This is a genomic window from Pseudonocardia sp. ICBG1034 (assembly GCF_020131375.1).
Classification (GTDB): Bacteria; Actinomycetota; Actinomycetes; order Mycobacteriales; family Pseudonocardiaceae; genus Pseudonocardia; species Pseudonocardia alni.
This window is the reverse complement of the sequence record NZ_JAHLEK010000019.1, coordinates 224,400-280,583: the sequence shown is the minus strand read 5'-3', so window position 1 is coordinate 280,583 and position 56,184 is coordinate 224,400. Positions and strand designations below refer to the sequence as shown.

Genomic DNA, 56,184 nt, shown 5'->3' with positions numbered 1-56,184 from the left:
TCGGCGGACGGCGGCGGCCCGCGTCGCGGCCGTCCCGCCGGCGCTGGCGCTGGCCTCGAGCCGGGGGGTGGAGCGCGCACGCCCTGGGACCTGGTCGTCGGAGGACGACCCGGAGTCCTGGCGGGACTCGCTCCGGGCCTCGCGGACCCGGGTGACGGTGTTGGGCGGGTCGTCCTCGGAACAGGTCCTCGACGTCGGACCCCCCGCGACGACGACGGCCGCGCCGGCGGCGCGAGCCACCGAGGACTGCTCGTCGGAGTCGTCGTCGGAGTCGTCGGAAGTCCTCGGAGTCGGCCCCGGTGGAACCGGGGTCCTCGGAACCGGACTCGTCGAGTCGGAGTCCTCCGAGTCATCACCGTCATCGCCGGAGTCCTCGCCGCCCTTGCCGCGGCCGCGGCCACGACGCCCCGGCGGCGGCGGCGACGGTTGCCGTTCTCGTCCTCGCCGTCGTCGTCGGAGTCCGTCGCCCCGGTCGTCGGCGTCGGTGGTCCCGTCGGTGTCGGCGTCGTCGGTGACCGGGGTGGTGGCCCCGGTGTCCGCGGCCGGGGCCGCGGTGGTGTCGTGTCGTCGCGGTCCTTGCGACGGCGGCTCTTGCGGCCGCCGCGGCGGGGGCCGCCGTCGGTGCCGTCCTCGCCACCGGGCTGCTCGGCCGCGTCGTCGCCGGCGGGCTCGGCCGCCGCCGGGGCGGTCTGCGCGGTGCCCTGGGCCGTGGGGGCCTGGAACATCGGGACGGCGAAGACCGGCGCCAGTGCGGGCGCGGACCCGCCCCGGGAGCACCGGAACCGGTGTCGAACGGGTTCGCGGGACCTCGGTGGTCGCGTCCCCGCGTCGGCGGAGCCGATGTCGAGCACGGCCGCGGCCTCGGCCAGGGCGGCGTCCGGCGTGCCGGCCGCGGGGGCGGGCTCCGCCGCGGCGGGCTCGGCACCGTCGGCGGGCTCCGGGGAGGTGGCCCCGGCCGCGTCCGTGACCGGGCGCAGCGCGCCGCGACGACCTGCTCGGCCGTCGCACGGTGATGCTGGACTGGGCGCTACGGACCTCCTGGCCCAGACCGACCAGGGTCGCCAGGACATCGCGGCTCGCCGTGCCCAGCAGCTTGGCCAGGGCGTGGACCCGCATCTTCTCCGGCAGCTCGGAGAGCCCGCCGCGGTGCTACGGCGGGCGCGTCGTTCACGACATTCAGCTCCTTCGCCCCCGGGCGCCTCACGTCGGAGGGCGGGCCGCTCAGGGACCTTGCGCGTACGTTCCGCAGCTCGCGCGGGTTGCGCGGTACGGCACATCTGGTGTCGCTCCCCGGTCTTCGGGGATGGTGCTCGACGCCGGACCGGAGGCGGGAAGTGCCGTCCGTGTCAGGAACCGTCCGGCCGGGCCCGGGTCGCCGGGACCGCACCGAGCGGATCCACCAGGTCGCCCCCGTCGTCGAGCAGGCCCTGCGCCAACCGGTGGCCGTCACCGGTACCGGCGGCGCCAGGTCTGCGACGACGGTGAGCGCGCCCAGTACGTCATCGGGTCGGACGGTCGGTGTCGTCAGCCGTACGACCGCCGTCAGTATCGCACAGTCGGTGACCGAACCCGGGGAACCCGCCGCCCCGGACGGGTCATGATCGGCCGGTGTGCCGTTCACCTGCGGTTCGACCGACAGAGTCACGACGGCGGCGCGCACGTCGATCTCCTTGCGCCCGGACGGGTCACCCGGGTCACCACGACCGAGGTCTCGGCGAGGAACCGCTCGACCGCGGACCGCACCTCGGCGGGGTCGAGCCCGCGGATCTCGAGCCGCCAGCGGGCGGCGTCGATCCGGTCGGCCAGCGCGGGCGGCGTCGCGACCGCCGCCGCGACGACGTCGAGCCCGTCGGGCAGCGCCCGGTCCATGGCCTCCCGGACCAGCTCCGGGTCGACCTCGCGGGTCAGCCCCATCTCGACGTACTCGGCCTCGCTGCCGCCCCGGTCGGGGCGGCGCCGACCCAGGACAGCCGCGGGTGCGGGGCTGAAGCCGTGCGAGTGCGAGACCGGGACACCGGGCCCGGCGGACCGCGCGTTCGAAGCTGCGGGCCACGTCGCGGTGCGAGAGGAACCGCAGCCGTCCGCGCTTGGCGAAGCGCAGGCGGACCCCGCTGCACCGTCGGGGGTGGCCGGGTTCGCCGCGCTCCTGCCTTCACGCGCGCCATGCACCCGAGTCTAGGAGGGGTGTGCACACGGTCGGGCACACGGTCCGCGCCGATCCTCGCGGGGCGACCAGCCGCTCGGGAGGAGCACCCCACCACGACCATCGTTCCCGACCTCGGCCGCCGACGCCCAGGCGCTGCCCTTCCCCGACGCCGCGTTCGACGTCGTGCTGTCCTGCGTGGCGTGATGTTCGCCCCGTTCCACGAGCGGGCGGCGGCCGAGCTGCTGCGGGTCTGCCGTCCGGGCGGCCGGATCGGGCTGCTCGCCTGGACGCCGGGCGGGTTCGTCGGTGGGCTGCTCGCCACGCTGCGCCCGTTCGTGCCCGCCCCGCCGCCCGGCTCGGCGCCGCTGTCCGCTGGGGGACGAGGCACACGTCCGCACGCTGCTCGGGGACGGGGTGCGGGACCTGCACGCCTCGCCGGGGTCCGCCGGTTCGCGGTCACCGACTCCCCGGCCGCGTTCCGCGACCGGTGGAAGCGCTACGGCCGATCGTGACCACCTGCGCCCGCATCGCCGACGCCCCGGCTCGGTGGGGACCCGCTGCGCGTCGAGCCGGCCGAGGCGACGTGCTCGACGTGCTCGACGTGCCGGCCGGGCGACGGCCGCGGGTACTGGCCGGTCGCCGAGGCGACGCTGCCGCTGCTGGGGGGCTGCGAGCCGGACGTGCCGGAGTTCGCCGCCTGGCTGCACGGCCGCCGGCTCGACCTGTCCCGCGCCGGGCAGCGGCTGCAGGAGGTCTACTGCTCCAGCACCAGCAGCGCGTCGCCGGCGGGCCGGAACCCGGCACGCCGGTAGAACGCGGCGCTCCCCGCGGTCGGGCGGGGCGAGCATCAGCCGCCGGTACCCGCGGGCCCTGGCGTGCGCGACGACCGCCGCGAGCAGCACCCGCGGCACCCCCCGCCTCGGTGAACGCGGCGAGGACGAAGGCGTTGCCGACCTGCCCGCTGCGCGTGCCACGGCCCCGGGGCGGGGCATCTGCACGGTCTCCAGCACGTTGATCGACCCGACCGGTGTCCACCCGGCGCGGTCACTGCCCGCCTCGGCCACCCAGAACGCCCGCGCGGCTGCTCGACCCGCCACCAGGCGGCGAACGACTCGGCGAACGACGGGTCCTCGACGGCGGCCGCCCGGCGCGCTCCTCCAGCCAGAGGCGGCGCAGCCGGGCGAGCGCGGCGACGTCACGCTCGTCGGCGACCCGGACCCGCAGGCGCCTGCCGCCGTACTCCCAGGAGGATCCGTCGGCGTCGGCGACGGCCGGGTCCGGGATCGAGGACAGTCCGTTCTCAGTCACCCGGGTGTGCGCCCCCGAGCGACCCCGCGGCCGAGGCCGTCGGGTTGACCACGGTCAGCGGCAGCAGGGTGGTCCCGCTGGGGCCGACCTCGATGTCGGTACCGGTGGACGGGCAGACGCCGCAGTCGAAGCACGGCGTCCAGCGGCAGTCGTCCTGCTCGCGGCCGTCGAGCGCGTCCTGCCAGTCCTCCCAGAGCCAGTCGCGCTCCAGGCCGGAGTCGAGGTGGTCCCAGGGCAGGATCTCGTCGGCGTCGCGCTCGCGGGTGGTGAACCAGTCCAGCGACACCCCTGCGGCTCCAGGGCCTCGGCGGCGGAGTCGACCCAGCGGCGGTAGGAGAAGTGCTCGGACCAGCCGTCGAACCGGCCGCCGTCGCGCCAGACCTTCTCGATGACGGCGCCGACCCGGCGGTCGCCACGGGCGAGCAGTCCCTCGATCAGCGAGGGCTCGCCGTCGTGGTAGCGCATGCCGATGTTGCGGCCGATCTTCCGGTCGGCGTTGACCGCCTCGCGCAGCTTGCGCAGCCGGGAGTCGACGACCTCGGGTTGGCACTGCGCGGCCCACTGGAACGGGGTGTGCGGCTTCGGCACGAACCCGCCGATCGAGATGGGTGCAGCGCACGTCGTTGCGGCCGGACGCCTCGCGCCCCGCCTTGATCACGCGGTGCGCCATCCCGGCGATCTCCAGGACGTCCTCGTCGGTCTCGGTGGGCAGACCGCACATGAAGTACAGCTTCACCTGCCGCCACCCCTGCGAGAACGCCTCCGCGCAGGTCCGGATGAGGTCGTCCTCGGAGACCATCTTGTTGATCACCCGGCGGATCCGCTCGGACCCGCCCTCGGGGGCGAACGTCAGCCCGGAGCGGCGGCCGTTGCGGGAGATCTCGTTGGCGAGGTCGATGTTGAACGCGTCGACCCGGGTGGAGGGCAGCGACAGCGAGGTGTTGGTGCCCTCGTAGCGGTCGGCGAGCCCCTTGGTGATCTCGGCGATCTCGGAGTGGTCGGCGCTCGACAGCGACAGCAGCCCGACCTCGTCGAAGCCCGACGCGCGCACCGCGGCGTCGACCATCTCCCCGACGCCCTGCAGCGACCGCTCCCGCACCGGGCGGGTGATCATCCCGGCCTGGCAGAACCGGCAGCCGCGGGTGCAGCCGCGGAAGATCTCGACGCTGGCCCGCTCGTGCACGGTCTCGGCCAGCGGGACCAGCGGCTTCTTCGGGTACGGCCAGTCGTCCAGCTCGATCGTGGTGCGCTTCTGCACGCTCGCGGGGACCCGCTCGTCGGCCGGGTGACGGCGGCGATGTGACCGTCGTCGGCGTAGGTCACGTCGTAGAGGGACGGCACGTAGCAGCCCGGCGTCGACGACAGCCGCAGCAGCAGCTCCCGGCGCCCGCCCGGGCGTCCCTGCTCCTTCCAGTCCCGCACGACGTCGGTGATGTCGCCGACGACCTCCTCGCCGTCACCGAGCGCGGCGACGTCGACGAAGTCCGCGACCGGCTCCGGGTTGAACGCCGCGTGCCCACCGGCGACGACGACCGGGTGGCTCTCGTCGCGGTCCCGGGCGTGCAGCGGGATCCCCGCCAGGTCGAGCGTGGTGAGCAGGTTGGTGTATCCGAGCTCGGTGGAGAACGAGACGCCGAGGACGTCGAAGTCACCGACCGCGTGGTGGGCGTCGACGGTGAACGACGGCACTCCCGACTCGCGCATCAGGGCCTCGAGATCGGGCCAGACCGCGTAGCAGCGCTCGGCCAGTGCGTCGGCGCGCTCGTTGAGGACCTCGTACAGGATCTGGACGCCCTGGTTGGGCAGGCCGACCTCGTAGGCGTCCGGATAGAGCAGTGCCCAGCGGACGGCCGCGGAGTCCCACGGCTTGACCTGCGAGTTCCCCTCACCGCCGACGTACTGCACCGGCTTGGCGACGCGGGGCAGGATCGGCTCCAGGGCGGGGAATACGGAGGTGGGTGCCACGCTGCACCAGGGTAGCCACGTCCGTTCGGGACGAACCGGCGGGTCGCGTCCGGCCGAAAGCGGGGTGTGGAACCCGAGCAGTACACCGACGTCGGCGCGGTCCGGCTGTGCCACCAGTCCTTCGGCGACCCGGCCGACCCGGTGGTGGTCCTGGTGATGGGCCTGGGTCTGTCGCTGGACTGGTGGCGCGAGGACCTCTGCGCCGCCTGGCCGGCCGCGGGTTCCGGGTGGTGCGGTTCGACAACCGCGACGTCGGCCGCTCGACGCACCTGTCCGGCCCCGGGATCTCCGCGTGGGGGTTCCTGACCCGCCGGGCCCGGCCGGTCTACACCCTGGCCGACATGGCCGACGACACCGGCGGACTGATCGCCCGGGTCGCGCCGTCCGGGGCGCACGTGGTCGGCGCCTCGCTGGGGGCCTCGGTCGCCCAGGAGACCGCGATCCCCCCCCGGCCTGGTCCGGTCGCTGACCTCGGTGATGGGCCGCCCCGGCGACGGCACCGGGCGGACCGCGCCGCGGATGCTGCCCGAGTTCCTGCGCCGCCGCCCGCGGACCCGGTCGAGGGCCTGGTCCGGTCGTTCCGCCGGATCGGCTCCCACGACCGGACCGCCGTGGACGACGAGGACGTCCGCGTCACGTTCCGGCGGGCGCAGGCCCGCGAGACCGGCGACGGAAGCGGGGCCGGCAGGCAGCTGGCGGCGATCGTCGCCGAGCGGGACCGCACCGCGGACCTGCGGGCGCTGACCTGCCCGGCGCTGGTGCTGCACGGGTGCGAGGACCGGGTCATCCGCCCCGACGGGGGCCGTGCGACCGCCGCGGCCGTCCCCGGCGCCGAGCTGGTGGAGGTGCCGGGGATGGGCCACGACCTGCCGCGGTGGGTCTGGCCGGAGCTCGTCGAGGGGATCGCGCGGACCGCCGCCCGGGCGCACACCCGCTGAGGCACGGGTCACGGCGGACCGGCGGGCCGGGCCACTACGCTGGCGCCGACCTGCTCCCCACGCGCGTCCCCGAACTCCCAGGAGACCCCCGTGCCCGTGACCGACGCCGAGCTGCACGCCCGGTTCCGCCCGCTGTTCGAGAAGATCGCCGCCGGCGCGGTGGAGCGCGAGCTGAGCCGCAGGCTGCCCGTCGAGGAGATCGCCGCCCTGCGCGACGCCGGGTTCGGCGCGGTCCGGCTGCCGGTGGAGGCCGGCGGCGCGGGGGCCTCGCTGCGCCAGCTGTTCGCGCTGCTCGTCGAGCTGGGCGCGGCGGACTCGAACATCCCGCAGGCGCTGCGGACGCACCTGCTGTGCCTTCGCCGAGCTGTGGTCGGCGGTGCCGCCGACGACCCGGTGCTGCGCGGTCGGCTGGAGCAGGTCGCGGCCGGCCGGCTCGTCGGCAACGCCATCTCCGAGCGCGGCGGCGTCGTGCGCAACTCCTCCACCACGGTGCTGCGCCGCGACGGGGACAGGCTGCTGCTCGAGGGCGAGAAGTTCTACTGCACCGGCACGCTCTACGCCGACCTCGTCGACGTCGTCGCGCTCGACGAGGACGGCAGCCGGGTGAGCGTGCTGGTGGAGACCTCCGCGCCCGGTGTCGAGCGGATCGACGACTGGCGCGGGTTCGGGCAGAAGCTGACCGCCAGCGGCACGACCCGGTTCACCGCGGTCGAGGTCGACCCGGCCCAGGTGCGGCCCGCGCCGACCGATGCCCACCAGCCGGTCCGGCAGGGGTTCCTGCAGCTGGTGCAGCTGGCGGCGCTGGCCGGGATCGCCCGCCGCGCCGCCGACGACGCCGCCGCCTACGTCCGCGACCGGCGCCGCAACTGGCCCTACGGCAACGCCGACCTGCCCAGGGACGACCCGCTGGTGCAGCAGGTCGTCGGGAAGGTCGACGCGGCCGCGTTCACCGTCGCCGCCGTCGTCGACGCCGCGGCCGCCTCGCTGGAGCGGGCGTTGTCCGAGCCCGGCCACGGCCCGGCCGCCGAGCTCGACGTGTACCGGGCCCAGTCGACGGTGCCGCAGCTGGTGCTGGACGCGACCTCGGAGCTGTTCGAGGTCGGCGGCGCGTCCACCGTCGACGTCGACCGGGCGCTGGACCGGCACTGGCGCAACGCGCGCACCCTCGCCGTGCACAACCCGATCGTCTACAAGCAGCAGGTGGTCGGGGCCTTCGCGCTGAACGGGACGGTGCCGGTGCTGTCGCTGTCCCCGGGCGTCGCGGGCTGAGTGGGGCTCACCGGCCGGCGCGGGCGGTGCGGGCGTGCGGTGGCGTCGTCGTCGGCGGGCGGAAGGTCTCCAGTGCCGCTCGGCGACGGGTGACGTCGTGCGTGTGCGCCGAAAGTGGCACCGAGTGGAAGAAATCGCGTGCCGTCGTCGGTGTCGAGGACCAGCACGGCGGCAGCACGAGCGCGGGGCGGCAGGACCCCCGTGCACGTTCGGCGGCGGCCGCACGCCCGGGTCGAGGCCGCGCTCAGCAGCGACCGACGGCGACGGCCGGATCGCGCAGGTGCACGGCTTCCCTCGACGTCGTCCCCGCCCTGTAACGGCCGGGCCGGTCAGTGGACGACCGGCCCCGACGACGGGCCGTGCGCCCAGGACGGCGGCGGGCCGGGTTCGGCCCGCCGCCGCGGGACGACGAAACGCGGCCACGCGGCCAGAGCCCGGCCAGCATCCCGTACTGCAGGCCCAGGAGGTAGCCGAGTCCCCGACCCGCCACGCGAACGGGTCGACCAGCGTCCACGCCGAGCCGGCCAGGAGCAGTACGGCCCCGGTCAGCGGTGCGCCCGGGGACAGGCGCGCGGCGGCGACCACCCCACCGCGCCCAGGAGCAGCCCGCCGACGAGCAGCCGGCCCGAGAGCCGGCCGGCGGGGACCCGGTCGAGGTCCATCCGCATCATCGACTCGTAGGCGGTGCCCATCCCCGCACCGGCGACGACCAGCGCCACCGCCGTCCCGACGAGCCCGACCAGGATCCCCACCAGGTGCCGCACGACCGCCCCCTCCGCCGACCCGGACGGATCGGACGGAACGGAAGCTATCAGCGCTTCCCGTTCGGCAGGGCCAGTCGGTTGATCGTGCCCAGGACCTGCATGTACTGCTTCCACAGCGGCCCGGTCGTGTACTCCAGCCCGTACTCCCGGCACAGCTCCCGCACCTCGGGCGCGATCTCGGCGTAGCGGTTGCTGGGCAGATCGGGGAACAGGTGGTGCTCGATCTGGAAGGACAGCTGGCCGGTCATCAGATGGAAGAACCGGCCGCCCTCGAGGTTGGCCGAGCCCAGCAGCTGACGGACGTACCACTCGCCGCGGCTCTCGTCCTCCAACTGCTCCTCGGTGAACTGCACCGCGCCGGTCGGGAAGTGCCCGCAGAAGATGACCGCGTGCGACCAGACGTTGCGCACCAGGTTCGCGGTGAGGTTGCCCGCGAGCACCGGCAGGAAGAACGGCCCGGCCAGCGCGGGGAACGCGACGTAGTCCTTCAGGATCTGGCGCCCGGTCTTGCGGCCGATCGACTTGACCTGCTGCCACACCCGGCTCAGCGGCTTCTCCCCCGCCACGACCTTCTCGACCTCGAGGTCGTGCAGCGCGACGCCGTACTCGAAGAACAGGCTGAGCAGGAGGTTGTACAGCGGGTTGCCGAGGTAGTACGGCGTCCACCGCTGCTCCTCGGACAGCCGCAGGATCCCGTAGCCCACGTCCCGGTCCTTGCCGACGACGTTGGTGTAGGTGTGGTGCATGTAGTTGTGCGAGTGCTTCCACTCCGCCGAGGACGAGACGTTGTCCCACTCCCAGGTCGACGAGTGGATCTTCGGGTCACGCATCCAGTCCCACTGGCCGTGCATGACGTTGTGCCCGATCTCCATGTTCTCGAGGATCTTGGCGATCGAGAGCATGGCGGTCCCGGCGATCCAGGCCGGGGGCAGGACACCGGCGAACAGCAGCGCGCGGCCGCCGATCTCCAGCGCCCGCTGCTTGCGGATGACGCCGCGGATGTACTCGGCGTCCGAGGCGCCGCGCTCGGCGAGGACCCGGTCACGGATCGCGTCGAGGCGACGGCCGAGCTCCTCGATCTGCTCGGCGGTCAGGTCGGTGGTCGCGGCCACGTCCTCGCGGCGCGACGACGGCACGAGCTCCAGCACCGGGCGCTGCGGGTGCTGCTCGCGGCCGGTCTCCTCGGGGCCGGGCTCGGCGTGCGTGGGGTTCTCCAGGACGGCGGTCATGAGGACCTCCTTCGGTCGGAGCGGGTGTGTCAGGGAAGGTCGATGCGGGCGGGCCCGCACGCGGAGTTGATGCAGGTCTGGATCAGGTCGCCGGGCTCGCCGTGCGCCTCGCCGGTGCGCAGGTCGCGCACCCGGCCCTCGCGCAGCGGCAGCACGCAGCCGAAGCAGATGCCCATCCGGCAGCCGCTGGGCATGAGCTTCCCGGCGGCCTCCCCCGCCTCGAGGAGGCTCTGGCCGGACTCGACGACGACGTCGTCGCCGCCGAGGTCGACGGTGCCGCCGGTGCCCTCGGTGGCGCGGGCCGGCGGGGTGAAGCGCTCGGCGGTGACGCCGTCCCAGGCATCCTCCAGGGCGTCGAGCAGGCCGTCGGGGCCGCAGGCGTACACGGCCCGGTCGGCCCGGTCGGCGACGGCGGCGTCGAGGGTCGCGGGGTCGAGCCGCCCGGAGACGGCGCTGTGGCGCAGCACGACCCGCAGCGACGGGTGCCGCGCGGCGAGGCCGGCCAGCTCGGCGCGGAAGATCGTGTCCTCCGGCGTGCGGGCGCCGTGCACGAGCACGACGTCGGGCATCGTCCCGGCGCGGTCGAGCGTGCGCAGCATGCCCATCACCGGGGTGATGCCGCTGCCCGCGGTGACGAACAGCAGCTTCCCCGGGAGCGGGTCGGGCAGGACGAAACCGCCCGCCGCCTGGTCGAGCTCGACGATCGTGCCGATCGGCAGGTCGCGGACCAGGGTCGGCGACACGGCACCGCCCTCGACCTCCTGCACGGTCACGGTGAGGTGCTCGGCGTCCTCGGGGGAGGTCAGCGAGTAGCTCCGGGTGAGCCGGACGCCGTCGACCTCGACGCCGATGCCGACGTACTGGCCGGCGCGGTGCCCGGCCCAGGCGCGCCCGGGCTCGATGGTCACCGAGACCGCACGGCCGGTCTCGCGGCGACGGGCGACGACCCGGCCGCGCAGCGACGTGGTCGACCAGAGCGGGTCGACCAGCGTCAGGAAGTCCTCGGGCAGCAGCGGGGTCGTGAGGGCGCTCGCGGCGGCCAGCAGGCCCCGGCGGCGCGAGGTCGTGCCAGGAGCGGATCGGAACATGACATCAACTGTGCACGGTCTGATGTCACATAGCAACCGGGGTCTCCTGGATCCTGTGTCACATGTCCGCCTGTTATTCTCCGTGTCATGGTCGAGGACCCGGAGTCGGCGGACTGGCGCACCATCGACGAGCTGGCGCGGTCCAGCGGTGTCACGGTGCGCAACATCCGCGCCTACCAGTCCCGGGGACTGCTGCCCCCGCCGCAGGTCAAGGCCCGGACGGGCTACTACGGCCCCGGTCACGCGGCGCGTCTGGAGCTGATCCAGGACCTGCAGGACGAGGGCGTCAAGCTCGACACGATCAAGAAGCTGCTCGACACCACCGGTGGCTCCACCGAGCAGGTCGTGCAGTTCATCCGGACCGTCCGCGCGCTGTTCGCGCCCGAGGACCGGCAGATCGTGCACCTCGCCGAGCTCGCCGAACGGTACGAGAGCACCGACGTCGGCGTCGCCAAGCGCGGGGTCAAGATGGGCCTGCTGCGCGAGCTGGGCGACGACACCTACGAGGAGATCAGCCCGCGGCTGATGAACGCCGCCGCCGAGCTGACCGGTCTCGGCATCCCGATCACCCGCTCGCTCGACGTCGTGGAGCAGCTGCGCAAGCACGCCGACGCCGTCGCCCGGCTCTACGTCGACCTGTTCCTCGGCGAGATCTGGCAGCCCTTCGACGCCGAGGGCCGTCCCGACGACCAGTGGCCGCGCGTCTACGAGACCATCGAGCGGATGCGCCGCATCTCCGGCGAGGTCATGATCGCCGTGCTGGAGCTGGCCGTGGCCGAGCGGGTCGACGTCACCTTCGGCCGCGACATCGTGCGCAACGTGAAGACCACGAGCGCGGGCCCACGGTCGCACCCGACGCCGCGGGGCCGTCCGCGGACGGGGCGGAGCCGTCCTGACCACCGGCGCCGGTCAGCGCCCGCGCAGCGCGCGGGAGACGACGGCCCGGGTGTCGGCGGGGTCGATGACGTCGTCGATCTCGAACACGGTCGCCACGCCGAGCGCCTTGCCGCGCTCGTAGTACCCGGCGACGAGTTCGTCGTAGCGGGCCCGCCGCGCGGTCTCGTCGGTGATCGCGGCCAGCTCGTCGCGGAAGCCGAGGCGGACAGCGCCCTCCAGCCCCATCCCGCCGAACTCACCGGTCGGCCAGGCCACGGTCAGCACCGGTGCGTGCAGGTCACCGCCGGCCATCGCCATCGCGCCGAGGCCGTAGCCCTTGCGCAGCACGACCGTCACCAGCGGCACCGTCAGCCGTGCGCCGGCGACGAACATCGTCCCGAACCGGCGGACGGTCGCGGTGCGCTCGGCGTCCGGGCCGACCATGAACCCCGGGGTGTCGCACAGCGACACGACCGGCAACCCGCGGGCCTGGCACAGCGTCAGGAACGCGGTGGCCTTGTCCGCGGCGTCGCCGTCGATCGCGCCACCGAGGTGCTCGGGGTCGTTGGCGATCACGCCGACGGCGCGGCCGTCGAGCCGGGCCAGTGCGGTGACCATCCCCGCGCCGAACCCGCCGCGCAGCTCGACGACGGAGCCGGTGTCGCACAGGGTGTCGACGACGCGGCGGACGTCGTAGGCGCGCAGCCGGTTCTCCGGGACGAGGTGGCGCAGCAGCCGCTGGTCGGCGTGCCCGCCGGCCACCGGGTCCCCGGCGACGTGGCGCAGGTACCGACGGGCCGCGGCGGCCGCGGCCCGGTCATCGGGCACGAGCAGGTCGACCACGCCGTTCGCCCACTGCACCGGCATCGGTCCGACGTCACCGGGTGCGACGACGCCGAGCCCGCCGCCCTCGATCATCGCCGGGCCGCCCATGCCCAGGCTGCTGCCCTCGGTCGCGACGATCAGCTCGCAGGCCCCGGCCAGGGCCGCGTTGCCGGCGAAGCAGTAGCCGGCGACGACCGCGACGGTCGGGACCCGGTCGCGCAGGCGGGCGAACAGCCGGAAGGTCGGCACGTCGAGCTGGGTGACGGCGGAGGTGTCGGTGTCCCCCGGCCTTCCGCCGCCGCCCTCGGCGAACACGACGACCGGCAGCCGGTCGCGCTCGGCGAGCTCGAGGAGCCGGTCGGTCTTGCGGTGGTTGAGCACGCCCTGGGTGCCGGCGAGCACGGTGTAGTCGTAGGCCAGCACGGCGACCGGGCGTCCGCCGACGGTCCCGGTGCCGGTGACGATCCCGTCGGCGGGGGTGCGGGCGACGAGCTCGGCGGTGCTGCGACGGGCCCGCTGCGCCGCCAGGGTCAGCGCGCCGTACTCGACGAGGCTGTCGGGGTCGAGCAGGTCGGCGACGTTCTCCCGGGCGGTGCGCCGCCCCGCGGACCGCCGGCGTGCGATGGCGGCGGGCCGGCCGGCGTCGAGCCCGCCGTGGCGGCGGTCGCGGACCTCGGCCAGGTCGGGCCGGATCCGGTCGGGGTCGAGGTCCTCGGTACGGCCGGGGGCGTCCGCGGCGTCGGCGTCGGCGAGGACGGCGAGCAGCTCCCCCGCCTCGACCGCGTCCCCGACGGCGACGACGACCGTCTCCACCCGGGCCGGCCGCTCCGCGGTGACCGGGTGCTCCATCTTCATCGACTCGAGGACGACGACCTCGCCGCCCGCGGCGACGACCTGCCCGGCCGGGGTGGGCAGCGCCACGACGACGCCGGGCCGGGACGCGCGCACGGCGGTCCGGTCCGCGGGGACCTCGACCGCCGGGCCCGGCGCCGATCCGTTCCCGGCGGCGTCACCGGCCGCAGGCGCACCGGGCGCCGGCGCACCGGGCGCGGGCAGCACGGTCTCGCGGGGCGCCGCGGCCAGCTCGGCCAGGTGCCGGTCGACGAAGGTGGTGTCCAGGGTCCCGTCGACCAGCTCGGGGCGGGCGAGGACGGCCTGCAGCAGCCCCAGGGTGACCGCGACGCCCGCCACGTCGAACCCGGCGAGGGCACGCCGGGTGGCGGCGGCCGCGGCGTCCGGCGTCGCCCCGCGGGCGACGACCTTGGCCAGCAGCGGGTCGTAGCGCGGCCCGACCCGGTACCCGGCGTAGCCGTGGGTGTCGACGCGGACCCCGCGCCCGGCGGGCGGCTGGAAGCGGAGTGGAAGCACTCGCACAACTACATGCACCACACCTACACCAACGTCGTCGGCAAGGACCGGGACGTGGCTACGGGATCCTGCGGCTGTCCGAGGAGCAGCGGTGGACGCCGTACTACCTCGGCAACCCCTGTACAACCTCCTGCTCAGCCTGTTCTTCGAGTACGGCGTCGCGCTGCACGACCTCGAGGTCGAGAAGGTCGTGGCGGGGGAGAAGCCGCTGAGCCGGGTGTGGCAGCAGGTCAAGTCGATCGGCCGCAAGACCGGGCGCCAGATCTGAAGGACTACGTCGCGTTCCCCGCGCTGGCCGGGCCGTTCTTCCTGCCGGTGCTCGCGGGCAACCTCACCGCGAACCTGTGCGCAACGTCTGGTCGCACGCGGTCATCTTCTGCGGGCACTTCCCGACCGGCGCGGTGCAGTTCACCGAGGAGCAGTTGGAGGACGAGAGCCGCGGCGAGTGGTACGTCCGTCAGCTGCTGGCTCGGCCAACCTCGAGGGCGGCCGGTTCTTCCATCTGATGACCGGCCAGCTGTCCTTCCAGATCGAGCACCACCTGTTCCCCGATCTGCCAGCAACCGCTACGCCGAGATCGCGCCCGAGGTGCGGGAGCTGTGCCGGGAGTACGGGCTGGAGTACACGACCGGGCCGCTGTGGAAGCAGTACATGCAGGTCCTGGGCACGATCAACCGACTGGCCCTGCCGAACGGGAAGCGCTGATAGCTTCCGTTCCGTCCGATCCGTCCGGGTCGGCGGAGGGGCGGTCGTGCGGCACCTGGTGGGGATCCTGGTCGGGCTCGTCGGACGGCGTGTGGCGCTGGTCGTCGCCGGTGCGGGATGGGCACCGCCTACGAGTCGATGATGCGGATGGACCTCGACCGGGTCCCCGCCGGCTCGGCCTGCTGCTCGTCGGCGGGCTGCTCCTGGGCGCGGTGGTGCTCGCCGCGCGCCTGTCCCCGGGCGCACCGCTGACCGGGGCCGTACTGCTCCTGGCCGGCTCGGCGTGGACGCTGGTCGACCCGCAGGCGCGCGTTCGCGCTGGTCGGGGACTCGGCTACCTCCTGGCCTGCCGGGCAGCGGGATGCTCCTGGCGGGCTGCCGGCCGCGGCCGCGTTCGTCGTCCCGCGGCGGCGCCGAACCCGGCCCGCCGCCCCGTCCTGGGCGCACGGCCCGTCGTCGGGCCGGTCGTCCACTGACCGGCCCGGCCGTTACAGGGCGGGGACGACGTCGAGGAAGCCGTGCACCTGCGCGATCCGGCCGTCGCCGTCGGTCGCTGCTGAGCGGCCTCGACCCGGCCGTGCTCGGGCCGCCGCCGAACGTGCACCGGGTCTGCCTGCACCCCCGGTCGGCCGGACCCCGCCGCTGGTCCTCGACACCGACGACGGCACGCTGAGGTTCCACTCGGTGGTCTCGACCTTCGGCGCACCGCACGACGTCACCCTCGCCGAGCCGGCACTGGAGACCTTCCTGCCCGCCGACGACGCCACACGCGCCGCCCTCACCGCCCGCGCCGGCCGGTGAGCCCCACTCAGCCCGCGACGCCCGGGGACAGCGACAGCACCGGCACCGTCCCGTTCAGCGCGAAGGCCCCGACCACCTGCTGCTTGTAGACGATCGGGTTGTGCACGGCGAGGGTGCGCGCGTTGCGCCAGTGCCGGTCCAGCGCCCGGTCGACGTCGACGGTGGACGCGCCGCCGACCTCGAACAGCTCCGAGGTCGCGTCCAGCACCAGCTGCGGCACCGTCGACTGGGCCCGGTACACGTCGAGCTCGGCGGCCGGGCCGTGGCCGGGCTCGGACAACGCCCGCTCCAGCGAGGCGGCCGCGGCGTCGACGACGGCGGCGACGGTGAACGCGGCCGCGTCGACCTTCCCGACGACCTGCTGCACCAGCGGGTCGTCCCTGGGCAGGTCGGCGTTGCCGTAGGGCCAGTTGCGGCGCCGGTCGCGGACGTAGGCGGCGGCGTCGTCGGCGGCGCGGCGGGCGATCCCGGCCAGCGCCGCCAGCTGCACCAGCTGCAGGAACCCCTGCCGGACCGGCTGGTGGGCATCGGTCGGCGCGGGCCGCACCTGGGCCGGGTCGACCTCGACCGCGGTGAACCGGGTCGTGCCGCTGGCGGTCAGCTTCTGCCCGAACCCGCGCCAGTCGTCGATCCGCTCGACACCGGGCGCGGAGGTCTCCACCAGCACGCTCACCCGGCTGCCGTCCTCGTCGAGCGCGACGACGTCGACGAGGTCGGCGTAGAGCGTGCCGGTGCAGTAGAACTTCTCGCCCTCGAGCAGCAGCCTGTCCCCGTCGCGGCGCAGCACCGTGGTGGAGGAGTTGCGCACGACGCCGCCGCGCTCGGAGATGGCGTTGCCGACGAGCCGGCCGGCCGCGACCTGCTCCAGCCGACCGCGCAGCACCGGGTCGTCGGCGGCACCGGCCGACCACAGCTCGGCGAACAGCAGGTGCGTCCGCAGCGCCTGCGGGATGTTCGAGTCCGCCGCGCCCAGCTCGACGAGCAGCGCGAACAGCTGGCGCAGCGAGGCCCCCGCGCCGCCGGCCTCCACCGGCAGCCGGACCGCGCCGAACCCGGCGTCGCGCAGGGCGGCGATCTCCTCGACGGGCAGCCTGCGGCTCAGCTCGCGCTCCACCGCGCCGGCGGCGATCTTCTCGAACAGCGGGCGGAACCGGGCGTGCAGCTCGGCGTCGGTCACGGGCACGGGGGTCTCCTGGGAGTTCGGGGACGCGCGTGGGGAGCAGGTCGGCGCCAGCGTAGGTGCCCGGCCCGCCGGTCCGCCGTGACCCGTGCCTCAGCGGGTGTGCGCCCGGGCGGCGGTCCGCGCGATCCCCTCGACGAGCTCCGGCCAGACCCACCGCGGCAGGTCGTGGCCCATCCCCGGCACCTCCACCAGCTCGGCGCCGGGGACGGCCGCGGCGGTCGCACGGCCCCCGTCGGGGCGGATGACCCGGTCCTCGCACCCGTGCAGCACCAGCGCCGGGCAGGTCAGCGCCCGCAGGTCCGCGGTGCGGTCCCGCTCGGCGACGATCGCCGCCAGCTGCCTGCCGGCCCCGCTTCCGTCGCCGGTCTCGCGGGCCTGCGCCCGCCGGAACGTGACGCGGACGTCCTCGTCGTCCACGGCGGTCCGGTCGTGGGAGCCGATCCGGCGGAACGACCGGACCAGGCCCTCGACCGGGTCCGCGGGCGGCGGGCGCAGGAACTCGGGCAGCATCCGCGGCGCGGTCCGCCCGGTGCCGTCGCCGGGGCGGCCCATCACCGAGGTCAGCGACCGGACCAGGCCGGGGTGGCGGATCGCGGTCTCCTGGGCGACCGAGGCCCCCAGCGAGGCGCCGACCACGTGCGCCCCGGACGGCGCGACCCGGGCGATCAGTCCGCCGGTGTCGTCGGCCATGTCGGCCAGGGTGTAGACCGGCCGGGCCCGGCGGGTCAGGAACCCCCACGCGGAGATCCCGGGGCCGGACAGGTGCGTCGAGCGGCCGACGTCGCGGTTGTCGAACCGCACCACCCGGAACCCGCGGCCGGCCAGGGCGGCGCAGAGGTCCTCGCGCCACCAGTCCAGCGACAGACCCAGGCCCATCACCAGGACCACCACCGGGTCGGCCGGGTCGCCGAAGGACTGGTGGCACAGCCGGACCGCGCCGACGTCGGTGTACTGCTCGGGTTCCACACCCCGCTTTCGGCCGGACGCGACCCGCCGGTTCGTCCCGAACGGACGTGGCTACCCTGGTGCAGCGTGGCACCCACCTCCGTATTCCCCGCCCTGGAGCCGATCCTGCCCCGCGTCGCCAAGCCGGTGCAGTACGTCGGCGGTGAGGGGAACTCGCAGGTCAAGCCGTGGGACTCCGCGGCCGTCCGCTGGGCACTGCTCTATCCGGACGCCTACGAGGTCGGCCTGCCCAACCAGGGCGTCCAGATCCTGTACGAGGTCCTCAACGAGCGCGCCGACGCACTGGCCGAGCGCTGCTACGCGGTCTGGCCCGATCTCGAGGCCCTGATGCGCGAGTCGGGAGTGCCGTCGTTCACCGTCGACGCCCACCACGCGGTCGGTGACTTCGACGTCCTCGGCGTCTCGTTCTCCACCGAGCTCGGATACACCAACCTGCTCACCACGCTCGACCTGGCGGGGATCCCGCTGCACGCCCGGGACCGCGACGAGAGCCACCCGGTCGTCGTCGCCGGTGGGCACGCGGCGTTCAACCCGGAGCCGGTCGCGGACTTCGTCGACGTCGCCGCGCTCGGTGACGGCGAGGAGGTCGTCGGCGACATCACCGACGTCGTGCGGGACTGGAAGGAGCAGGGACGCCCGGGCGGGCGCCGGGAGCTGCTGCTGCGGCTGTCGTCGACGCCGGGCTGCTACGTGCCGTCCCTCTACGACGTGACCTACGCCGACGACGGTCACATCGCCGCCGTCACCCCGGCCGACGAGCGGGTCCCCGCGAGCGTGCAGAAGCGCACCACGATCGAGCTGGACGACTGGCCGTACCCGAAGAAGCCGCTGGTCCCGCTGGCCGAGACCGTGCACGAGCGGGCCAGCGTCGAGATCTTCCGCGGCTGCACCCGCGGCTGCCGGTTCTGCCAGGCCGGGATGATCACCCGCCCGGTGCGGGAGCGGTCGCTGCAGGGCGTCGGGGAGATGGTCGACGCCGCGGTGCGCGCGTCGGGCTTCGACGAGGTCGGGCTGCTGTCGCTGTCGAGCGCCGACCACTCCGAGATCGCCGAGATCACCAAGGGGCTCGCCGACCGCTACGAGGGCACCAACACCTCGCTGTCGCTGCCCTCCACCCGGGTCGACGCGTTCAACATCGACCTCGCCAACGAGATCTCCCGCAACGGCCGCCGCTCCGGGCTGACGTTCGCCCCCGAGGGCGGGTCCGAGCGGATCCGCCGGGTGATCAACAAGATGGTCTCCGAGGACGACCTCATCCGGACCTGCGCGGAGGCGTTCTCGCAGGGGTGGCGGCAGGTGAAGCTGTACTTCATGTGCGGTCTGCCCACCGAGACCGACGAGGACGTCCTGGAGATCGCCGGGATGGCGCACCGCGTGATCAAGGCGGGGCGCGAGGCGTCCGGCCGCAACGACGTGCGCTGCACCATCTCGATCGGCGGGTTCGTGCCGAAGCCGCACACCCCGTTCCAGTGGGCCGCGCAGTGCCACCCCGAGGTCGTCGACTCCCGGCTGCGCAAGCTGCGCGAGGCGGTCAACGCCGACCGGAAGATCGGCCGCAACATCGGCATGCGCTACCACGACGGCGAGCCCTCGCTGATCGAGGGACTGCTCGCCCGTGGCGACCGCCGGGTCGGCGCCGTCATCGAGAAGGTCTGGCGCGACGGCGGCCGGTTCGACGGCTGGTCCGAGCACTTCTCCTACCGCCGCTGGGTCGACTCCGCCGCCGAGGCCCTGGAGCCGCAGGGGGTGTCGCTGGACTGGTTCACCACCCGCGAGCGCGACGCCGACGAGATCCTGCCCTGGGACCACCTCGACTCCGGCCTGGAGCGCGACTGGCTCTGGGAGGACTGGCAGGACGCGCTCGACGGCCGCGAGCAGGACGACTGCCGCTGGACGCCGTGCTTCGACTGCGGCGTCTGCCCGTCCACCGGTACCGACATCGAGGTCGGCCCCAGCGGGACCACCCTGCTGCCGCTGACCGTGGTCAACCCGACGGCCTCGGCCGCGGGGTCGCTCGGGGGCGCACACCCGGGTGACTGAGAACGGACTGTCCTCGATCCCGGACCCGGCCGTCGCCGACGCCGACGGATCCTCCTGGGAGTACGGCGGCAGGCGCCTGCGGGTCCGGGTCGCCGACGAGCGTGACGTCGCCGCGCTCGCCCGGCTGCGCCGCCTCTGGCTGGAGGAGCGCGCCGGGCGGCCGGTCGAGGACCCGTCGTTCGCCGAGTCGTTCGCCGCCTGGTGGCGGGTCGAGCAGCCGCGGCGGGCGTTCTGGGTGGCCGAGGCGGGCAGTGACCGCGCCGGGTGGACACCGGTCGGGTCGATCAACGTGCTGGAGACCGTGCAGATGCCCCGCCCCGGGGGCCGTGGCACGCGCAGCGGGCAGGTCGGCAACGCCTTCGTCCTCGCCGCGTTCACCGAGGCGGGGGTGCCGCGGGTGCTGCTCGCGGCGGTCGTCGCGCACGCCAGGGCCCGCGGGTACCGGCGGCTGATGCTCGCCCCGACCGCGGGGAGCGCCGCGTTCTACCGGCGTGCCGGGTTCCGGCCCGCCGGCGACGCGCTGCTGGTGCTGGAGCAGTAGACCTCCTGCAGCCGCTGCCCGGCGCGGGACAGGTCGAGCCGGCGGCCGTGCAGCCAGGCGGCGAACTCCGGCACGTCCGGCTCGCAGCCCCCCAGCAGCGGCAGCGTCGCCTCGGCGACCGGCCAGTACCCGCGGCCGTCGCCCGGCCGGCACGTCGAGCACGTCGAGCACGTCGCCTCGGCCGGCTCGACGCGCAGCGGGTCCCCACCGAGCCGGGGCGTCGGCGATGCGGGCGCAGGTGGTCACGATCGGCCCGTAGCGCTTCCACCGGTCGCGGAACGCGGCCGGGGAGTCGGTGACCGCGAACCGGGCGGACCCCGGCGAGGCGTGCAGGTCCCGCACCCCGTCCCCGAGCAGCGTGCGGACGTGTGCCTCGTCCCCCAGCGGACAGGCGGCGCCGAGCCGGGCGGCGGGGCGGGCACGAACGGGCGCAGCGTGGCGAGCAGCCCACCGACGAACCCGCCCGGCGTCCAGGCGAGCAGCCCGATCCGGCCGCCCGGACGGCAGACCCGCAGCAGCTCGGCCGCCGCCCGCTCGTGGAACGGGGCGAACATCACGCCCACGCAGGACAGCACGACGTCGAACGCGGCGTCGGGGAAGGGCAGCGCCTGGGCGTCGGCGGCCGAGGTCGGGAACGATGGTCGTGGTGGGGTGCTCCTCCCGAGCGGCTGGTCGCCCCGCGAGGATCGGCGCGGACCGTGTGCCCGACCGTGTGCACACCCCTCCTAGACTCGGGTGCATGGCGCGCGTGAAGGCAGGAGCGGCGGCGAACCCGGCACCCCCGACGGTGCAGCGGGTCCGCCTGCGCTTCGCCAAGCGCGGACGGCTGCGGTTCCTCTCGCACCGCGACGTGGCCCGCAGCTTCGAACGCGCGGTCCGCCGGGCCGGTGTCCCGGTCTCGCACTCGCACGGCTTCAGCCCGCACCCGCGGCTGTCCTGGGTCGGCGCCGCCCCGACCGGGGCGGCCAGCGAGGCCGAGTACGTCGAGATGGGGCTGACCCGCGAGGTCGACCCGGAGCTGGTCCGGGAGGCCATGGACCGGGCGCTGCCCGACGGGCTCGACGTCGTCGCGGCGGCGGTCGCGACGCCGCCCGCGCTGGCCGACCGGATCGACGCCGCCCGCTGGCGGCTCGAGATCCGCGGGCTCGACCCCGCCGAGGTGCGGTCCGCGGTCGAGCGGTTCCTCGCCGAGACCTCGGTCGTGGTGACCCGGGTGACCCCGTCCGGGCGCAAGGAGATCGACGTGCGCGCCGCCGTCGTGACTCTGTCGGTCGAACCGCAGGTGAACGGCACACCGGCCGATCATGACCCGTCCGGGGCGGCGGGTTCCCCGGGTTCGGTCACCGACTGTGCGATACTGACGGCGGTCGTACGGCTGACGACACCGACCGTCCGACCCGATGACGTACTGGGCGCGCTCACCGTCGTCGCAGACCTGGCGCCGCCGGTACCGGTGACGGCCACCCGGTTGGCGCAGGGCCTGCTCGACGACGGGGGCGACCTGGTGGATCCGCTCGGTGCGGTCCCGGCGACCCGGGCCCGGCCGGACGGTTCCTGACACGGACGGCACTTCCCGCCTCCGGTCCGGCGTCGAGCACCATCCCCGAAGACCGGGGAGCGACACCAGATGTGCCGTACCGCGCAACCCGCGCGAGCTGCGGAACGTACGCGCAAGGTCCCTGAGCGGCCGCCTCCGACGTGAGGCGCCCGGGGGCGAAGGAGCTGAATGTCCGTGAACGACGCGCCCGCCGGTAGCACCGGCGGGCTCTCCGAGCTGCCGGAGAAGATGCGGGTCCACGCCCTGGCCAAGCTGCTGGGCACGGCGAGCCGCGATGTCCTGGCGACCCTGGTCGGTCTGGGCCAGGAGGTCCGTAGCGCCCAGTCCAGCATCACCCGTGCGACGGCCGAGCAGGTCGTCGCGGCGCTGCGCCCGGTCACGGACGCGGCCGGGGCCACCTCCCCGGAGCCCGCCGACGGTGCCGAGCCCGCCGCGGCGGAGCCCGCCCCCGCGGCCGGCACGCCGGACGCCGCCCTGGCCGAGGCCGCGGCCGTGCTCGACATCGGCTCCGCCGACGCCGGGGACGCGACCACCGAGGTCCCGGCGAACCCGTTCGACACCGGTTCCGGTGCCTCCCGGGGCGGGTCCGCGCCCGCACTGGCGCCGGTCTTCGCCGTCCCGATGTTCCAGGCCCCCACGGCCCAGGGCACCGCGCAGACCGCCCCGGCGGCGGCCGAGCCCGCCGGCGACGACGCGGCCGAGCAGCCCGGTGGCGAGGACGGCACCGACGGCGGCCCCCGCCGCGGCCGCAAGAGCCGCCGTCGCAAGGACCGCGACACCGACACCACCGCGGCCCCGGCCGCGGACACCGGGGCCACCACCCCGGTCACCGACGACGCCGACACCGACGGGACCACCGACGCCGACGACCGGGGCGACGGCTCCGACGACGACGGCGAGGACGAGAACGGCAACCGTCGCCGCCGCCGCCGGGGCCGTCGTGGCCGCGGCCGCGGCAAGGGCGGCGAGGACTCCGGCGATGACGGTGATGACTCGGAGGACTCCGACGAGTCCGGTTCCGAGGACCCCGGTTCCACCGGGGCCGACTCCGAGGACTCCGACGACTCCGACGACGACTCCGACGAGCAGTCCTCGGGTGGCTCGCGCCGCCGGCGGCGCCGTCGTCGTCGCGGGGGGTCCGACGTCGAGGACCGTTCCGAGGACGACCCGCCCAACACCGTCACCCGGGTCCGCGAGGCCCGGAGCGAGTCCCGCCAGGACTCCGGGTCGTCCTCCGACGACCAGGTCCAGGGCGTGCGCGGCTCCACCCGGCTCGAGGCCAAGCGCCAGCGCCGGCGGGACGGCCGCGACGCGGGCCGCCGCCGTCCGCCGATCCTGTCCGAGTCGGAGTTCCTGGCCCGGCGCGAGTCGGTCGACCGCCAGATGGTGATCCGCCAGCGCTCCGACCGCACCGAGATCGGCGTGCTCGAGGACGACATCCTCGTCGAGCACTTCATCACCGGCGGCAACTCCGGCAGCTCGATGGTCGGCAACGTCTACCTCGGCCGCGTGCAGAACGTGCTGCCCTCGATGGAGGCGGCCTTCGTCGACATCGGCCGCGGCCGCAACGCCGTGCTCTACGCCGGCGAGGTCGACTGGGACGCCGCCGGCCTCAACGGCAAGGCGCGCAAGATCGAGCAGGCGCTGTCCTCCGGCGACCAGGTGCTGGTGCAGGTCACGAAGGACCCGGTCGGCCACAAGGGTGCCCGGCTGACCACGCAGATCTCCCTCGCCGGCCGCTTCCTGGTCTACGTGCCCTCCGGCGGCGCCGCGGGGATCTCCCGCAAGCTGCCCGACACCGAGCGCAAGCGCCTCAAGGAGATGCTGAAGGAGATCGTCCCGGCCGACGCCGGTGTGATCATCCGGACCGCCTCCGAGGGTGTCTCGCACGAGGCCCTCGAGCGCGACGTCCGCCGCCTGCAGGCGCAGTGGGAGGTCGTCAAGGAGAAGGCGAACAAGACCGGCCCGGGCGCGCCCAAGGCCCCGACGCTCCTCTACGAGGAGCCGGACATGCTGGTCAAGGTCGTCCGCGACCAGTTCAACGAGGACTTCTCGAAGCTGATCGTGTCCGGCGCCGACGCCTGGGACACCGTGTCCGGCTACGTCGGGCACGTCGCGCCCGAGCTCACCGACCGGATGCACCGCCACACCGGCCCGTCCGACGTCTTCACCGAGTACCGGATCGACGAGCAGCTGCTCAAGGCGCTGGACCGCAAGGTCTGGCTGCCCTCGGGCGGCACCCTGGTGATCGACCGGACCGAGGCGATGACCGTCGTCGACGTCAACACCGGCAAGTTCACCGGCTCCGGCGGCAACCTCGAGGAGACCGTCACCCGCAACAACCTGGAGGCGGCCGAGGAGGTCGTCCGCCAGCTGCGGCTGCGTGACATCGGCGGGATCATCGTCGTCGACTTCATCGACATGGTGCTCGAGGCGAACCGGGACCTGGTCCTGCGCCGCCTCACCGAGTGCCTCGCCCGGGACCGCACCCGCCACCAGGTCGCCGAGGTGACCTCGCTCGGCCTGGTCCAGATGACCCGCAAGCGGGTCGGCGGCGGGCTGCTGGAGCACTTCTCCACCACCTGCGAGCACTGCCGCGGGCGGGGCGTGATCGTCTCGACCGACACCGGGCCGGACCACCAGCACGGCCGTTCCGGCAACGGCGCGCAGCACGGGAACGGCTCCGGCAACGGGAACGGCAACGGCTCCGGCAACGGGTCCGGCTCCGGGAACGCCGGCAACGGCGACTCCGACGGCGGCGGGCGTCGCCGTCGTCGCCGCGGCGGCAACGGCAACGGCGAGTCCGGCAACGGCGAGTCCGGCCACGGCGCCTCCGGGAACGGGGACGCCGACCGCCACGACGCCGACCGCCACGCGCCCGACCGCAACGGCTCCGGGCACCGCAACGGTGCCGACCGTGCCGAGGACCGGGACGGCTCCGGCGACACCGGGCGCGTCGACGCCGCCGCGGGTGCCGCGGCCGTCGCCGCGGGCAGCACCCCGAAGGGCGACGACGGCGCGGCCGCCGGGTCCACCGGGGTCTCCGTCCCGGCCACGGCCGACACCACCGTCACCGACGCCGCACCCGCACCGGCCCCGGCCGACGACGAGACCGTCGTCGCCGAGCCGCGCGGTGAGCTGACCGGTTCGGCCGCCCCGGTGGTCGCCGAGCCCACCGGGGCCCCGCAGGCCGCGACTCCGGCCCCGGACGTGGCCCCTGCCCAGGACGTGGCCCCGGAGCCGGCGGGGACGACCCCCGCCGCCCCGGAGCCCGACGCACCCGCACCGCGCCGCCGCCGGGTCAGCCGCTCCGCCGGCGCCCCGGTCCGCGGTGGTGAGGCGGTGGTCATCACGACCGCCTCGACGCCGGAGGAGTCCGCTCCGCCGGCGGCCACGGCGGCACCGGCCGACGCGGGAACGGCGGCCGCTCCGGCCGTCGCCGCGCAGCCGGAGCCCGCCGCGGCCGTCACCCGTACCCGCCGTCCACGCCGGGCGGCCTCCCGTCCGGCGGGTCCGCCCCAGGACGGAGGGTGACGGCGACCCCGGCGGAGAGCACTCCGACGGGGTCGCGTAACCTTGACCGACAGAAGCCACGCCTCTGCACACGACAGTGTTCGGCACGGGGGCCGTGGTGTGCGCGCCGGGGACCGGCGCGAGCTGTGAAAGCCCGAGCGCACCAGATGCGCCCCCGATGTTCAGGAGTCGTGCGTCAGCGATGTACGCGATCGTCAAGACCGGCGGCAAGCAGTACAAGGTGGCCGTCGACGACGTGGTCACCGTCGAGAAGCTCGACGGTGAGCCCGGCGCCGAGATCATTCTGCCCGCCGTGCTGCTCGTCGACGGCGACCAGGTGACCACCGACGCCAGCGGCCTCACCTCCGCGGTGACGGCCACCGTCGTCGAGCACACCAAGGGTCCGAAGATCCGGATCCACAAGTTCAAGAACAAGACCGGGTACCACAAGCGTCAGGGGCACCGTCAGCCCCTGACGAAGGTCCAGGTCACCGCGATCGGCAAGTAAGGAGCCCGCGTCATGGCACACAAGAAGGGTGCGTCCAGCTCCCGTAACGGTCGCGACTCCAACGCCCAGTACCTGGGTGTGAAGCGTTTCGGCGGCCAGTCGGTCAAGGCCGGCGAGATCCTCATCCGTCAGCGCGGCACCGCCACCCACCCGGGTGTCAACGTCGGGCGCGGCAAGGACGACACGCTGTTCGCCCTCGCCGCCGGGACCGTCGAGTTCGGTTCCAAGCGCGGCCGCAAGACCGTGAACATCGTGCCGGCCGAGGTCTGAGCGACCCGCCAGCACAGCGACGCCGACGGCGGGTCACCCCGGTAACGGGGGGCCCGCCGTTCGTCGTGTCACCACCCACCGCGGCCCCGCCGCGGTACGACAACGACAGGAGCACCGTCATGTCCCGGTTCGTGGACCGCGTCGTGCTGCACGCGACCGCGGGTGCCGGGGGCAACGGCTGCGCCTCGGTACACCGCGAGAAGTTCAAGCCGCTCGGCGGCCCCGACGGCGGCAACGGCGGCCGGGGCGGCTCGGTCGTGCTCGTCGTCGACGCGGGTGTGCACACCCTGCTCGACTACCACCACCGCCCCCGCGCGGAGGCGAAGAACGGCACCCAGGGGCAGGGCGCGTTCAAGCAGGGCGCGAACGCCCCGGACCTGGAGCTGCGGGTGCCCGACGGCACCGTCGTGCTCGACGCCGGCGGCGAGGTCGTGGCCGACCTGGTCGGTGTCGGCACCCGGTTCGTCGCCGCCGAGGGCGGACGGGGCGGGCTCGGCAACGCCGCGCTGTCCTCCGCCGCCCGCAAGGCCCCCGGTTTCGCGCTGCTCGGCGAGCCCGGCGACGAGGTCGAGCTGACCCTGGAGCTGCGCAGCCTCGCCGACGTCGGCCTCGTCGGGTTCCCCAGCGCGGGCAAGTCCTCGCTGGTGGCGGCCCTGTCCGCGGCCCGCCCGAAGATCGCCGACTACCCGTTCACCACCCTCGTGCCCCAGCTCGGCGTGGTCAGCGCGGGGGACGACACCTTCACCGTCGCCGACGTCCCCGGCCTCATCCCGGGCGCCGCCGACGGCCGCGGCCTCGGCCTGGAGTTCCTGCGCCACATCGAGCGCTGCTCGGTGCTGGTGCACGTGGTGGACTGCGCGACCTTCGAGACCGAGCGCGACCCGGTGTCCGACATCGAGGCACTGGAGACCGAGCTGGCGCACTACGCCGAGGCCCTCGGCACCAGCGCGCTGGGGGAGCGGATCGACCAGCGCCCGCGCCTGGTCGCGCTCAACAAGATCGACGTCCCGGACGCCGCGGACCTGGTCGACATGGTCCGCGAGGACCTGACCGAGCGCTTCGGCTGGCCGGTGTTCGCGATCTCCACCGCGTCCCGGGCCGGGCTGCGGGAGCTGAGCTTCGCGATGGCCGAGAGGGTCGCCGCGGCCCGTGCCGCGCGCCCGGAGGCCGAGCCGAGCCGGATCGTGCTGCGCCCGCGCGCCGTCGACGACACCGGTTTCACCATCACGCCCGACCCGGAGCTCGACGGCGGGTTCGTCGTGCGCGGGGAGCGCCCCGAGCGGTGGATCCGCCAGACCGCGTTCGAGAACGACGAGGCCGTCGGCTACCTCGCCGACCGGCTCGCCCGGCTCGGCGTGGAGGAGGCGCTCGCCAAGGCCGGAGCCGTCCCCGGCTGCCCGGTCACCATCGGCCAGGTCACCTTCGACTGGGAGCCGTCCACCCCGGCCGGCGTCGCCGCCCTGCTCACCGGGCGCGGCACCGACATCCGGCTGGAGGGCAACGACCGGGTCGGCGCCGCCGAGCGCAAGCGCGCCCGGGTCGCGCGCCGGAACCACCTGTCCGACGCCGAGCTCGCCGCGGGCGCCCGCTACTCGTCGGACCACGAGATCGAGGAGTGAGACCCGCGTGAGCACGCGCGCCGCACTGGGTGCGGCGAAGCGGATCGTGGTGAAGGTCGGGTCGTCGTCACTGACGAGCCTGACCGGTGGTCTCGACCCGGCCCGGCTCGACGCCCTGGTCGACGCCCTGGTGGGGCGCCGCGCCGCCGGTGCGCAGGTCGTGCTCGTCTCCTCGGGGGCGATCGCGGCCGGCCTCGCGCCGTTGCAGCTGCGCCGCCGGCCGCGGGACCTGGCGACCCAGCAGGCCGCCGCGTCGGTCGGGCAGCTGCTGCTCGCCCACGCCTACTCGGCGTCGTTCGCCCGGCACGGGCAGGGCATCGGGCAGGTGCTGCTCACCGCCGACGACATGATCCGCCGCTCGAGCTACCGCAACGCCCAGCGCACCCTCGAGCGGCTGCTGCAGCTCGGGTCGCTGCCGGTGGTCAACGAGAACGACACCGTCGCCACCGCGGAGATCCGGGTGGGCGACAACGACCGGCTCGCCGCGCTCGTCGCGCACATCGTCGGCGCCGACGCGCTCGTGCTGCTCTCCGACGTCGACGGCCTCTACGACGGCCACCCGCGCGACCCCGGGACGTCGCTGATCACCGAGGTCGACGACCCGGCCGAGCTCGCCGGGGTCAGCGTCACCCGCCCCGGGTCGGGACTGGGCACCGGCGGCATGGCCACCAAGGTCGAGGCGGCCGCGATGGCGTCGGCGGCCGGGATCCCGGTTCTGCTGACCTCCGCCGACCGGATCGCCGACGCCCTCGCCACCACCGAGGTCGGCCCGAAGGTCGGCACGGTGTTCCGCGCCGCCGGGACCCGGATGGGTGCCCGCCGGTTCTGGCTGCGGCACGCCGCCGACGTCCGCGGGGCCCTCGACCTCGACGACGGCGCGGTCGAGGCCGTCCGCCGCCGTCGCCGCTCGCTGCTCGCCGCCGGGGTGCACGGCGTGTCCGGTGACTTCGACGCCGGCGACGTCGTCGAGCTGCTCGCCCCCGGTGGGCGGGCCATCGCGCGGGGTGTCGTCTCCTACGACGCGACCGAGCTGCTGCACATGATCGGCCGCCGGACCCGCGAGCTGCCGCCCGAGCAGCGGCGCGAGCTCGTCCACGCGGACGACCTCGTTCTGCTCTAGACGGCGGCAGGGCACAATGCCCGCATGTCGGCCGACCGCGCCCGTTCCGCGCTGGTCGCGTCCCTGGTCCGCGACGGCCGGGTGCGCACCCCCGCGGTCCGCGCGGCACTGGAGACGGTGCCGCGCCATCTGTTCCTGCCCGCCCTCGACCCCGGCGGGGCCTACGCCGACGTCGCCGTCCCGATCAAGGTCGACGACGGCGTGACGGTCAGCTCGGTCTCCCAGCCGTCGATGGTCGCGATCATGCTGGAACAGCTGGAGGCCGGGCCGGGGCACCGGGTGCTGGAGATCGGTGCGGGGGCCGGCTGGAACGCGGCGCTGCTGGCGGAGCTGGTCGGTCCGGACGGGGCCGTGACCACCCTCGACATCGACGACGACCTGGTCGCGGGGGCCCGGGCGAACCTGGACGCCGCCGGGTTCGACGGCGTCGACGTCGTCGTCGGGGACGGGGCGCTCGGGTATCCGCCCGCCGCGCCCTACGACCGGATCGAGCTGACCGTCGGCTCCACCGGCGTCCGGCCGGAGTGGGTCGCCCAGCTCGCGCCCGGCGGCCGGCTGCTGCTGCCGCTCACGGTGCGCGGCAGCCAGCTGTCGGTGGCGTTCGCCCACACCGCCCCGGGACGGCTGCACTCGCGGTCGGTGCGCAGCTGCGCGTTCGTACGGCTGCGCGGGGAGGGCGCCGACCCGGGCGCCGAGGTCGCGCTGCCGGACGGCCGGTGGCGGGTGCAGCCCGCCTGCGGCTCCGACGACGCCGACGTCCCGGACCCGCGGGTGCTGGCCCGCGCGACCACCGGTGCGGGCACCGACCGGCCGGTGGCCGCGGCGGGCACGGTGGCGGACCTGTGGGACGGGCTCGGGCTGTGGTGCGCGGTCGCGGACCCGGGGGTGGTGCGGCTGTTCGGCCCGGCCGGGGGTGGGGCCGCACCGGCGCTGTTCGACCTCGGTGGCGTCCGCGCGACGCTGGGCCTGGTCGCGGGCGACGGGTGCGCGGTGCTGCTGGCGGACCCGGAGGCGACGGTGCGGGCCTGCGGGCCGGACGGTGACCTCGCCGCCGAGCGGCTGGCCGGGCTGGTCGCGGGGTGGGTCGACGCGGGCCGGCCGCACGCGGCGGACCTGCGGATCGAGGCGGTCGTCCCGTCGCTCGCCGGGCCCGGTGGCGGGCCGGAGCGCGGTTGCGGTGTGGACCGGGCCGGGCCGGGGGACGTGGTGGTGGACGGCGCGGGTACCCGGCTGACGCTGCGCTGGGGTCCGGCCACGGGCTGACACGCGGGGACACGGCCCGGAGCCGGGCCCGGGGCGACACGGTCCCGCACCGCTGCTGCGGCGCGGAGCCCGTGGCCCGGTGCCCCGGCCCACCGGCGTCCCCGGGCGGGCCGCCGGCGGACCCCGGGCCCGCCGGCGGCCCGCCCGCGGTGACCGGGGCACGGTGCTCACCGGGACCGGGTCGTCCGCTTCGGACCCGTCGTCTTCGTCGTGGTCCGCGGCGCCGCGGTCGCCCGGGGGGCCGGGGTCCGCGCGGCGGTGGTCCGCGGTGTGCCCGGGGACCGGGCGACGACCGTGCGGTGGTGGCCGTGGTCGTCGTCGTCGAGCGCGGAGACCGGCACCCACCGCGGCCCGGCCGGTGACACGACCGCCTCGGGCGCCGGGCAGGCGGCCGGGTCCACCTCCAGGTAGTCGTCGCCGTCGGCCTCCAGGACCCCGCACACCTGCCGTTCCGGTCCGGTCGAGCAGGCGGTCAGCGGGGCCCCGGCGACGACGACCAGTGCGAGTGCGGAGAGCCAGGTCGCGGTCCGCACGGCTCAGACCTGCTCGACGTCGAAGTTGACCAGACCGCCCTGGATCTCGGTCACGGTCGCGCGGACGTCGATCGAGTCCTCGCCGGAGGTGACGCGGCAGCCGACGGCCTGGCCGGTGGTGGGGGCGAGGTCGCCGTCGCAGGTGGTGGTGTCGATCGGGACGCCGGCGTTCTGCGCGACGAGCGAGCCGACGGTGTCCTGCAGCAGGGCCTTCGGCACCGGGCGGGGCTCGGTGGTGATGTCGAAGGAGACGTTGTCCCCGTCGACGGCGGTGACGGTGACGACCGCGCCGACCGGCTGGCCACCGGAGTGGAACTCGCAGGTCTGGCTCGCCCCGACGGTCGCGTCGAGGTCGGTGGCGCAGTCGGCCTTCCCGTTGTCGAGGGAGACGCCCTGCGCGCCCAGCTTGCTGACGATCTGCTGCTCGACGCTGTCCGCCGGGACGGAGGCGAGGCTGCAGGCCGTGGTGCCGAACAGGACGGCGCCGGTCGCCGCGGCGACCAGGCCGAGCCGGGCGAGGCTGCGCAGGGTGGCGTTCATGGTGTCTCCTCGGGTGGTGGCCCCGGCGGCCCGGGCGGCCGGTGGGGCGAACACCACGAACTCTGCGGTGGGCCACTGGCAATCCACTTGCAGCGGCCTTGCAGGGTCCTGCACGCGGTCCCGCGGAGCGCGGCTCAGGCGCTCCGGCCCACCACCCGGGTGGCGACGGTGCCGCCGTCACCGAGCTCGTCGAGGACCGCGGCGATCGCCGCCCGCCCACCCGCGACGCCCTCGGTGAACGCGGTGGCGTACCGCTCCGCCGAGCCGCCGAGCGCGGCCCGGACCAGGGCGACGTTGCGCTCGGAGTCCTGCGGGTCCATCTCCTCGGGCCGGTAGCCGACCTCGCCGCCGACCGCGGACACCGCCCCCAGCAGCCGGGCGCCCCGCGCTCCGTCGCCGGACTGTCCCAGCGCGCCCGCGAGCGTGTGCACCGCGACCAGCCAGGACGTCACGTCGGGTTCGCCACCGAGGAACCGCACGAGCGACTCCGCCTCGTCCAGCGCAGCCGGATCGCCGCGGTCGAGCAGGGTCTTCACCAGGTGCCAGCGCGAGGACCCGTCGGCGAACCCGTGCCCGGCCCGCCGCGCCACGGCCACCGCGGACCGCAGCACGTCCAGCGCCGTCGCCGTGTCCCCGCCGAGGCGCGCGAGGTGACCGGCGGCCATCAGCGTCTCGGACTCACCGGGGCCGTCCCCGGCCGCGCGCGAGACCGCGAGTGCCTCGCCCAGCAGGGCCTGCGCGGCCGCCGGGTCGGCCGCCGCGGCCAGGTAGGCGCGGAACGCGAGCCCGCGGGCGACCTTCGTCGGGTGCCGGGCCGGGTCCATCCGCTCCAGCCCGGCGGCGACGTCGGCGGCCGCACCGGCCGGGTCACCGGCCAGGTAGCGCAGGGGACCGGAGGCGAAGTGCGCCAGCCCGACGGCCTCCGGGTCGGCGTCCGGCCCGGCCGCGGCCAGCGCGGCGGTGGCCCACCCGATGCCCTCGGCGACCCGGCCGAAGCGGTACCAGTACCAGCCCATCGCCCCGGCCAGGCGCAGCGCGTCGTCGACCGCGGCGGCACCGCCGTCGGCCAGCGCGGCACCGAACGCGGCCCGCACGTTCGGCTGCTCGGCGCGGACCCGCCCGAACCAGCGGGCCGCGTCGTGGCCGAGCCACGCGGCGTCGGCCTCGGTGACGACGTCGAGGACCCAGCGCCGGTGCGCGGTGCGGGCCGCGGTGCGCGCGGCGTCGTCGAGCAGGGTGTCGCCGAAGGCCCGCAGGGTCTCCAGCAGCGCGAACCGGCGGGGGCCCGGCGCACCGGTGTCGACGCCGACCAGGGACTTCGCGACGAGCGTGGCCAGCCCGTCGCGGACCGGCACCCCGGCGACGGCGGCGGCCGCGGCCGCGTCGAATCCGCCGGTGAACACCGACAGCGCCCCGAACAGCCGCCGGTCGGCCGGGCCGAGGTCGTCGACCGACAGCGCGATGGTGTGCTCCAGGCTCCGGTGCCGGGCGGGGGTGCCCCGGCCGGCCCCCACGAGCAGGGAGAACCGGTCGTCGAGGGCGTCGGCGATCTCCCCGACCGACAGGGTGCGGCTCCGGGCGGCCGCCAGCTCGACGGCCAGCGGGAGCCCGTCGAGCCGGGCGCAGACCTCGGCGACGCGGGCCCGGTCGTCGCCGGTGGGGGCCGCGCCGGGGGCCGCGGCCGACGCGCGGTCCAGGAACAGCTGCTCGGCCGCGGCGGAGGACAGCGGCGCGAGCTCCAGCAGCTGCTCACCGGGCAGGTCGACGGGCTCGCGGCTGGTCGCGACCACCCGCACGCCGGGGCACGCGGGCAGCAGCGTGGTGAGCAGCTCGGCGACGGCGTCGAGGACGTGCTCGCAGTTGTCGAGCACCAGCAGGCCGGGGGCGCCGGCCAGGGCGACGGCGAGCTGGTCGGCGCCCTGGGCGGTGAGCACCCCGGCGGCCTCGGCGACGACCGGGGCGAGCAGCGCGCCGGAGGTCCCCGGGGCGAGATCGGCGAGCTCGGCCCACCACACCGGTCCCCCCGCGTCGGCGGCGAGTGCCAGCGCCACGCGGGTCTTGCCCACCCCGCCGGGGCCGACGACGGTGACGAGCCGGTGGGCGTCGAGGGCGGCGCGCAGCCGGACGAGGTCGTCGTCGCGGCCGAGCAGCGCTGTCGACGGCACCGGCAGCGGCCTGCGGGTGGTCCCGGCGGCGGGCGCCGGGGCGTCGGCGGCGGGGGCCCGGCGCAGCAGCTCCGGGTCGTGGGCGAGCACCGCCCGTTCTGTCGCGGCGAGGCCCGGCCCCGGGTCGACGCCGAGCTCCTCGGCGAGCAGGTCCCGCGCGGTCCGCAGGACGGCGAGGGCGTCGGCCTGGCGCCCGGCGCGGTAGAGCGCGCGGGCCCGCAGCTCCCACGCGCGCTCGCGCAGGGGGTACTCGGTGGTGAGCGCGGCCAGGTCGTCGAGCAGCGTCACGTCCTCGCCGGTGGCGAGCGCGGCGGCGGCCCGGTCCTCGCGGATCCCGGCGCGCAGCTCGGTCAGCGCGGCCACCTCGGCGGCCAGGAAGGCACGGTCGGCGAGGTCGCCGAACGGGGTGCCGTCGCCGGTGGCCAGCGCCAGGTCCAGCACGGACACCGCCTCGTGCGGGCGTCGCTGCGCCAGCGCGGTCGCGCCCCGGGCGGCGAGCTCGCGCATCGCCCACACGTCGACCTGCTCGGGCCGGAGGGCCAGGGTGTAGCCGCCGCTGCCGCGGACCAGCACCGTCGCGGCCCCGCGCGCCGAGCGGCCGGGCTCCAGGACACCGCGCAGCCGGGCGACGTAGGTGTGCAGCGCCTGCTTCGCGGCCGGGGCGGGTTCGGAGTCCCAGACGGCGTCGATGAGCAGGTCCTCGGTGGCCGGACGCCCGGCGGCGACGACGAGCGCGGCGAGCAGGGCCCGTGGGCGCGGCCCGCCGAGCGCCAGGTCGTCGCCGTCACGGCTCGCCCGCACACCTCCGAGGACCGAGAGCTGCAGTGACGACGCCTGCGGGGGGACCGCCTCCGCAGGCACGGCAGGACCGGACATGCCCCGACCCTACGAAGATGATCCGGATCTCCGGAATCATCTGCCCTGATGATGCGTGGCCGTTCAGCCGCGCGGCTCCAGGTGGACCAGCGGGATCTCCCGGGTGGTGCTGCGCTGGTAGCCCGCGTAGTTGCGGTACTTCCCGGCGATCTGCGGCCAGAGCGTCGCGCGGTCGGCCGGGTCGGCGATCCGGGCGCGCATGGGTACGCGGGGCCCGCCCTGCACGGCGATCTCGACGTCCGGGTCGGCACGCAGGTTGAGGAACCAGGCGGGGTGGCGGTCGTCGCCGCCCCGGGAGGCGACGACGACGTAGCTCCCGTCACCGTGGACCGGTGCCGTCAGCAGCACCGTGCGCGGCTCGCCGGAGCGCCGGCCGCGGGTGGTCAGCTCGACGACGGGCATCCCCATCGCCGAGTGGCCGACCTTCCCACCGGTCAGCCGGATCAGCAGACGGTGGCCCGCGTTCATGGCCTTCAGCGCGATGTCGGGTGGGTTCACGACCCCGAGCCTACCGGCGGGTAGCCGGGCTCGTCAGCTCGTCGCGACCTTCTCCAGTGCGGGCCGCAGCCCGTCGAGCAGCCAGCCCACCGACACCACGTTCGGCGCCTGCAGGGCGATGGCCTGGTCCAGCGTCACCGGTGTGTAGGTGCCCTGCCGCACCGCTCGCACCCGGCGCACCAGCTCGTCGCCCTCGAACCTCGCGCGGTCGGCCGGCCCCGCGAAGGTCATCAGGAGCAGGTCGGCCTCCGACAGCCTGCCGACCTCTTCGTAGGACACCCCCACCGTGCCCGGGGCCAGCGCGTCGCTCGCCGGCGCGTCCCGGAACGACGCCGGCACCTCCAGACCCAGCGACCGCAGGAACACCGTGGACTGGTTCTGCTCGCCGACCACCATCGGCAGGATCTCCCCGCGCGCCTGCCCGTAGAGGTAGGTCGTCCCGGCGAGCCCGGGCAGCCGGTCACGGGTCTCGGCGATGCGGCGGTCCGCCTCGGCGATGAGCGTCTCGACGGCGTCCCCGCGGCCCAGCGCCCGACCGATCTGGCGGGCGTCGTCCTGCATGGAGGAGGTGTACAGGCCCTCGGCGTAGGTGACGGTCGGCGCGATCCGCGACAGCGCCTCGTAGCCCGCCCGGTCGCTGATCTGGAACGCCGAGACCCCGAGGACCAGGTCGGGCCGGAACGCCGCGATCTGCTCCAGCGGCAGCGTCCCGTCGGGCTCGATCGCCAGCACCTCGGGCGGGAGGGGGTCGAGGTAGGGGAGCACGGGACCGCTGTCGCCGGAGCTGCGGACCGCGCCGACGACCGGTGCGCCGACGGCCTGGGCGACGGCCAGGTCGTTCATGCCCAACGCGACGACCCGCTGCGGGGGTGCGGGCACCGTCGTCTCGCCGAAGGCGTGCCGGACGGTCACCGGGAACGCGGCCCCGTCGGACGGCGTCGCCGGGGCGGTGCCGGTGCCGCCGGGCGACGCGCCGCAGCCGGTCAGGACCAGGGCCGCACCGAGCAGCGTCGCGAGCAGCGTGGTTCCACGGTGCCTCATCGTTCTCCTCAGGTAAGGTGAGGCTCACCTTGTATCAGAGAACAGGTACGGCGAGGAAGTCTCACCCGGCGACGGCCAGCACCAGCGGCAGCACCTCCGGGGCCCCGGCCCGGCGCAGCGCCCGCGCGGCGACCGTCATCGTCCAGCCCGAGTCGACGACGTCGTCGACCAGCAGCACCGGCCCGTCCACCCCGGACACGTCCGGCACGGTCGCGCTGTCGATCCCCTCCCACACCGCGGCCAGGCGCTGGGCGGAGTTCTCGGTCGCCGCGGGGCGCTCGCCGGCGGGGGACAGGGTGCCGAGCAGCGGCAGCCTGCCGATCTCGGCGATCCGCCGGGCGAGGTGGTCGAGCTGGTGCGGGCGGGTGCGTGAGCCGATCCCGACCACGCCCACCGGGCGCTGTTCCCAGCCCCACCCGGCGAGCACCCGGACCAGCGCGTCGAGCACGTCGGCCGGCACCGGGTCGTCGCCGCCGGTCACGAGCTCGCGCAGCCGGGTGCCCCACCCGATGTCGGACAGCCGCCCGATCGCCCGGCCGGACGCGGCCTGCTCGCCCGCGCCGATCCTCCCGGACAGCGGGACCCCGATGTCCTTCATCCCGGACGGCCACATCTTCCGCGGCGCGACCTCGATCCCGGGCCGGGTCAGGCGCTCGGCGGCGGCCTGCTCGCCGTCGGCGGACACCTCGTCGGACCAGACGGTGCCGGTGCAGGTGTCGCAGCGCCCGCACGGCGTCGGGTCCGGGTCGTCGAGCTGGCGGCGCAGGAACACCAGCCGGCACTCGGTGGTCGCGATGTAGTCGAGCATCGCCTGCTGCTCGGACCGGCGGGCGGAGTTCACGCGCTCGTGCCGCTCGGTGTCGTAGACCCACTCCCGGCCGGTCGCGACCCAGCCGCCCTTGACCCGCTTCGCGGCGCCGTCGGCGTCGAGGACCTTGAGCAGCATCTCCAGCCGGGTGCGGGACAGGTCGACCCGGGTCTCGATCGAGGCGGTGGACTGCGGCCGGTCCGACAGCACGGCGAGGGTCTGCCGGACCAGCGGCTCGGGCGGGAACGCCAGCGACGCGAAGTAGGCCCAGATGTCGCGGTCCTCGCGGCCGGGCAGCAGCACCACCTCGGCCCGGTCCAGCGCACGCCCGGCACGGCCGATCTGCTGGTAGTAGGCGACCGGCGAGGCGGGCGCGCCGAGGTGCACGACGAACCCGAGGTCGGGTTTGTCGAAGCCCATGCCCAGCGCGGAGGTCGCGACCAGGGCCTTCACCCGGTTCTCCATCAGGTCGGACTCGGCGGCGAGTCGGTCCTCGGGGTCGGTGCGCCCGGAGTAGGAGCGCACGGCGACGCCGCGCTCGCGCAGGAACTCGGCGACGTCGTCGGCCGCCTGGACGGTGAGCGTGTACACGATCCCGGCGCCGGGCATCTCGTCGAGCCTGGCCGCGAGCCAGGCCAGCCGCCGCGCCGGGCTCGGGAGCCGGACCACCGCCAGGCGCAGCGACTCGCGGTCCAGCGACCCGCGCAGGACCAGCGTGTCCTGCTGGTCGCGCCCCATGCCGAGCTGCTCGGAGACGTCGGTGACGACCCGGTCGTTCGCCGTCGCCGTCGTGGCCAGCACCGGGATCCCCGACGGCAGCTCGGCGATCAGCGTGCGCAGCCGCCGGTAGTCCGGGCGGAAGTCGTGGCCCCAGTCGGAGACGCAGTGCGCCTCGTCGACCACCAGCATCCCCGCGCTCGCCGCCAGCTCCGGCAGCACCCGGTCCCGGAAGTCGGGGTTGTTGAGCCGCTCCGGGGACACGAGCAGCACGTCGACGTCGCCGTTCGCGATGTCGGCGTAGACCGCGTCCCACTCGTCGGCGTTCGCCGAGTTCACCGTGACCGCCACGATCCCGGAGCGGATCGCGGCGTCGATCTGGTTGCGCATCAGTGCCAGCAGCGGCGACACGATCACCGTCGGCCCGGCGCCCTGGGCGCGCAGCAGCGCGGTCGCCACGAAGTAGACCGCGGACTTGCCCCAGCCGGTGCGCTGCACGACCAGCGCGCGGCGGTGCTGGGCGACGAGTGCCTCGATCGCCCTCCACTGGTCCTCGCGCAGCCGGGCCTGCGGGCCGGCCAGCTGCTGCAGGACGGTCTCGGCGCGCTCGCGCAGGTCGGTGCTCGATGCGGTGGTCACGGCACCCATGGTGGACCCGACCCCCGACAGCGACCCGACGCGGGCCGCCGGGGTGTGAACCGGGCCACCCGTCCGACGCGCGGCGGGCCGGGCGTGCAGGATGATCGCGTGTCGTCCGACAGCCCCGCCCACCGCCCGGTCTTCGGCTCCGTGGCGGACGTGACCGCCCGGCTCGCCGACGCCGGCTACCTGGCCTCGACGGCCGTCGCGACGACGGTGTTCCTCGCGGACCGGCTCGGCAAGCCGCTGCTCGTCGAGGGTCCCGCAGGCGTCGGGAAGACCGAGCTGGCCAAGGCCGTGGCCGCGGCGACGGAGTCCGGGCTGGTCCGTCTGCAGTGCTACGAGGGCATCGACGAGGCCCGCGCGCTCTACGAGTGGAACCACGCCAAGCAGCTGCTGCGGATCACCGCCGGGCAGCGCGGTGACGACGGCGCGGACTGGGACGCCACCCGCGACGACGTGTTCTCCGAGGAGTTCCTGCTCCCGCGCCCGCTGCTCACCGCGATCCGGCGCACCGACCCGACCGTGCTGCTGATCGACGAGATCGACAAGGCCGACGTCGAGGTCGAGGGCCTGCTGCTGGAGGTCCTGTCCGACTTCCAGGTCTCCATCCCCGAGCTGGGCACGGTCACCGCGAACCGGCGCCCGTTCGTGCTGCTGACCTCGAACTCCACCCGTGAGCTGTCCGAGGCGCTCAAGCGCCGCTGCCTGTTCCTGCACCTGGACTTCCCCGACGCCGACCTGGAGCGCCGGATCGTGCTCACCCGCGTCCCGGAGCTGACCGAGCAGCTCACCGACGCCCTGGTGCGCACCGTGCGGGTGCTGCGGGCGATGGAGCTGCGCAAGGCCCCCAGCGTCGCCGAGACGATCGACTGGGGCCGCACCCTGCTCGCCCTGGGCCTCGACACCCTCGACGACGACGCCGTCCGCGCCACCCTCGGTGTCGTGCTGAAGCACCGCTCGGACGCCGACAAGGCCGCCGCCGAGCTGCGGCTGAACTGAACGGCCCAGTCACGCACCGCTGATCGGCTGTCAAGGTCTGCGCCCCTATGGAGTGAAGATCGGATCGATCGGGGCACCGGGCGTAACCGGGACGGGTGGCGCGAGTTGTTCCGGTTACACGCTCCCCAGCGACCGGAGGTCCACCGATGACCGCCCTCCCGGAACTGCCCCGCACCGCCCGTCGCCTGCTGCGCGCCGGACTGGCCGCCGGCGCCGTGCTCGCGCTCGGGCTCGCCGTCGCCGGCACCGCGTCGGCGCAGGACGGCGCCCCGGACACCGGCGTGCACCCGGGGGTCATGACCCGTACCGGACCCGAGGGTGCGCAGTGCACCGCGAACTTCGTCTTCACCGACGGGGCCGCGACCTACCTCGGGCAGGCCGCACACTGCGCGGGCACCGGCGGGTCCACCGAGGTGGACGGGTGCGAGGCCGGGTCGCTGCCGCTCGGCACCCCGGTCGAGGTCGAGGGCGCCGCCGCACCGGGGCGGCTCGTGTACTCCTCCTGGCTGAGCATGCAGGAGCGGGGCGAGACCGACCCGGACACCTGCCGGTTCAACGACTTCGCGCTGGTCGAGCTCAGCCCGGACGACGCCGCTCGCACGAGCCCCACGGTGCCCTTCTACGGCGGCCCGGCCGGGGTGGCCGCCGACGGCGTCGCGACCGGCGGGATCGTCTACGGCTACGGCAACTCATCGCTGCGCCAGGGTGTGCGCGCGCTGCGGCCGAAGACCGGCACCTCGACCGGCACCGGGGGCGGCGGCTGGACGCACACCGTCGTGACCGTCCCGCCCGGCGTGCCCGGTGACTCCGGCTCGGGCTACCTGACCGCCGACGGCCGTGCCCTCGGCGTCCTCTCGACGCTGAACCTCGCTCCGGCGCCCGGCACGAACGGCATCAGCGACCTGCGGAGGATCCTCGACTACGCCAACGGCCCCGGCGGCCACGGCGGAGCACTGCGCCTGGTCGAGGGCGACCGTCCCTTCACCCCGCAGCCGGTGCCGATCGACCCCGCCTTCTAGGCGGAGGACCCCCGCGGTGTGGGACCGCGGTGCACCCCGGCGCTCCGGTCGTGGCTCGGCGGCTCGACCGGAGCGCCGGTGTACGTGCTCGCCGACGACCCCGGCGGGGTCGACCCCGTCCGCACCCGGTACCCGGACCCCGGCGCGACCTACGCCTGGAGCCTGTGGACGGTGGGCTGACCACCCTCGCCGACCACGCCCGCGTCACGCATGATGGACCGGTGACGATCCCGCCCGCCACCGCGCTCGCCCCGGAGCACGGCCTGCCCGGGCACCTCGTCGACTTCGTCTCCGCGCTGCGCCGCCACCACGTCGCGGTCGGCCCGGGGGAGACCGTCGACGCGGCCCGCGTGCTCGGCGCCCTGGACCTGCTGCACCGCGACCAGCTGCGGGAGGGGCTCGCCGCGGCGCTGCTGCGCCGCTCCGGGCAGCGCGGCACCTTCGACGCGCTGTTCGACCTGTGGTTCCCGCCCGCGCTGGGCGCCGGGTCGTCCGACGTCGACGTCCCGCGGATCGACGACGAGTCCGGGGAGGGCACCGGCCCGGTCGACATCGACGCGCTGCGCGAGATCCTCGCCGACCTGCTCCGCGACGGCGACGAGGAGACCCTGCGCGAGCTCGCCCGCGCCGCCGTCGACGCGATCGGGACCTCCGGTGCCGCCGGGCAGGGCGTCCGCGGGCAGACGGCAAAGCCGAACTGGTCGGCCTACCAGGCGCTGGGCGCGCTGTCCCCGGACACGTTGCTCGCCCGGATCCTCGACGGGCTGCGGGAGGAGGGCGACACGGACTTCGTGTCCGAGGTCCGCCGCCGCGAGATCCGCGACCGCATCGCCCTGTTCCGCGACGTCGTCCGCGAGGAGGTCCGCCGCCGCACCGCCGAGCAGCGGGGCCGCGAGCAGATCGCCCGCACCACCACCCCCACCCAGACCGACCAGGTCGACTTCCTCACCGCGAACGCCACCCAGCTCGCCGACCTGCGCCGTACCGTGCAGCCGCTGGCCCGGCGGCTCGCGTCGAGGCTGTCGGCGCGGCGGCGCCGCTCGAACCGCGGCCGGCTCGACCTGCGGCGCACGCTGCGCCGGTCGATGTCCACCGGCGGCGTGCCGATGGACCCGGCGCACAAGGTGCGCCGCCCCGGCCGCCCCGAGCTGGTGCTGCTGTGCGACGTGTCCGGGTCCGTCGCCGGGTTCAGCCACTTCACGTTGCTGCTGGTCCAGGCGCTGCGCGAGCAGTTCTCCAAGGTGCGGGTGTTCGCGTTCATCGAGCGCACCGACGAGGTCACGCACCTGTTCGAACCCGGCGCGGAGCTGTCCGGGGTGATGCAGCGGGTGCTGCGCGAGGCCACGCTCACCGCGTTCGACGGGCACTCCGACTACGGCAGCGCGTTCGGCGACTTCCTGGAGCACCACGGCGATGCGCTCACCCCGAAGACGTCGTTGCTGGTGCTCGGCGACGGCCGCACCAACTACCGCGACCCCAACCTGCGGGCGCTGACGATGATGGCCGGGCGGGTCCGGCACGCGCACTGGCTCAACCCCGAGCCCGAGCGCAGCTGGGGCTCCGGCGACTCGGCCGCCACCCGCTACGGCGAGGTGCTCCCGATGCACGAGTGCCGTACCGCCGCGCAGCTCACCGACGTCGTCCAGGCGCTGCTGCCGGTCTGATCCTCCGGGCGATCATCCCGGGAGGGCTGACACCGGCGTCGCCGCGTCCTAGATTGCCGGGGTGCAGGAGATCACGGTCCGGGTCCTCGGCCCGCTCCGTGTGACGGCCGGCGGCGCGGCGGTCGAGGTCGGCTCCGGCCGCCGCCGCGAGCTGCTCGCCCGGCTCGCCGCGGCCGGCGGCGAGGTCGTCGCCGTCGACACGCTGGTGGAGGACCTGTGGCAGGGCGCCCCGCCCGCGCAGGCACACGGCGGGCTGCAGGTCCACGTCTCCCGGCTGCGACGGGTGCTCGAACCCGACCGGTCCCCGCGGGCTGTCCCGACGGTGCTGGTCAGCCGCCCACCCGGCTACGCCCTGGCACTCGGCCCCGACGGGCTCGACGCGCACGCCTTCACCGACCTCCTCGACCGCGCCGCCGCGGCCGCAGCGGACCGGGCCGACGCCCTGCTCGGCGAGGCCCTGGCGCTGTGGGACGGTCCCGCCTACGCCGAGTTCGCCGACGCCGCCTGGGCGCGCGCGGAGGCCGAACGCCTCGACGAGCTGCGTCAGGTCGCGCTCGAGCGGCGGGCCCGCGCGCGGCTGCGGCTGGGCCGGGCCGACGCCGTCGTCCCGGACCTGACGTCGTTGGTGGGGGAGCACCCGCTGCGCGAGGACGCGGTCGGGCTGCTGGCCGTCGCGCTGTACCGCACCGGCAGACAGGCTGACGCGCTGGCCGTGCTGGCCCGCACCCGTCGCCTGCTCGCCGACGAGCTGGGAGTCGACCCCGGCCCCGGGCTGCGCGCGATCGAGGCGGACGTGCTCGCCCACCGCGATCCCGGCGGCGACCCCGGCGGGGGAACCGGCGTCGGTCCCGCCGGCCGCACCGACGCGCCCGCGACCGGGACCGCGCCGCGCCCGCCCGGACCGGCCGACACGTCCCCGCGGACCCCGGCCCTGCTCGGACGGGCGGCCGAGCTCGGCAGGCTCACCGCCGCCGCGGAGCGGGCCCGCGGCGGCGGGCAGCTGGTGCTCGTCGCCGCCGACGCGGGCGCGGGCAAGTCCACGCTGCTCGCCGCGTTCGCCGCCGCCGCGACCGCCGACGGCTGGACCGCCGTCACCGGCCGCTGCCCGGAGATCGACGGCGCCCCGCCGGCCTGGGCGTGGCGGGAGATCGTCGACGCGCTCGTCACGGCGCACGACCCGCCCGCCGACCTGGTCGAGCGGCTCGCCCCGCTGCGCTCCCCGGCCGGGCCCGGCGGCGCCGAGGTCACGTTCTGGCTGGCCCGGGCGGTGGTGGAGCTGCTCGCCGTCGCGGGGCGGGAGCGGCCGCTGCTGCTGGTCCTCGACGACCTGCACCGCGCCGAGTCCGAGACCCTCGCCCTGCTGCGCGCGGTCGTCGCCGGGGTCGCGGAGCTGCCCGTGCTCGTCGCCGCGGGCCTGCGCCCGGCCGAGGCGGGTGCCGAGCTGCAGGCCGCGCTCGCCGCCCTCGCCGAGCCCACGGCGGACCGCATCGAGCCGGCGCCGATGACCGCGGGCGACGTCGCCGGGATGCTGGACCGGCACGGCGTGCCCGCCGCCGCGCCCGAGCTGGTCGCCCGGATCACCGAACGGACCGGCGGGAACCCGCTCTTCGTCCGCGAGCTGGCCCGCCTCGTCGCCGCCGAGGGCCCGTCCGCCGCGGCCGACGCCGTCCCGGCCGGGGTCCGCGAGGTGCTGCGCCGGCGCCTGGCCCGGCTGCCCGCGACGACCCGCACCGCGCTGGCCCGGGTCTCGGTGCTCGGCCGCGACCTGGACACCGACGACGCCCTCGACCTCGCCGCCACCGCCGACGGCGTCGACCCGCTGGACGCCCTGGAGCCCGCGGTGCTCGGCGGGATGCTGCTCGAACCCGGGCCGGGACGGCTGCGGTTCTCCCACGACCTGGTCCGGGACACCCTCTACAGCGACATCCCGCAACTGCGTCGCGCCCGGCTGCACGCCGCGGCCCACGCGATCCTCACCCGCAGGCGGCCCGACGACCCGGTCCCGCTGGCCCACCACGCACTCGCCGCCGGGTCCGCCGTCGAACCGGACCGTGCCCTGGCCGCGGTCCGTGCCGCCGCCGCGGCCGCCGCCGGGTTCGGCTCGCACCGCGAGGCCGCCCGGTTCTACGGCCGCGCCGTCGAGCTCGCCGGACGGGCCGGGGCCGGCGTCGACGACGAGCTGGCCCTGCGCTGCGCGCTGGTCGCCGAGCTCGCCCGCGGCGGCGACGGCCACACCGCCCTCATCGAACGCCGGACCGCCGTCGACCAGGCGACGGCCGCCGCACCGCAGTGGCTCGGCGCCGTCCTGACCAGCTACGACACCCCGGTCAGCTGGACCATCCGGCCGGGCCAGAACATCGACGCCGAGCTGATCGACCTCATCGAGACCGAGCTCGCGGCGACCCCGCCCGACGCCGTCGACCGGCGGGTGCGGCTGCTCGCCGCCCTGGTGTTCGAGATCGAGGGGCACGACGACGACCGGGTCCGCTCCGCCTCGGCGGAGGCCATGGCGCTCACCGGGCGCGGCGTCGACCCGCTGCTGCGCTGCCGGGCGCTCAACGCCCGGTTCTTCGCCGTCCTCGCCCCGGACCTGTGGCACGAGATGGCCCCGGTGGGGGAGGAGCTGGCCGAGCTCGGCGGCCGGGCCGGGCACGCCGGCTACCGCACGCAGGCCCACCACCTGCAGCTCATGGTCGCCGCCGGCAGCCACGACCTCGACGCGGCGACACGGCACGCCGAGGCCGCCGTCGCCGGGGCCCCGGGCGGGCAGCTGGAGTTCACGCTCGGCTGGGCCTACATCTTCTCGGCGCTGCGCGCACTCGTGGCGGGGGAGCTGGACACCGCCGAGGAGCGCTACACCGAGCTCGCGACCCGGCTGGTCGGTGCCGGCCAGGTCAACGGGGCGCTGATGGGGCTGCTGGGGCGGTTCGTCGTGCGGCACGACCAGGGCCGCCTCGGGGAGCTGGCCCCCGAGCTCGAGGCGCTCCGTGAGGCGCTGCCGCCGACCTTCGGCGACTTCCTCGCGCTGGCCCACCTGCACGCGGGCGACCCCGTCCGGGCCCGCGAGGTGTGGGCGCCGGACGCGGAGCTGGCCCGCAGCTACTACTGGCTGATCTGGACCTGCGTGCGCGCCGAGGTGGCGGTCGGCCTGGCCGACCGGGACGTCGCCGCGCGGTGCCGGGAGCAGCTGCGCCCGTGGACGGGAACGGTGGCGGGGCTGTCGTCGGGCACGATCGCGCTCGGCCCCACCGACCTGGTGCTCGCCGGTCTGGAGGGGCTGCTCGACCCGGCAGGCGGCGGCCGGGTCCACCACCTGCGCGAGGCCGAGCGGGTCGCGGCGGAGCTGGGCGCCCCGGTGTGGCGCGACCGCGCCCGGCGGCTGCTCTCGGCGGCCGGCGCCGACCCCTCGACGGCACCGGCTCCCGGGGCTCAGGACGTGCCGAACACCAGCGCACAGCGCCTGCGGTAGCCGCCGCGCAGCAGCCGCTCCAGCAGCACGACCACCGGCCCGGCCTCGCGGCGCATCCCGGCCCACTCCCGCGGGGTGGTCACCGCGACGATCCGCGGCAGCATGAACCGCAGGCCCGGCCCGGACTTCTGCACCTGCGCGACGACGGCGTCCCAGTCGTCGGCGGGCACGTGGCGCTCGATCACCGGGAACAGGTCGCGCTCCTCGGCGTCGAGGTGCTCGTCGATCTCGTCGCGGACGACGGCGAGCCGGTCCGCGAGCACGCCCGCCGCCCGCGCCCGGGCCGGTCCCTGCGCCGCGGCGACGACGGCGGCCGCGGCCTCCCGCACCGCGGCGAGCAGCGGGTCGAGGCGGCCGTGGTCGTCGCTGAGCTCGTCCAGGTCGACGGCGTGCCCGGCGTGCCGGGCGATCACCGGCCAGGCGATGTCGTCCTCGGCGGTGTGGTGGCCGTGGATCTCGTGCTCCAGCTGCTCCAGCCAGGTCCGCAGCGCGCGGGCGCGCCGGTCCGGGCAGGGCGCGCCGTCGGCGATCGCGCGGGCGGCGTCGGCGAGCCGGTGCAGGTCGACCCGCATGACGCGGTGGGCGAGGGTGATGCCGACCAGGTCGGCGGTACGGGTGTCGCGTGCGGTGGTCACCGGGGTCTCCTACGGGTTCGGGGCGGTCGGTCTCGACACCGCAGACCGTGCGCCCACCCGCTGGCCGGGGACTTGCATCTCACTTGTGCCACCGTTCGCCGGGCCTTGACCGGCTGGCCAACCAAGAGTAGACCGGAGGTATCCCCACAGGGACCTCACAGGAGAAGGTGACTGACGATGGCTGGGACCACTGGTCGTACCTGGCAGCGGTGGCAGGACTGGGCCGCTCTCGTGATCGGTGTGCTGACGGCCCTCTCGCCTCTCGTGACGACGACGAACGCCGCCGCCGCGTGGACGATGGTCGTACTGGGCGTGATGCTCGCCGCCACGTCGCTCTGGTCGCTCGCCGTGCCCGGCTCGGTGGCGAGCGAATGGGTGCACGGTGTGCTCGGCGTGCTGCTGTTCCTCGCCCCCTGGGTGATGGGCTACAGCGCGCTGACCGGGGCGTCGTGGACGTCCTGGGTGGCGGGCGTCCTCGCGGTCGTCGTGGCGGCCTCGGCGCTGCCCGCGGCGAACGCGGAGCACCGCACGCTCGCCACGCACTGACCGTCCGGCAGCACGACGACCAGGTGAGGGGCCGCGACCCGGAGGGGTCGCGGCCCCCGCCGCGTCCGGGGGAGGATCGCACCGTGAACCCCGAGTTCGACCCGGACGCACCCGCCCGGGACCGCATCCTCGACGCGGCCGAGGGGCTGTTCGCCGAGCACGGCTTCGACGCGACGCCCACCTCGCGCATCGCCGAGCGTGCCGGGGTACCGAAGGGGCTGGTGCACTACTACTTCCGCCGCAAGCCCGACCTGCTCGAGGCGCTCGTCGAACGGCTCCCGCACCCGGTGCGCGGTGCGGACGTCGCCGTCGCCGGGGACGTGCTCGCCGGGCTGCGTGCGCTGGTCGCCGCGCTGGACCGGGCGCTCGACGCGTCCTCGGTCCTGTCCCACCTCCTGTGGCGCGAGGCCGACACCCACCCGGTCGTCCGTGACGCGCTGCTGCGCCGATCCGGCGAGCTGGAGGACGCGGTGCACGAGGTGCTGCACACCGGCGGCGGGGCACCGGATCGGATCCGCGGCGCCGCCCGGCTGCTGGCCGCGGCGATCGGGCACCGTTACGCCCTGGACCGGCACGGCGACGACGCCCGCACCGACATGGAGGCCGAGCTGTCCTTCGTGGCCGCGGGCCTGTAGCGGCGCCCCGGAGCGGGGGTCAGGGCCAGGGGCGCCAGGGCGCGCCGGACTCCTCGTAGCGCGGGACGGTGTGCCTGCGGTCGGCGAGCCGGTGCAGCGCATGCGCGGCCCACGTCCGCCATCCGACCAGTGCCAGCACGACGACGATCAGCCCGGCGGTGAGCGGGCCGGCCCAGCCGAGCGGACCCGAGGCGTTGACCGCGGCCATGACCAGCGGGCCGAGCAGCGCGAACACCGCGCCTGCGACCTGCGGGAGCCGGGCGTCGGCGAGCACGTCGACGGCGATCAGTCTGCGCTGCTCACCGTCCGGGGTGCCTCCCGAGCGCAGCAGCTTCCGTGCGGCCGCGCGGTCGCGCACCAGCCCCATGTCCGGCCCGCGGGCCGGGGCGACCCGCACCGGGATCCGCGACGCCGACAGCCACAGCAGCACCACGCCGAGCAGGCTCAGCAGCCCGCCGACGACGATCGCGGCCAGCAGGTGGTCGGCGCGGGCGTGCACGTCGGTGGTGATCGAGTAGACGACGCCGAACCACGCCGCCGCGACCCCGGCCGCGACCCGGCCGACGACGACGGCCCGCAGCGACGGCGGTCGCACGGTCGGCCACGGCCCGGCCGGTGCGACGGCGCCGGGCTCGCCGGGCCGGTCGCCGGGACGGCCCTCGGGCAGCGGCGGCGCGGGCGGGGCCAGTACCGGGCCGGGTGCACCCGGGGTACCCGCGGGCGGCGGGGCCGCGGGCTCGTGCGGCCGCCGACCTCCGCCGGGCGCGGGCGGAGGGCCCGGGGGACCGGGCGCGGGGGAGCGGGGGCCGGCGTCGCGGTCGGCCCGGTCGCCGGTGTCCGGAGCACGCATGGCCGCGACGCTACCCGCGGGGCGGGGTGCTCCGGCCGGGGTGTCGGGCCCGCGCGACGGGTGCGGCCCCCGGGTCGCCGAACGAGCGGTACGGATCACGCGGAGTCGACGAACCAGTCAGGTTAGGCTCGCCTTCCTAACTCGAAGGAGGCTCCCGTGCCGCTCGCCGCAGCACCCCTGTCCGCCCGTTCCGTGAGCCGTCGCGGCGTCCTCGCCGGCGCCGCCGGTCTGCTGGTCCTCGCCGGGTGCGGGACCCGGACGCAGGACGGGCAGGGGACCGACGGTGCGGCCGCGGAGGGTTACCCGGTGACGGTGCGGCACGCGCTGGGCGAGACGGTCGTCCCCGACCGGCCGCAGCGCGTCGTCACGCTGAGCGCGGCGAACACCGACGTCGCGCTGGCGATGGGGGTGCTGCCGGTCGCGATCCCGCGCACCGTCTACGGCGGCGACGCCGAGGGCGTGCTGCCCTGGGTGCGCGACGCGATCACCGCGCACGGTGGCGCGTTCCCGCAGGTCATCGGCTCCGACGACCTGTCGGTGACGCCGATCGAACAGGTCGCCGCGGCCCGGCCGGACCTGGTGCTGGCCACCTACTCGGGGCTGACGCAGGCCGAGTACGACCAGCTGTCGGCGATCGCCCCGACCGTCGCCTACCCCGACGCCCCCTACTCCACCGGCTGGCAGGACCAGACCCGGATCGCCGGTCAGGTGTTCGGCGACCCGGCGCGGGCCCGGCAGCTGGTCGACTCCACCGGGCAGCGCCTGCGCACCGCGGCCCAGCGATATCCGCAGCTGGCGGGGGCCACGTTCGTCTACACCGGCGGCATGGACTCCGGGGCGCTCGGCGTCTTCCGGGCGGGCGACGTCCGCGTCCAGCTGGTCACCGACCTCGGGCTCACCCTGGCGCCCTACGTCGAGCAGAACGCCCCGGGCGGTGAGGAGGTCTACTACACCGTCAGCGGCGAGCTGCTCTCGCGCGTCGAGTCCGACCTGGTCATCGGCTTCTTCGCGACGCCGGCCGAGGAGCAGGCCTTCCGGACCGCGCCGGGCGTCGGGCTGCTGCCGGCGATGGCCCGTGGCGGGTTCGCCCCGGTCGTCGGGGCCGACCGGGTGGTGGCGAGCTCGGCGCCGTCGGTCCTGTCGATCCCGTGGGTGCTCGACGCGTACCTGCCGATCCTGGCCGATGCCGCCGCCCGCTCGCGCGGCTGATCCGGTCACCCACCTGCCGTAGTCGAAGTCTGACTATCAGTTATCTCCGCAGGTGACGCGAACGGGTGAATGCGCGTTGCGGGCACGGTCGCCCCTCGTTGAGTGGGCAAGACCGTTTGCGACGGTCTAACGACCAACCATGGAGGTTGTGAGATGCGGAAGTCCGTTCGCGGCGCGCTCGTCGGCGCAGCGCTGCTCCCCCTGGCCGTCGCGGCGCCCGCCGCGGCCTTCGCCGGCACCACCGGCTACGACGAGGGTGGCAAGGACAAGGGTCACTCGAAGCACGAGGGTGACAAGGACAAGGGCCACCACAAGAAGCACGGTCACCACAAGAAGTGGGACCACGAGAAGCACGACGACAAGAAGCACGACCTCGCGCTGCCGGCCCCGCTGGACAGCGTCGTCGACATGATCACGGGTGCCACCGGTGGCGGCATCCCGTCGGCGCCGTCGACCCCGGTCGGCTGACCGACCCCGGTCCCCTGACGGGCCGGTCCGGACCCTCGAGGGGTGTCCGGACCGGCCCGTCCGCCGTTGCGGGGCCGGTGTCGTACGGGCGGGTCAGATCACCGGCGCAGGGTCCTGCGTCGGCGGGTCCTTCAGGATCGTGTCGCCCTTGACGAACCACGCGACACCGAACGCGAGGATCGCGACGGCCTCCAGCCAGAACAGGGTGTGGAACCGCTCGGCGACGGCGTCGGGCACCAGTGCCGCGTCCAGTGCGGCCAGCACGAGGCAGGTCACGATCGTCGCGCCGCAGACCCGGTAGACGAGGTTGCGGGCGGCCTTGCTCCGCGTCCCGGATCCGCCGCGGGTGAACAGGACCAGGCAGAACCAGGCCAGGCCCGCGAAGAACACCGTCGCCGCGGCCAGGTGGAGGTACCCGACGACGGTCGCCGCCGTCGTCGCCGCGCCGTCGGGCCGGGTGGGCAGCAGTGCGACGGCGATCGCCGCCGTCCCGGCGATGTTGGCGAGCCGGTTGTCCGGCCGCTCGTAGCGGTAGCAGAAGAGGAACACGCCGACCGCGCACAGCGAGCCGACGAACACGTCGCGCATCGGCGAGTAGTAGTAGCGGCTGATGGAGTCCCGCAGCCCGTCGCCGCCGAGGGCCAGGTCGCCCGCCACCAGCACGAACGGGAGCAGGATCCCGATCACGCCGACGGCACGCCGCAGACCCAGGTAGGACAGCACGGCACCGTCGGCACGCGAGGACATGGCGAAGATCGTCGCAGAGACGCCACTCGAACTCTCGTTCGATCCGGCGTAGCGTCCGGGGGGTGGACGTCGGCGGGCAGGCCTCGCTCTTCGCGGCCGGGGGCGCGGCCCCGGCGTACCGGCACGAGCTCACCGCCGGGGCGTGGGTCGACGTCGCGGTCGGCTGGGCCCCCGATGCGGACGAGCTGTTCGCGCTGCTCCGCACGACCGTGCCGTTCCGCGGCCACCGCCGCCGCATGTACGACCGCGTGGTCGACGAGCCCCGCCTCACCCACCGCTGGGTCCTGCCCGACGACGCGGTGCCCCACCGGCTGCGCGAGATGGGCCGGACGCTGGGGGAGCGCTACGGCCACGACTTCACCCAGATCGGCGTGAACCTCTACCGCGACGGCGCCGACGGCGTGGCCTGGCACGGCGACCGGGTCGCCCGCGAGCGGCCCGAGGCCGTCGTCGCGCTGGTCGCCCTCGGCGCGACGCGGCCGCTGCGGCTGCGCCCGGCCGGCGGCGGCGCGTCGGTGTCGTTCCCGCTCGCCTCGGGCGACCTGCTGGTCATGGGCGGGACGTGCCAGCGGACCTGGCAGCACAGCGTGCCGAAGGTGGCGTGCAGCGGTCCGCGCATCAGCGTCCAGTTCCGCCACCTTTATCCGGGGATGCCGCCGGGTGGGCGACCGACATAGTCTGCGTCGATGCAGCGCAAGATCGGCGTGATGGGCGGGACGTTCGACCCCGTCCACCACGGCCACCTCGTCGCCGCCAGTGAGGTGGCGGACCGCTTCGCCCTCGACGAGGTGATCTTCGTACCGACCGGGAGACCGTGGCAGAAGACCGGCCGCGACGTCTCGCCGGCCGAGGACCGCTACCTGATGACGGTCATCGCGACGGCGTCGAACCCCCGGTTCTCGGTCAGCCGCGTCGACGTCGACCGCGACGGCCCCACCTACACCGCGGACACCCTCGCCGACCTGCACGACGCCATGCCCGACGCGCAGCTGTTCTTCATCACCGGCGCCGACGCGCTCCAGCAGATCCTGTCCTGGCGCAAGGTCGACGAGCTGTTCCGCTACGCGCACTTCGTCGGCGTGACCCGGCCCGGGTACGAGCTGGCCGACGGGCACCTGCCCCAGGGGTCGGTGACGACGGTCGAGGTGCCCGCGATGGCGATCTCGTCCAGCGAGTGCCGGGCGCGCGTGGGTGCGGGGCGGCCGGTCTGGTACCTCGTGCCGGACGGGGTGGTGCAGTACATCTCCAAGCGCAGTCTCTACCTGAATCCGGACGTCTGACCTGCGGGTTCTCCGACGGGCACCCCTGCGGGTACACATCCGGTACAAGATCACCTGACTCGGACGGTCAGCGCAGACCGGTACCGAGCGCGGTGTCGACGAGCGTCCGGGTGCGGTCCAGGGCGTCCGGCCACTCGTGTGCGCAGGTGCGCGGGCCGGGCAGTGCCGGGTGGACGTCCCCGTCGATCAGTGCAGGAGTGCTGTGCGCGCCCCGCGCGAGCGCTCTCGGGTACCGATCGACGGGCGACCGGCCGGCCCCGCGGCGGGCTCGAACCGGGGGGTGCGGGCTCAGGTCCGCTGCAGCTCCAGCACCGGGATGGTCCGCTCGGTCGAGCGCTGGTACTCGCCGAACTGCGGCTCCAGAGCGACCTGGCGGGCGTAGACCTCGTCCCGCTCGGGACCGGTGACCTCCCGCACCCGCACGGGCAGGGTCTCGGTGCCCAGCTCGACGCGGGTGTCGGGGTTCGCCAGGAGGTTGTGGTACCAGTCCGGGTTGGTGTCGGCGCCGCCCTTGCTGGCGAAGATGAAGATCCGCTCGCCGTCGAGGAGCGGGACCAGGGGCGCGATCCGCTCGGTGCCGGACCGGGCTCCCGTGTGGTGCACCAGCACGAGCGGCTTGCCCTCGAACATGCCGCCCGCCCGTCCTCCGGTCTCCCGGAACTCCTCGATCACGGCGCGGTTCATCGCCGCCAGGTCGAACGGGGCCGACGCGTCACTCATCTCGTGCTCCTCCAACGGGTGTCCGGCGCCGTCCGGCACCGCTCCGGTCAACCTCGCCCCGTCGTCGGTCATTCCGGCGGTCCGCAACCCGATCGACGGACCCGGCCGCGTCGGACACCCGGGACCCGCGCAGGCCCTGGTCCGAGTGAGTGCCGGACGGGCTCGTGTGCCGGTTCCACCGCGAGGCGGCCGACGCGGACGGGCGACCGGTCCACCGGCGGTCGGACGGGTCGTGGGACGCCGGTGGCCCGACGGTGCCGGCTGGTGCGTCGTCGACGGCGAGGGCCGGCCGAACGGGTGGCCGGTCGGCGCACGGGCCCGGGGGAACCGCTATCCGGCCGCCTCCATGGCCATGTCGCTCCCGCGCCACTCCGCCGCCAGCTCCTCCAGCGGCACCCCGAGCGCCTCGCCCAGGCACACGATCGTCCCGAACCCGGGCGACGGCAGCCGTCCGGTCTCGAGCTTGCGCAGTGTCTCGGGGGAGATGCCGGCCGCCCGCGCGACGTCGACCGGGTCGCGGTCGCCCCGGGCCCGGCGCAGCAGCGCGCCGAGACGGCGGCCGGCTTCGATCTGCTCGGGCGTGAGGGGCTGACGGACCATGCGTCGAGCGTAGGGTCGGTATTACTGTACCGGCAAGCCGTGACGGTCCGGTATAGTAATACCGTGATCGAACTGAAGACACCGGCCGAGATCGACCGGATGCACACGACCGGCCGGTTCGTCGCCGAGGTGCTCACCGAGGTCGGCCGGATCGCCGACGTCGGTGTGAACCTCCTCGACATCGAGCAGCACGTACGCGGCATGATCGCCGAGCGCGGCGCCGAGTCCTGCTACTGGGACTACGCCCCGTCCTTCGGGCGCGGCCCGTTCCGCAACGTCATCTGCCTGTCGGTCAACGACGCCGTGCTGCACGGGCTCCCGCACGACTACGTCCTGCGCGACGGCGACGTCCTCAGCGCCGACATCGCCGTCAGCATCGACGGCTGGGTCGCCGACTCCGCCCGGACGGTCGTCGTCGGCACGACGGCCGACGAGGGCGACCTCCGCGTCATCCGGGCCACCGAGGACGCCCTGGAGGCTGCGATCGACGCGGCCCGGCCGGGCAACCGGCTCGGCGACATCTCCGCCGCCATCGGCGGGGTCGCCCGCGACTACGGCTACCCGGTCAACACCGAGTTCGGCGGGCACGACCTCGGTCGCACCATGCACGGCGACATCCACATCCCGAACGCCGGGCGGGCCGGCCGCGGCCTGACCCTGCGACCGGGGCTGACCCTCGCACTCGAGCCCTGGTTCGCACGGACCACCGACAAGATCGTGTTCGACCCGGACGGCTGGACGATCCGCTCCGCCGACGGCTCGCGCACCGCGCATTCCGAGCACACCGTCGCGATCACCGAGGACGGCCCCACGGTGCTGACCCGCCGCGGGCAGGACTGACCGGCCCGTGCGTGTCGCCCTCGGCGCCTGAGCGTGCCGGTCCCGCCGGCCGACGCCGAGCGGACCCGGGCCTTCTGCCGTTCCCGTCCGGTGGGCCGCGGCCCCGCCGACGCCGACGAGCTGCGCGCGGGGCTGCGAGGCCCGGGAAGCCTCTGCGAGGTGTGACGCCGCGACCCGACCGATCACGTTGAGTCATGCAACGCGTGTTCCCGGTCTACGGAAAGTCAGCCCGGTGGGCGGACGTGAACCACCGTCCGCGACATCGATCTTCCTGCGGCACACGAGAGACGGGAACGCAGTGCCTGCGACCCGGCCCCGCGCGTTACCACCGTATGAACTCCGACGACCTGACCGTGCCCATCCTCGACCCCGCCCAGCTCGCCGAGCTGCGCCGCAGCACCGACCCGGCCCCCGACGCGGCGCCACCGAACGCCGCGGCCTGGCTGCTGATGATGGTGCTGGGACTCGGCATCGTCGTGACGATGCTGGGGCTCGTCGTCGCCTGGAGCTGAGCGCGGCCCGGTCGGGATCTTGTGCCACGCGTCACAAGGGGGAAGAGTCGTCCCGGTCCGCGTCTTCGACGGAGCAGGAGCGTGACAGCAGTGACGACCGGGACGACAGCGCAGCCGACGGCGATCGAGAATCCCTACTACACCCACGAGTTCCACGGCGACTACGACCTGATCGGCCTGGGGGAGTTCGCGCTGGAGGAGGGCGGGGTGATCCCCGACCTGCAGCTCGCGGTGGCCACCTTCGGCACGCTGAACGCGGCGAAGGACAACGCGATCCTCGTGACGACCTGGTACTCGGGCACGCACCAGATCTTCCGCGACGTCTACATCGGCCCGGACCACGCGCTGAACCCGGAGCGGTACTTCATCGTCGTGGTCAACCAGATCGGCAACGGTCTGTCGACCAGCCCGCACAACGCCTCGGGCGCCAACGCCGGCATCGCGATGTCGAACTTCCCGCACGTCCGCATCGGCGACGACGTCCGTGCCCAGGAGCAGCTCCTGCGCGAGCACTACGGGATCGACCGGCTCGCGCTGGTCGTCGGGGGCTCGATGGGCGCGCAGCAGACCTACGAGTGGATGGTCCGGTTCCCGCAGAAGGTGCGCCGCGCCGCGCCGATCGCCGGGACCGCGCAGAACACCCCGCACGACTTCCTCTACACGCAGGCCCTGGTCGAGGCGATCACCTCCGACCCCGGCTTCGCCGGCGGCAACTACCGCAGCAACACCGAGGTCGAGGCCGGGCTGAAGCGGCACGCCGGCATCTGGGCGGTGATGGGGTTCTCCACCGAGTTCTGGAAGCAGGAGGTGTGGCGCGCCCTGGAGTTCGAGTCCCGCGAGGCGTTCATGGCCGGCTTCCTGGAGCCGTACTTCACCGCGATGGACCCCAACGACCTGCTGTGCATGGCGTGGAAGTGGCAACGGGGCGACGTCGCCCGCCACACCGGCGGCGACCTCGCCGAGGCGCTCGGGCGCAACGAGTCCGTCGCCCGGATCATCCCGATCAACGAGGACATGTTCTTCCCGGTCCGTGACCACGAGGCCGAGCTGGAGCTGACCCCGCACGCGACGATCCGCGTCGTCGACGACCTGCTCGGGCACCTCGCCCTGTTCGGCGTCGCGCCCACCTACATGCCGCAGATCGACCAGTACCTCCAGGAGTTGCTCGACAGCCCGGCGTGACCGCGGGCCCGGACCGTCCCCGACCCGCCCGTTCGGGGACGGTCCGGCGCACTCCGGACACATTCGTGGCAGATACTGCCAACAAATCGTAGGCTGGGGATCACCACCACGACCCCCAGGAGTGTCGATGACCCTCGCCACCGAGCGTCCCCGCCTGCCGTTCACCCGACCGAACCTGCTCGACCTCGCGCCGTTCTACGAGGTCCTGCGCCGTGAGGCGCCGATCGCGCCGGTGACCACCCCGGCCGGGGACCCGGCCTGGCTGGTGACCCGGTTCGCCGAGGTCCGCGAGCTGCTCGGGGACAAGCGGTTCGGCCGGTCGCACCCGGAGCCGGAGAAGGCGTCGAGGATCAGCACCGCCGCCGTCCAGGACGGGCCGACCGGCACCTACGAGAACGAGGCGGAGGAGCACGGCCGGATGCGCCGGCTGCTCACCCCGGCCTTCTCCGCCAAGCGGATGCGGACGCTGTCCGGGCACGTGCAGGAGCTCGTCGACGGCTACGTCGACGCGATGGTCGCCGAGCACGACGCCGCGGGCCCGGGTGCCACCGTGGACCTGCACACCCACCTCGCCTTCCCGCTGCCCGTCGCGGTGATCTGCTCGCTGCTCGGCGTCCCCGAGTCCGACGGCGAGTACTTCCGCGCCCTGTCCGACCGGATGGCCACCTTCTCCGGGGAGGACGCCCACGTCGCCCGCGAGGAGTTCGGCCGCTACATGGCCGGGCTCGCCGAGGGCAAGCGCGCCGAGCCGGGCGAGGACGTCATCACCGACCTCGTGCAGGCCCAGGCCGAGGACCCCGGGTTCGGCTACCCGGAGATGGTCCGGCTCTGCGTCGGGCTGCTGTTCGCCGGCCACGAGACCACGGTGAACCGGATCGGGCTCGGCATCCTGTTCCTGATGACCAACCGCGACGAGTGGGACAGGCTCGCCGCGGACCCGGACGGCCGGGTCGACGCCGTCATCGAGGAGGTCATGCGCCTCGGCGCGCCCGGCGACCTGGGGCTGCTGCGCTACGCCCACTCCGACGTGGAGATGGCCGGGGTCACCATCGCGCGCGGCGACGCGGTGATCCTCTCGGTCAACGCCGCCAACCGCGACGTCGACGTCTTCGACCACGCCGAGACC

General features: G+C 75.1%; 51 protein-coding genes and 3 pseudogenes (1 of these 54 cut by a window edge). 31 read left to right on the top strand and 23 right to left on the bottom strand.

Annotated elements, in window-relative coordinates:
• The 3 genes and pseudogenes from KPF22_RS21475 to KPF22_RS21465 all read right to left on the bottom strand — a co-directional run.
• The coding region (locus KPF22_RS21475) for a hypothetical protein (protein WP_224403130.1) at positions 1 to 240 on the bottom strand (240 nt) is incomplete at its 3' end.
• A 780-nt stretch (positions 241 to 1,020) separates the two neighbouring features.
• A pseudogene (locus KPF22_RS33720) lies at positions 1,021 to 1,116 on the bottom strand (translation initiation factor IF-2 N-terminal domain-containing protein); the annotation flags it as partial.
• Positions 1,117 to 1,641: 525 nt separating this feature from the next.
• The gene (locus KPF22_RS21465; RefSeq protein WP_255625084.1) at positions 1,642 to 1,965 is read right to left on the bottom strand and encodes a DUF2344 domain-containing protein; all 324 of its coding nucleotides are present in this window, start codon (positions 1,963 to 1,965) and stop codon (positions 1,642 to 1,644) included.
• A 381-nt stretch (positions 1,966 to 2,346) separates the two neighbouring features.
• On the opposite strand from KPF22_RS21465, the gene KPF22_RS32765 reads away from it, so the two are divergent.
• Positions 2,347 to 2,658: a hypothetical protein gene (locus tag KPF22_RS32765; RefSeq protein ID WP_305080355.1), complete on the top strand. Its 312-nt coding sequence runs from the start codon at positions 2,347 to 2,349 to the stop codon at positions 2,656 to 2,658.
• 168 nt (positions 2,659 to 2,826) lie between these two features.
• Positions 2,827 to 2,958 carry a hypothetical protein gene (locus KPF22_RS32285; RefSeq protein WP_255625048.1) on the top strand — a complete coding sequence of 44 codons (132 nt, stop codon included), beginning with the start codon at positions 2,827 to 2,829 and terminating at the stop codon, positions 2,956 to 2,958.
• 232 nt (positions 2,959 to 3,190) lie between these two features.
• On the opposite strand, the gene KPF22_RS21455 is transcribed toward KPF22_RS32285, so the two are convergent.
• Positions 3,191 to 3,454, bottom strand: a complete 264-nt coding sequence (locus KPF22_RS21455) for a hypothetical protein (RefSeq protein WP_224403119.1) — start codon at positions 3,452 to 3,454, stop codon at positions 3,191 to 3,193.
• Positions 3,447 to 5,419 (bottom strand): annotated as a pseudogene (locus KPF22_RS21450) (TIGR03960 family B12-binding radical SAM protein). Before KPF22_RS21450 ends, KPF22_RS21455 begins: the two are co-directional and overlap by 8 nt.
• 182 nt (positions 5,420 to 5,601) lie before the next feature.
• Here KPF22_RS21450 and KPF22_RS21445 point away from each other — a divergent pair.
• Positions 5,602 to 6,357: an alpha/beta fold hydrolase gene (locus KPF22_RS21445; protein WP_224403118.1), complete on the top strand. Its 756-nt coding sequence runs from the start codon at positions 5,602 to 5,604 to the stop codon at positions 6,355 to 6,357.
• A 90-nt stretch (positions 6,358 to 6,447) separates the two neighbouring features.
• Positions 6,448 to 7,626 (top strand): acyl-CoA dehydrogenase family protein, encoded by a 1,179-nt coding sequence (locus tag KPF22_RS21440; protein WP_224403117.1) that lies wholly within the window; start codon positions 6,448 to 6,450, stop codon positions 7,624 to 7,626.
• A 545-nt stretch (positions 7,627 to 8,171) separates the two neighbouring features.
• On the opposite strand, the gene KPF22_RS21435 is transcribed toward KPF22_RS21440, so the two are convergent.
• The 3 genes from KPF22_RS21435 to KPF22_RS21425 are packed head-to-tail and all read right to left on the bottom strand — an operon-like array spanning position 8,172 to position 10,707.
• Positions 8,172 to 8,390, bottom strand: coding sequence for a hypothetical protein (locus KPF22_RS21435; protein ID WP_224403116.1), 219 nt, complete (start codon positions 8,388 to 8,390; stop codon positions 8,172 to 8,174).
• Between the two features lie 47 nt (positions 8,391 to 8,437).
• Positions 8,438 to 9,619: an acyl-CoA desaturase gene (locus KPF22_RS21430; RefSeq protein ID WP_224403115.1), complete on the bottom strand. Its 1,182-nt coding sequence runs from the start codon at positions 9,617 to 9,619 to the stop codon at positions 8,438 to 8,440.
• A gap of 29 nt (positions 9,620 to 9,648) precedes the next feature.
• Complete coding sequence (locus KPF22_RS21425; protein ID WP_224403114.1) at positions 9,649 to 10,707, bottom strand: ferredoxin reductase; 1,059 nt, start codon at positions 10,705 to 10,707, stop codon at positions 9,649 to 9,651.
• 87 nt (positions 10,708 to 10,794) lie between these two features.
• Here KPF22_RS21425 and KPF22_RS33715 point away from each other — a divergent pair.
• Positions 10,795 to 11,013, top strand: a pseudogene (locus KPF22_RS33715) (MerR family transcriptional regulator); the annotation flags it as partial.
• A 603-nt stretch (positions 11,014 to 11,616) separates the two neighbouring features.
• Here KPF22_RS33715 and KPF22_RS21415 read toward each other — a convergent pair.
• The gene (locus tag KPF22_RS21415; RefSeq protein WP_224403113.1) at positions 11,617 to 13,776 is read right to left on the bottom strand and encodes a carboxyl transferase domain-containing protein; all 2,160 of its coding nucleotides are present in this window, start codon (positions 13,774 to 13,776) and stop codon (positions 11,617 to 11,619) included.
• A gap of 91 nt (positions 13,777 to 13,867) precedes the next feature.
• Between KPF22_RS21415 and KPF22_RS21410 the strand changes: the two genes are divergently transcribed.
• On the top strand, positions 13,868 to 14,044 hold the full coding sequence (locus KPF22_RS21410; RefSeq protein WP_224403112.1) for a hypothetical protein: 177 nt from the start codon (positions 13,868 to 13,870) through the stop codon (positions 14,042 to 14,044).
• A 554-nt stretch (positions 14,045 to 14,598) separates the two neighbouring features.
• The gene (locus KPF22_RS32280; RefSeq protein ID WP_255625046.1) at positions 14,599 to 14,733 is read left to right on the top strand and encodes a hypothetical protein; all 135 of its coding nucleotides are present in this window, start codon (positions 14,599 to 14,601) and stop codon (positions 14,731 to 14,733) included.
• 556 nt (positions 14,734 to 15,289) lie between these two features.
• Here KPF22_RS32280 and KPF22_RS21405 read toward each other — a convergent pair.
• Complete coding sequence (locus tag KPF22_RS21405; RefSeq protein WP_224403111.1) at positions 15,290 to 16,465, bottom strand: acyl-CoA dehydrogenase family protein; 1,176 nt, start codon at positions 16,463 to 16,465, stop codon at positions 15,290 to 15,292.
• Positions 16,466 to 16,555: 90 nt separating this feature from the next.
• On the bottom strand, positions 16,556 to 17,431 hold the full coding sequence (locus tag KPF22_RS21400; RefSeq protein ID WP_224403110.1) for an alpha/beta fold hydrolase: 876 nt from the start codon (positions 17,429 to 17,431) through the stop codon (positions 16,556 to 16,558).
• A gap of 66 nt (positions 17,432 to 17,497) precedes the next feature.
• Between KPF22_RS21400 and KPF22_RS21395 the strand changes: the two genes are divergently transcribed.
• Positions 17,498 to 19,471: a TIGR03960 family B12-binding radical SAM protein gene (locus KPF22_RS21395; RefSeq protein ID WP_224403109.1), complete on the top strand. Its 1,974-nt coding sequence runs from the start codon at positions 17,498 to 17,500 to the stop codon at positions 19,469 to 19,471.
• Positions 19,464 to 20,012 (top strand): GNAT family N-acetyltransferase, encoded by a 549-nt coding sequence (locus KPF22_RS21390; RefSeq protein ID WP_208819388.1) that lies wholly within the window; start codon positions 19,464 to 19,466, stop codon positions 20,010 to 20,012. Before KPF22_RS21395 ends, KPF22_RS21390 begins: the two co-directional genes overlap by 8 nt.
• Positions 20,013 to 20,254: 242 nt before the next feature.
• Here the strand turns inward: KPF22_RS21390 and KPF22_RS33710 are convergent, their stop codons facing one another.
• On the bottom strand, positions 20,255 to 20,587 hold the full coding sequence (locus KPF22_RS33710; RefSeq protein WP_374107515.1) for a hypothetical protein: 333 nt from the start codon (positions 20,585 to 20,587) through the stop codon (positions 20,255 to 20,257).
• Positions 20,588 to 20,751: 164 nt separating this feature from the next.
• On the opposite strand from KPF22_RS33710, the gene KPF22_RS21380 reads away from it, so the two are divergent.
• The 7 genes from KPF22_RS21380 (at position 20,752) to KPF22_RS21350 (ending at position 29,863) form a co-directional block, all read left to right on the top strand.
• A complete protein-coding gene (locus KPF22_RS21380) occupies positions 20,752 to 21,570 on the top strand; it encodes a TIGR03936 family radical SAM-associated protein (protein ID WP_179760648.1) in 819 nt (272 codons plus the stop codon).
• 168 nt (positions 21,571 to 21,738) lie between these two features.
• Positions 21,739 to 25,104, top strand: a complete 3,366-nt coding sequence (locus KPF22_RS21375; protein ID WP_224403108.1) for a translation initiation factor IF-2 N-terminal domain-containing protein — start codon at positions 21,739 to 21,741, stop codon at positions 25,102 to 25,104.
• A gap of 181 nt (positions 25,105 to 25,285) precedes the next feature.
• Positions 25,286 to 25,591: a 50S ribosomal protein L21 gene (gene rplU, locus KPF22_RS21370; protein WP_020624746.1), complete on the top strand. Its 306-nt coding sequence runs from the start codon at positions 25,286 to 25,288 to the stop codon at positions 25,589 to 25,591.
• 12 nt (positions 25,592 to 25,603) lie between these two features.
• Positions 25,604 to 25,861 carry a 50S ribosomal protein L27 gene (gene rpmA / locus KPF22_RS21365; protein WP_020624745.1) on the top strand — a complete coding sequence of 86 codons (258 nt, stop codon included), beginning with the start codon at positions 25,604 to 25,606 and terminating at the stop codon, positions 25,859 to 25,861.
• A gap of 119 nt (positions 25,862 to 25,980) precedes the next feature.
• Positions 25,981 to 27,480, top strand: a complete 1,500-nt coding sequence (gene obgE / locus KPF22_RS21360; RefSeq protein WP_208819380.1) for a GTPase ObgE — start codon at positions 25,981 to 25,983, stop codon at positions 27,478 to 27,480.
• Positions 27,481 to 27,487: 7 nt separating this feature from the next.
• Positions 27,488 to 28,600: a glutamate 5-kinase gene (gene proB / locus KPF22_RS21355; protein WP_208819378.1), complete on the top strand. Its 1,113-nt coding sequence runs from the start codon at positions 27,488 to 27,490 to the stop codon at positions 28,598 to 28,600.
• Between the two features lie 24 nt (positions 28,601 to 28,624).
• Entirely contained in the window at positions 28,625 to 29,863 is a 1,239-nt protein-coding gene (locus KPF22_RS21350) for a methyltransferase domain-containing protein (protein WP_208819376.1), read from the top strand.
• Between the two features lie 167 nt (positions 29,864 to 30,030).
• On the opposite strand, the gene KPF22_RS21345 is transcribed toward KPF22_RS21350, so the two are convergent.
• From KPF22_RS21345 to KPF22_RS21315, 6 genes are all read right to left on the bottom strand, one after another.
• The gene (locus KPF22_RS21345; RefSeq protein ID WP_224403107.1) at positions 30,031 to 30,396 is read right to left on the bottom strand and encodes a hypothetical protein; all 366 of its coding nucleotides are present in this window, start codon (positions 30,394 to 30,396) and stop codon (positions 30,031 to 30,033) included.
• 3 nt (positions 30,397 to 30,399) lie between these two features.
• Positions 30,400 to 30,936: a DUF4333 domain-containing protein gene (locus tag KPF22_RS21340; protein ID WP_224403106.1), complete on the bottom strand. Its 537-nt coding sequence runs from the start codon at positions 30,934 to 30,936 to the stop codon at positions 30,400 to 30,402.
• A gap of 134 nt (positions 30,937 to 31,070) precedes the next feature.
• The gene (locus tag KPF22_RS32275) at positions 31,071 to 33,977 is read right to left on the bottom strand and encodes a BTAD domain-containing putative transcriptional regulator (protein ID WP_255625045.1); all 2,907 of its coding nucleotides are present in this window, start codon (positions 33,975 to 33,977) and stop codon (positions 31,071 to 31,073) included.
• A gap of 63 nt (positions 33,978 to 34,040) precedes the next feature.
• Complete coding sequence (locus KPF22_RS21325; RefSeq protein WP_224403125.1) at positions 34,041 to 34,445, bottom strand: nitroreductase/quinone reductase family protein; 405 nt, start codon at positions 34,443 to 34,445, stop codon at positions 34,041 to 34,043.
• A 63-nt stretch (positions 34,446 to 34,508) separates the two neighbouring features.
• On the bottom strand, positions 34,509 to 35,516 hold the full coding sequence (locus KPF22_RS21320) for an ABC transporter substrate-binding protein (protein WP_224403105.1): 1,008 nt from the start codon (positions 35,514 to 35,516) through the stop codon (positions 34,509 to 34,511).
• A 61-nt stretch (positions 35,517 to 35,577) separates the two neighbouring features.
• A complete protein-coding gene (locus tag KPF22_RS21315) occupies positions 35,578 to 37,689 on the bottom strand; it encodes an ATP-dependent DNA helicase RecQ (RefSeq protein ID WP_208825153.1) in 2,112 nt (703 codons plus the stop codon).
• A gap of 99 nt (positions 37,690 to 37,788) precedes the next feature.
• On the opposite strand from KPF22_RS21315, the gene KPF22_RS21310 reads away from it, so the two are divergent.
• From KPF22_RS21310 to KPF22_RS32755, 5 genes are all read left to right on the top strand, one after another.
• On the top strand, positions 37,789 to 38,682 hold the full coding sequence (locus tag KPF22_RS21310; RefSeq protein ID WP_062401366.1) for a MoxR family ATPase: 894 nt from the start codon (positions 37,789 to 37,791) through the stop codon (positions 38,680 to 38,682).
• Between the two features lie 146 nt (positions 38,683 to 38,828).
• Positions 38,829 to 39,701, top strand: a complete 873-nt coding sequence (locus KPF22_RS21305; protein ID WP_224403104.1) for a serine protease — start codon at positions 38,829 to 38,831, stop codon at positions 39,699 to 39,701.
• Positions 39,702 to 39,719: 18 nt separating this feature from the next.
• Positions 39,720 to 39,881 carry a hypothetical protein gene (locus KPF22_RS21300; protein ID WP_224403103.1) on the top strand — a complete coding sequence of 54 codons (162 nt, stop codon included), beginning with the start codon at positions 39,720 to 39,722 and terminating at the stop codon, positions 39,879 to 39,881.
• 41 nt (positions 39,882 to 39,922) lie between these two features.
• Positions 39,923 to 41,365, top strand: a complete 1,443-nt coding sequence (locus KPF22_RS21295) for a VWA domain-containing protein (protein WP_224403102.1) — start codon at positions 39,923 to 39,925, stop codon at positions 41,363 to 41,365.
• A gap of 61 nt (positions 41,366 to 41,426) precedes the next feature.
• Positions 41,427 to 44,834 carry a BTAD domain-containing putative transcriptional regulator gene (locus KPF22_RS32755; protein ID WP_308010448.1) on the top strand — a complete coding sequence of 1,136 codons (3,408 nt, stop codon included), beginning with the start codon at positions 41,427 to 41,429 and terminating at the stop codon, positions 44,832 to 44,834.
• Here KPF22_RS32755 and KPF22_RS21280 read toward each other — a convergent pair.
• Positions 44,795 to 45,469: a hemerythrin domain-containing protein gene (locus tag KPF22_RS21280; protein WP_224403101.1), complete on the bottom strand. Its 675-nt coding sequence runs from the start codon at positions 45,467 to 45,469 to the stop codon at positions 44,795 to 44,797. The two genes, KPF22_RS32755 and KPF22_RS21280, sit on opposite strands and share 40 nt — an antisense overlap.
• Positions 45,470 to 45,646: 177 nt before the next feature.
• Here KPF22_RS21280 and KPF22_RS21275 point away from each other — a divergent pair, with 177 nt between their 5' ends.
• Together KPF22_RS21275 and KPF22_RS21270 are read left to right on the top strand one after the other, a co-directional pair.
• Complete coding sequence (locus KPF22_RS21275; protein WP_224403100.1) at positions 45,647 to 46,015, top strand: SPW repeat protein; 369 nt, start codon at positions 45,647 to 45,649, stop codon at positions 46,013 to 46,015.
• A gap of 83 nt (positions 46,016 to 46,098) precedes the next feature.
• A complete protein-coding gene (locus KPF22_RS21270) occupies positions 46,099 to 46,650 on the top strand; it encodes a TetR/AcrR family transcriptional regulator (RefSeq protein WP_224403099.1) in 552 nt (183 codons plus the stop codon).
• 19 nt (positions 46,651 to 46,669) lie between these two features.
• On the opposite strand, the gene KPF22_RS21265 is transcribed toward KPF22_RS21270, so the two are convergent.
• Entirely contained in the window at positions 46,670 to 47,500 is an 831-nt protein-coding gene (locus tag KPF22_RS21265; protein ID WP_224403129.1) for a hypothetical protein, read from the bottom strand.
• Between the two features lie 156 nt (positions 47,501 to 47,656).
• Here KPF22_RS21265 and KPF22_RS21260 point away from each other — a divergent pair, with 156 nt between their 5' ends.
• Together KPF22_RS21260 and KPF22_RS21255 are read left to right on the top strand one after the other, a co-directional pair.
• Positions 47,657 to 48,709, top strand: a complete 1,053-nt coding sequence (locus tag KPF22_RS21260) for an ABC transporter substrate-binding protein (RefSeq protein WP_208825166.1) — start codon at positions 47,657 to 47,659, stop codon at positions 48,707 to 48,709.
• A gap of 153 nt (positions 48,710 to 48,862) precedes the next feature.
• Entirely contained in the window at positions 48,863 to 49,177 is a 315-nt protein-coding gene (locus KPF22_RS21255) for a hypothetical protein (RefSeq protein WP_208825168.1), read from the top strand.
• Between the two features lie 93 nt (positions 49,178 to 49,270).
• On the opposite strand, the gene KPF22_RS21250 is transcribed toward KPF22_RS21255, so the two are convergent.
• Complete coding sequence (locus KPF22_RS21250; protein WP_224403098.1) at positions 49,271 to 49,924, bottom strand: DUF998 domain-containing protein; 654 nt, start codon at positions 49,922 to 49,924, stop codon at positions 49,271 to 49,273.
• 62 nt (positions 49,925 to 49,986) lie between these two features.
• On the opposite strand from KPF22_RS21250, the gene KPF22_RS21245 reads away from it, so the two are divergent.
• Positions 49,987 to 50,601: an alpha-ketoglutarate-dependent dioxygenase AlkB gene (locus KPF22_RS21245; RefSeq protein ID WP_224403097.1), complete on the top strand. Its 615-nt coding sequence runs from the start codon at positions 49,987 to 49,989 to the stop codon at positions 50,599 to 50,601.
• 9 nt (positions 50,602 to 50,610) lie between these two features.
• Positions 50,611 to 51,204: a nicotinate-nucleotide adenylyltransferase gene (nadD, locus tag KPF22_RS21240; protein WP_062401391.1), complete on the top strand. Its 594-nt coding sequence runs from the start codon at positions 50,611 to 50,613 to the stop codon at positions 51,202 to 51,204.
• Between the two features lie 288 nt (positions 51,205 to 51,492).
• Here nadD and KPF22_RS21235 read toward each other — a convergent pair whose 3' ends face one another.
• Together KPF22_RS21235 and KPF22_RS21230 are read right to left on the bottom strand one after the other, a co-directional pair.
• Positions 51,493 to 51,924 (bottom strand): nitroreductase family deazaflavin-dependent oxidoreductase, encoded by a 432-nt coding sequence (locus KPF22_RS21235; RefSeq protein WP_208825174.1) that lies wholly within the window; start codon positions 51,922 to 51,924, stop codon positions 51,493 to 51,495.
• Positions 51,925 to 52,254: 330 nt separating this feature from the next.
• The gene (locus tag KPF22_RS21230; RefSeq protein WP_208825176.1) at positions 52,255 to 52,524 is read right to left on the bottom strand and encodes a helix-turn-helix domain-containing protein; all 270 of its coding nucleotides are present in this window, start codon (positions 52,522 to 52,524) and stop codon (positions 52,255 to 52,257) included.
• A gap of 63 nt (positions 52,525 to 52,587) precedes the next feature.
• Here KPF22_RS21230 and map point away from each other — a divergent pair, with 63 nt between their 5' ends.
• The 4 genes from map to KPF22_RS21210 all read left to right on the top strand — a co-directional run.
• The gene (gene map / locus KPF22_RS21225) at positions 52,588 to 53,364 is read left to right on the top strand and encodes a type I methionyl aminopeptidase (protein WP_073578030.1); all 777 of its coding nucleotides are present in this window, start codon (positions 52,588 to 52,590) and stop codon (positions 53,362 to 53,364) included.
• A gap of 332 nt (positions 53,365 to 53,696) precedes the next feature.
• Positions 53,697 to 53,876, top strand: a complete 180-nt coding sequence (locus tag KPF22_RS21220; protein ID WP_208825178.1) for a hypothetical protein — start codon at positions 53,697 to 53,699, stop codon at positions 53,874 to 53,876.
• An 81-nt stretch (positions 53,877 to 53,957) separates the two neighbouring features.
• Positions 53,958 to 55,058, top strand: a complete 1,101-nt coding sequence (locus KPF22_RS21215) for an alpha/beta fold hydrolase (protein ID WP_224403096.1) — start codon at positions 53,958 to 53,960, stop codon at positions 55,056 to 55,058.
• Positions 55,059 to 55,185: 127 nt separating this feature from the next.
• On the top strand, positions 55,186 to 56,184 hold the 5' portion of the coding sequence (locus tag KPF22_RS21210) for a cytochrome P450 (RefSeq protein ID WP_208825180.1). Its footprint extends 216 nt past the window's final position; only the first 999 of its 1,215 coding nucleotides appear in the window; the start codon lies at positions 55,186 to 55,188; the stop codon falls past the right edge of the window.

What these genes read in the sequence shown, in the direction of transcription:
- nadD (WP_062401391.1), top strand. Translation starts at nt 50,611, where the DNA reads ATGCAGCGCAAGATCGGCGTGATGGGCGGGACGTTCGACCCCGTCCAC.
- KPF22_RS21340 (WP_224403106.1), bottom strand. Translation starts at nt 30,936, where the DNA reads ATGAACGCCACCCTGCGCAGCCTCGCCCGGCTCGGCCTGGTCGCCGCG.
- KPF22_RS21320 (WP_224403105.1), bottom strand. Translation starts at nt 35,516, where the DNA reads ATGAGGCACCGTGGAACCACGCTGCTCGCGACGCTGCTCGGTGCGGCC.
- KPF22_RS21235 (WP_208825174.1), bottom strand. Translation starts at nt 51,924, where the DNA reads ATGAGTGACGCGTCGGCCCCGTTCGACCTGGCGGCGATGAACCGCGCC.
- KPF22_RS21220 (WP_208825178.1), top strand. Translation starts at nt 53,697, where the DNA reads ATGAACTCCGACGACCTGACCGTGCCCATCCTCGACCCCGCCCAGCTC.
- rpmA (WP_020624745.1), top strand. Translation starts at nt 25,604, where the DNA reads ATGGCACACAAGAAGGGTGCGTCCAGCTCCCGTAACGGTCGCGACTCC.
- KPF22_RS21250 (WP_224403098.1), bottom strand. Translation starts at nt 49,924, where the DNA reads ATGTCCTCGCGTGCCGACGGTGCCGTGCTGTCCTACCTGGGTCTGCGG.
- KPF22_RS21325 (WP_224403125.1), bottom strand. Translation starts at nt 34,445, where the DNA reads ATGAACGCGGGCCACCGTCTGCTGATCCGGCTGACCGGTGGGAAGGTC.
- obgE (WP_208819380.1), top strand. Translation starts at nt 25,981, where the DNA reads ATGTCCCGGTTCGTGGACCGCGTCGTGCTGCACGCGACCGCGGGTGCC.
- KPF22_RS21230 (WP_208825176.1), bottom strand. Translation starts at nt 52,524, where the DNA reads ATGGTCCGTCAGCCCCTCACGCCCGAGCAGATCGAAGCCGGCCGCCGT.
- KPF22_RS21315 (WP_208825153.1), bottom strand. Translation starts at nt 37,689, where the DNA reads ATGGGTGCCGTGACCACCGCATCGAGCACCGACCTGCGCGAGCGCGCC.
- KPF22_RS21430 (WP_224403115.1), bottom strand. Translation starts at nt 9,619, where the DNA reads ATGACCGCCGTCCTGGAGAACCCCACGCACGCCGAGCCCGGCCCCGAG.
- KPF22_RS21265 (WP_224403129.1), bottom strand. Translation starts at nt 47,500, where the DNA reads ATGCGTGCTCCGGACACCGGCGACCGGGCCGACCGCGACGCCGGCCCC.
- KPF22_RS21375 (WP_224403108.1), top strand. Translation starts at nt 21,739, where the DNA reads ATGTCCGTGAACGACGCGCCCGCCGGTAGCACCGGCGGGCTCTCCGAG.
- KPF22_RS21350 (WP_208819376.1), top strand. Translation starts at nt 28,625, where the DNA reads ATGTCGGCCGACCGCGCCCGTTCCGCGCTGGTCGCGTCCCTGGTCCGC.
- KPF22_RS32275 (WP_255625045.1), bottom strand. Translation starts at nt 33,977, where the DNA reads ATGTCCGGTCCTGCCGTGCCTGCGGAGGCGGTCCCCCCGCAGGCGTCG.
- rplU (WP_020624746.1), top strand. Translation starts at nt 25,286, where the DNA reads ATGTACGCGATCGTCAAGACCGGCGGCAAGCAGTACAAGGTGGCCGTC.
- KPF22_RS21305 (WP_224403104.1), top strand. Translation starts at nt 38,829, where the DNA reads ATGACCGCCCTCCCGGAACTGCCCCGCACCGCCCGTCGCCTGCTGCGC.
- KPF22_RS21380 (WP_179760648.1), top strand. Translation starts at nt 20,752, where the DNA reads ATGGCGCGCGTGAAGGCAGGAGCGGCGGCGAACCCGGCACCCCCGACG.
- KPF22_RS21255 (WP_208825168.1), top strand. Translation starts at nt 48,863, where the DNA reads ATGCGGAAGTCCGTTCGCGGCGCGCTCGTCGGCGCAGCGCTGCTCCCC.
- KPF22_RS32280 (WP_255625046.1), top strand. Translation starts at nt 14,599, where the DNA reads ATGGGCACCGCCTACGAGTCGATGATGCGGATGGACCTCGACCGGGTC.
- KPF22_RS21425 (WP_224403114.1), bottom strand. Translation starts at nt 10,707, where the DNA reads ATGTTCCGATCCGCTCCTGGCACGACCTCGCGCCGCCGGGGCCTGCTG.
- KPF22_RS21275 (WP_224403100.1), top strand. Translation starts at nt 45,647, where the DNA reads ATGGCTGGGACCACTGGTCGTACCTGGCAGCGGTGGCAGGACTGGGCC.